The organism is Arthrobacter sp. FW306-1B-F12A (genome assembly GCF_058781865.1).
Window position 1 is genome coordinate 177,007 of record NZ_JBYSXD010000001.1, and the last position, 56,329, is coordinate 233,335.

Consider the following 56,329-nt stretch of genomic DNA (forward strand, 5'->3'; position numbering starts at 1 on the left):
GGACGCCCGCTCACTTAAGTCGCCTTTTGGGCGGACGCCCGCTCACTTAAGTCGCCTTTTGGGCGGACGCCCGCTCACTTAAGTCGCCTTTTGGGCGGACGCCCGCTCACTCTTGCTGCGCGTGACACCCCCTCATCCCATCGGGTGAGGGGGTGTTCCCTTTCCCGTCCCATGATTGGTGAGCGTCCCGAGGCGGATCCGGCGGCTCGCTGGACTTCCAAGTGATCTCTTCGCGCTGGCGAGTGGGGATCCACTCGGCGCAGGTAGCAGCCGGGACAAGGGACGCTGTTTCCTGCCGGTAAACGCGTACCCGCCACTCGCGTTAATCAGGAGACCGAAACCTAGCCTGAAGAGCAAGCGAACTGATGACACTTTCTGGGGAGTAACTGTCAAGATTCATCTCGCTTATTGAGGTCTCCCGTACTTGTCCTTCCTGGGTCTCGAAGACGGTTACTCCGCAAAGTCTGGTCAGCTCGGACCTGATGTGGAGGGACCGAAATGAAACGAACCATTGCGACCCTGGGGGTCGTGGGCCTGGGATTGCTGGGTGCCACGGTGTCGGCGAACGCTGCTCCCTCAGACAAGATCACCATTTGCCACGCCACGCATTCGGCGTCGAACCCCTACGTAGCGGTGACCATCAACTTGTCGGCGCTGTCCGGGCATATCCCCGACACCAACGACATCGTTCCTGCAAACGCAGGCGATTACATGCCCAACGGACAAAACCTCACCCCGGAAAACATCGCCATTCTTAACGCCGGTTGTGAGGTGGCCGGCCTGCCGTTGATTACCCCGACGGACCCGGTGACGAGCCCGCCGACGGATCCGGTGACGAGTCCGCCGACGGATCCGGTGACGAGTCCGCCGACGGATCCGGTGACGAGCCCGGCGGTGACCACCCCGCCCGTGGAGCACGTGGAACCCGTCTCCACCCAGCCGGTCGTCACCCCCGCGGTTCCTCCGGTCGCTGCCCCTGCGGCGACCGTGCCCGCAGCCGTCACTCCGTCGGCGACTGTGCCCACAGCCGTCATTCCAGCTGCGGCCGGTGCCGCAGCCACTCCGGACGCCCCCATCACTTACGTGGGCTACAACGTCCAGACGGCCGTTGGCGGGAAGGCGGACACAGGTATTCCCGCGTGGCTTGCCGGCCTGACTGGTCTCTTCAGTGCCGTGGCTGTGTTCGTAGTCGCGAGGAGCGGGGTGCGGGCCCGCAGGGCCAGGCACTAGGCAAACCCGGCCGGGTGCCGCACTACGATGGGCGGCACCCCGCCACCTGCTTCACTATCTCCAGGAGTGGTCATGGCCCGTCACCGCTTCACGCGGCAGCCTCACGCACTTCGCGTCCGTGGCCTGCTGATCAGTTCCAGGGATCTTCTCGTGTTGACGATCTGCGCCGGAGGGCTGCTTGGTGCCTGGCTGGTCTATGGCGTATCCGGCCAGAACCCGGCCGCTTTCGACTCAGGGAATCGGGCGCTTTCGACGGCGGCTCCCGCGGGCAAGGCCGAGCCGAACCGCGCGGCGGTGGGCGCTCCTGCCACTGCGGCGGGAACGCACCTGCCCGCGGCGTCGGCCCCGGTGCAGATTACCTATCCGGCGGTTGGCCTGGATGTGCTGGTTCATCCGCTGCGACCGGACCCTGCTGGCGGGCAGAGCATCGAGCCGCCGGAAACGATGGACGGATATTGGCTCAGTCCCTTCGGTACCCCCGGAGCGGGATCGACGAATACCACTTACGTCATCGGGCACAGTTGGGAAGGGCTCGACGCGCCGTTCAACCACCTCAGCTATGCAGCGGCACCGGGGGACGAGCTCAAAGTCGTCACGGCAACGGGAGCGATGACATACAAAGTCGACTCCGTCACCACCTACACAAAATCGACTTTGAAAGACAGTCCCGTCTGGACAGCGGTGCCCAACCGCCTGGTCCTGATCAGCTGCTACACGCAGGACCTCTGGGGCAAGAATGTCGCGGTGGTAGCTTCACTTGTTCCAGGCCAGTAGCTTCTCCCGAGGCGCGCTCCGCATGGACTTCGAGCGCTCAAATGGTGAGACGATTTTGACCAACATGTGGATGCGTTGGCAGTCTGAAAACATGAGTGCAACGCAACCCGCCGCAACGATCAACCTGGCTGTCATTCCCGGCGACGGCATTGGCCCCGAAGTCATTGCCGAAGCCCTCAAAGTCCTGGAAAAGGTTGTCGCCGAAGAAGGCGTCACCCTCGAGCAGACCGAATACAAGCTCGGAGCCCAGCACTGGCTTGAAACCGGCGAGACCCTCCCGGACGAGGTCCTGGCCGATCTGCGTACCCGCGATGCGATCTTGTTCGGCGCCGTCGGTGCGGCACCGGGGGACACCCGCATTCCTTCAGGCATCATCGAACGCGAAATGCTGCTCAAGCTCCGCTTCAGCCTTGACCACTTCGTGAACCTGCGCCCTTCGCGGCTCTACGGGACGGTGGGCAGCCCGCTGGCCAATCCCGGCGACATCGATTTCATCGTGGTCCGCGAAGGCACCGAAGGTCCGTACGTCGGCAACGGCGGTACGCTCCGCGGGGGCACCCCCCACGAGGTTGCCACCGAGGTATCGCTCAACACGGCCCACGGCGTCGAGCGCGTTGTCCGTGACGCCTTCCGCCGCGCCAGCGAGCGTCCCCGAAAGCACGTCACCCTCGTCCACAAGCACAACGTCCTGGTCTTCGCAGGCCACTTGTGGAAGCGCACCGTGGAGGCCGTGGCCAAGGAATTCCCCGAGGTCACCCACGACTACCTGCACATCGACGCCGCCACCATCTTCATGGTGACCGACCCCTCCCGCTTCGACGTGATCGTCACCGACAACCTCTTCGGAGACATCATCACTGACCTCGCCGCCGCCATCACCGGCGGGATCGGTCTCGCGGCCTCGGGCAACATCAACATGGACCGCACCGCGCCCTCCATGTTCGAACCCGTCCACGGCTCCGCCCCGGATATCGCCGGACAGCAGAAGGCGGATCCAACCGCCGCCATCCTGTCCGCGGCCTTGTTGCTGGACCACCTCGGCTACACGAGCGCAGCCCGCAGGATCGAAGCCGCCGTCGTCGCCGACATCGAAAGCCGCAACGGCGACAGCCGCAGCACCGCTGCCGTCGGCGATGCCATCGCTGCCGCGCTCTAGGGCCCGTACTGGCACTGAGGGTCTGTACCCGGGCGTAAGCTTTACTTGAATTATTTACTGCTGCCGTGGTCCGTCGCTGAACCATATCCTCCAAGAGATGGTTTGCTCTGCCTGGTAGCCGACTGGAGGAAACATGACTCAGACTGCCCACGGCGTCGAATTCAGCCAGCAGCTCTCGGAGACCCCGAAGTCTGCTGAGGAGCGTGCAGCTATCCTGGCAAACCCGGGATTTGGCGACTACTTCACCGACAACACCGTCATTGTCGACTACAGCGTCGACACCGAGGGCAACGGCGGCTGGCACAGTGCCCGCGTCGAGGCCTACGGACCGATTTCCCTGGACCCTTCGGCGGCAGTGCTGCACTACGGCCAGGAGATCTTCGAAGGCCTCAAGGCATACCGCCACGCTGACGGCTCCGTTTGGACGTTCCGTCCCGAGGCCAACGCCGCCCGCCTGAACAAGTCGGCACGCCGCTTGGCCCTCCCGGAACTGCCCGAGGAGTACTTCCTCGGCGCCATCCGCGAACTCGTGCAGGCGGACAAGGAATGGGTTCCGTCCGGCGACGGCGAAGCCCTGTACTTGCGTCCGTTCATGATCGCGACGGAAGCCTTCCTGGGTGTCCGCGCAGCCCGCGAGGTCTCCTTCCGGGTCATCGCTTCTCCGGCCGGCAACTACTTCGGCGGCGAACTCAAGCCGGTATCCATCTGGATCTCCCGTGAGTACGCGCGCGCAGGCCGCGGCGGCACCGGTGCAGCCAAGTGCGGTGGAAACTACGCCGCGTCCCTGATTGCCCAGATGGAAGCCGAAGAGAACGGCTGCAAGCAGGTCCTTTTCCTGGACCACTTCAACGACGATGCCGTCGAGGAACTCGGGGGCATGAACGTCTTCTTCGTCATGAAGGACGGTTCACTCGTCACTCCGGCACTCACCGGAACCATCCTCGAAGGCGTGACCCGTTCTTCCGTCATCCAGGTGGCGAAGGACATGGGCCGCGAGGTTTCCGAACGGAAGATCACCCTCGCCGAGTGGCGCGACGGCGTGGCCTCCGGCGAAATCGCCGAGGTCTTTGCTTGCGGAACCGCCGCCGTCATCACCCCCATCGGCGTCCTCAAGGACAAGACCGAGTTCATCGGTTCCGAGGACGCCAAGGCAGGTGAAACCACCATGGCCATCCGCGAGCAGTTGCTCGGCATCCAGACCGGAACGGTCGAGGACACGCACGGCTGGCTCACCCGACTGGCTTAAGTCCCCACCGGCTCCCAAGCCTCGCAAGCGTGGCTTGGGTCCCTCGCCGGAGTGGGCCCTGTCTTGGAAAATGCCCGCCGGCGGCCTCCCACCCTGGTGGCAGGGTCGCCGTCGCCGTTAACCAGTGAGCTGGTTGTTACCGGTGCTGGCTTGTTGGATCCGCGGTCCGATGAGCGCTTCCATCTTGGCCCGCAGATATTGCTGGCCCGCAGCGGATGGGTGATCGCCGTCGGGACCAATGAGCTCCGCGGCATCGTCCATGATCCAGCCGAGGTCGATCGGATCAACGAAGTGCGCGCCGGCTTTCAGGGCAGCGGCCTTGTCCTGGTCGCGGATGTCGAGCCTTTCGGCTTCGGGCGTGCTCGTGTACGACGGCGGCCCGACCACGACGATGTCGGCTTGGGGAGCGCGGGACTTGACTGAGGCGAACGCCCGCGTGGCCGCAGCCTCGGTTTCTCCTGCGGTCGTTCCCATATCGTTTTCGGAACCAAAGAACAGCACCAGGCGGGTCTCGTCGGTTACCGCTGTGTCCACTTGGGAACCGAAGGTCGATCCGTCCTCGCCGACACTGACGTAGCCGCTGCCATCCCGTGCGGCATTGACGATGGTCGCTTGGAGCTGTTGAAAGCCGGGATCGTTCTCCACCAGCTTTGGCCAGGCCTCGTCAGGCGAGGTGCCGTGACCCGTGCTGAGGGAGTCTCCGATGATCACCACGGTGGGCTGGGCCGCGGCGGACCGTGGTCCGGTGTCGGAGGAACAGGCGCTGAGGAGTGCGAGGACGGAAAGGCAGGCGGTGGCGATCGCCGTCGTCGTCCGGAGAAGTTCTCTTCGTCGGGTGTGATTCCGCAACAATTCGGCTCCTCCTCCGCAACTGTCCACATGTATCCGTCCCAGTTCCTTGGCACCATGTTACGTCGTGTGCCGTGCCTGCCTCTTGCTTCCTGGCTCGCGGAACCGGGCTTCCCGTCCAAGGTCCCGCCACTTGGCGTGTGCCAAGATGGAGAAGTGAATCCGGTCAATGACGCCACTTTCCAGAACAGCAGCCACCTCACCCGCTCGCGGCTCGCGCCTAATCCGGGTCCGATGAGCCTTGACGGCACCAACTCGTACGTCATTGCCGCGCCGGACGCTGCTGGAGTGGTCGTCGTGGATCCCGGGCCGCTCGACGAATCGCACCTCGCGGCCCTGGCCGCCGCGGGGCCTGTGGAGCTCGTTCTCATCACCCATCGCCACAAGGACCACACCGAGGCCTCTGCGGTGTTCCACGAACTCACCGGCGCGCCCGTCCGTGCGGCGGATCCCGCCTACTGCCACGGCGGCGAGCCGTTGCGCGGTGGCGAGGTCATCGAGGCCGGAGGCGTTGAGATCCGGGTTCTTGCCACGCCGGGCCATACCTCGGACTCAGTCTGCTTCCACCTTCCGGGCGACGGACCGGACGGCTCGGTGCTGACGGGCGATACCATCCTGGGGCGGGGCACCACCGTCCTGGACTATCCTGACGGACGGCTGGGGGATTACCTCTCCAGCCTCGACAAGCTCGAAAGCCTCGGTCCGGCGACGCTGTTGCCCGCACACGGCCCCGTCCTGCCAGCCGTCGACGCCGTGTGCCGCGAGTACCGGGCCCACAGGGAGATGCGCCTGGACCAAATCCGTGAAGCACTCGCGCGCCTCGGCGCCCAAGCCGAAGTCCAAGCTGTCACCGATGCGGTGTATCCCGACGTCGATCCTTCCGTGCGCTGGGCAGCTGAAACTTCGGTGGCGGCGCAATTGGACTATCTGCGCGGCTAGCAGGCACCTCTTCAGTGCGCGCATAGCGGCCGCCGGCGGACGGTACGCTAGAACCCATGCGTATCGCCCGGTTTGTTGTTGATTCTGATCCCGTCTACGGCGTCGTTGAAGGTGAGCCAGGCAGTGAAATGATCACTGTCATCCACGGCGACCCCTTCTTCAACGGCGTCGAGCGGACCTCGGTCCGCCACAAGCTGGAGGACGTTCGCCTTCTGGCCCCGATTATTCCCCGCAGCAAGGTCATCGGCGTCGGACGGAACTTCGCCGAGCATGCCCGGGAACTCGGTAATGAAGTTCCGCAGCACCCCTTGCTGTTCCTGAAACCGAATACCGCCGTCGTTGGCCCCAACGATCCGATCGTGTTGCCTGAGTTCTCGGAGGAAGTCTCCTTCGAAGCGGAACTCTGCGTCGTCATTGGCCGCATTTGCAAGGACGTGCCCGAGGACCGCGTGGACGACGTCATTTTCGGTTACACCTGCGGCAACGACCTCACGGCCCGCGACGTCCAGAAGACGGACCTGCAGTGGGCGCGTGCCAAGGGCTTTGACACCTCCGCGCCGCTCGGCCCGTGGATCGAGACGGAACTCGATCCCGAAGACCTGGCCATCAAGGGCTGGCTCAATGGCGAACTCCGCCAGGACGGCAGCACGAACCAGATGATCCGCAGCGTGCGCGAGCTGGTGTCGATCGTTTCGCAGGCTTTCACCCTGCTTCCGGGTGATGTCATCATGACCGGGACTCCTGCCGGCGTCGGGCTGGTCCAGGAGGGCGACCGCTACGAGATCGAGATCGAAGGCATCGGCCGCTTGTCCAACCCGGTAGTCCGCCGCTAAGAGGCTCGGCGTTCCGCCCAGCCGGTCGCTCTGGACCCGCTGGCACTGGGCATTCCGCCCACCGCCACGGGGTAAAGTTGGAACCACTATGACTACTGTTGCTGCGCCGAACTCTGCCGCCATTCCCGCCGTGAACGCCGAAACCCCGGTCCGCGTCCGGTTCTGTCCCTCACCTACGGGAACTCCGCACGTTGGGTTGATCCGCACGGCCCTCTTCAACTGGGCCTACGCGCGGCACACGGGTGGCAAGCTGATTTTCCGGATCGAGGACACCGATTCGGCCCGCGACAGCGAGGAGAGCTACCACCAACTGCTTGATGCGTTGAAGTGGCTCGGCATCGACTGGGACGAGGGCGTCGAGGTTGGCGGGCCGCACGAACCGTACCGCCAGTCGCAGCGCAGCGACATGTACCAGGACGTCATCGCCAAGCTCAAGGCCGGCGGTCACATCTATGAGTCGTACTCCACTCCCGAGGAGATCGAAGCACGGCACCGCGCCGCAGGGCGGGATCCGAAGCTCGGCTACGACGGCTTTGACCGGCACGTCACCGAGGAACAGCTCGCCCAGTACAAGGCCGAGGGCCGCAATGCCGTGCTGCGCCTGCGCATGCCGGACGAAGACCTGACCTTCAACGACCTTGTGCGCGGGGAGATCACGTTCAAGGCGGGATCCGTGCCTGACTTCGCTGTGGTGCGTGCCAACGGAGCTCCGCTGTACACGCTCGTGAACCCCGTGGACGATGCACTCATGGGCATCACGCACGTCCTCCGCGGCGAGGACCTGCTCAGCTCCACTCCCCGGCAGATCGCCCTCTACCGCGCGCTTTACGCCATCGGCGTGGCTGAGTACATGCCCGAGTTCGGCCACCTTCCCTATGTCATGGGCCAAGGCAACAAGAAGCTTTCCAAGCGCGATCCGGAATCCAGCCTGTTCCTGCACCGTGAACGTGGGTTCATCCGTGAAGGATTGCTCAATTACCTGTCGCTCCTGGGCTGGTCGCTGAGCGCCGATGAGGACATCTTCACCGTGGAGCAGCTCGTGGCCAACTTCGATATCCACGATGTCCTGGGCAACCCTGCGCGCTTCGATATCAAGAAGGCCGAGGCCATCAACGGTACGCACGTGCGCATGCTCACGCCCGAGGACTTCCGTCAGAGGCTCGTGCCGTACCTGCGTGCCGCAGGTTTCGTGGGGGAGATCCTGACTCCGCGCCAGGAAGAGATCCTTGCCGAGTCCGCGCCGCTGGTCCAGGAACGGATCACCCTGCTGGGCGAAGCTCCCGAGATGCTCGCCTTCCTGTTCAAGAAGGACGACGCGATCGACATCGCCGACGACGCCCGCAAGGGACTTCCCGAGAACCTGGTCGAGGTGCTGGACGCCGCGTTGGTTGCGCTGGAACCCCTCGCCGACTGGACAGCGGAAAGCATCCAGGCAGCGCTCAAGCAAGCGTTGGTGGAAGGTCTTGGGATCAAGCCGCGCCTCGCGTTCGGCCCGGTGCGCACGGCAATCTCCGGCCGCCGCATCTCGCCGCCGCTGTTCGAATCGATGGTCATCCTGGGCAAGGATTCCTCGCTCACCCGCCTGCGCGCGTTCCGCGGCTAGTTCAGGCACTCCGTGATCAACGCACTTCATGAGTCATTCGGCACGGTCCGCGGTGTCCTGTTCGACATCGACGACACCCTGGTGGACCTTGAGTACGCCATGACCACGGCCCTGCGTGACGTGAGCGAACACCTCCTGCCCGGCCTGGACCAGGCCGGGTGGGAGAAGTTCGGACGGATCTTCACGCACGAAACCACGCATTTCTATGACCGGTACCTAGCCGGTGAATTGACGTTCAACGAGCAGCGGCTCCTCCGTGGCCGCGCGGCCCTTGGGCATTTCGGCGTGGAGCTCGGGGGAGAGGACTCCCACACGTGGCTCAATGACTACTCGCGCCTGCAGCCCAGTTATGTCAGGGCGTTCAGCGACGTCCTGCCCGTCCTCGACGCTCTCGACGCCGCGGGCATCCCCTACGGCGCCGTGAGCAACAACGTTCACGACTACCAGCGGGTCAAGCTCGACAGTGCGGGGCTTGCCCGGGTCTCGGTCCTTGTCGGAACGGACACCGTAGGCGTGCCCAAGCCGGACCCCGCCATTTACCTGGAAGGGGTCCGTCGCTTGGGCACCACCCCGGCCGAGACCCTTTTTGTGGGAGACAACCGCCTTCTCGACGCCGACGGCGCCACTGCTGCCGGATTGCTGGGCATCTGGTTGAATCGCACTGGTGAGCTCGCCTCCGACTTTTCCGGCCGGGAAATAGACTCCTTGACCCGACTGCTCGCCTGAAGCTCTGCAGCTAAGCCCCCAGCCGGAACTTCCGCAGGAACACGAACGTTCCGATGGAACCCGCTCCCAGGACGCCCACAAGTCCGAGCGCCGTGCCGGTATCCGACTTTTCAGCCATGCTCGACGGCGACACCGCCGCAGCTCCTTGATGCAGTTCGGCGGTGCCCGCCGCGATCCGCGCATTTCCGTCCGCGAGTTTGTCGGCACCGGTGGACAACTGGGCTGAGCCTGCTGCCAGTTTGGCGTTTCCATCGGACAACTTGGAGGCGCCCGCTGCCAACGCAGTGGAACCGTCAAGGAGACCGGGGGAGGAAGGATCAGCAGGGCTGCCCTTGATCCCTGTCATCAGCGAGTCCGTGCCTGCAGCCAAGCGGGACGTGCCGTCCGTCATGCTGGCGGTGGCTTTGAGGAGGCCCGGATGCTCAGGGTCGCCAGGTACGCCGTCCATGCCCACGCGGATCTTTGCGGTTCCATCGGCGAGCATTTGGGTTCCCAGAACCACGCCCGGGGACGCCGGATCCTGGCTATTGAGCTTCTGGGCGAGGATGGCGAAACCGTCCGTCAGTTTGCCGGTCCCTGCTGCCAGCTTCCCGGTGCCGTCGGCGAGCCGTCCGGTGCCGGCGTGCAGTTGCGCCGCTCCGGCCGAAAGCTGGCCAGCTCCGGCCTGCAATTGCGAGGCTCCGGCGTCAAGGCGGTGCGCGCCGTCGTTGAGCGCATTGATCTGGGCCTTCAGCGTTGCCAGGGGCACCACGCCCTGGATACCGTTGGCGGCGTCGGCGAGCTGCTGGAGCCCCTGGGCCAACGCAGCGGAGCCGGTTCCCTTGGTGGGATCGTCTCCGGCACCCGGGTAGCCTTTCAGCTGGTCGGTGCCCGCCGCGAGCCTGGAAGCACCTGCGTCGAGTTGGGCGGCACCGGAGTTGAGCTGGGCGGCTCCGCTGTTGAGCTGGTTCGCACCGTTGTTTAGTTGGGTGGCGCCGTCTCCGAGATTGTTTTCAGCATTGCCGCCCGGCGTCGGAGTCAGTGCCGCGGAAAGCTGCAGGGCACCCGCCGCGAGCTTCTGTGCGCCGTCGTCCACTTTGTAGACTCCCGGCGCAAGCTTGGCGTTGACGTCATTCTGGATTTTCACGGCCCCTGTTGCGAGTTTGTCGGCTCCGTCCTTCAACTGCTGGGCTCCCGGGGCTAGTTTGCCTTGGATTCCGTTTTGGACTTTTGACGCGCCATCAGCCAGCTTGGCCGCACCTGTCCCGGCTTCCGCAGCTCCACCCGCAAGCCTTGCCGCGCCGTCCTTGAGCTGGCCTGCGCCGGCGGATGCCTGGCCTGCGCCGTCATTCAGCTGCGCCGACCCCGCCGCGATCTTCCCAATGACCAGGGTGTAGAAGCCGAGGAGCGCGATCAACAGGAGTGCGAGCACGGCAATGGCGATTATCTGGGCACGGCTCCGCGTTCTGGTGGCAGTTGCAGGGTTCGGTGTCATGGGCAATTCCTCTCGATGACTTTCCCGACAGCGGCGCTGCTGCCAGGGATCCCCCCATGTGACGCAGCTAACAGGCGACCCGGCCTGTAGCTGTGCCACGAAACAAGTGCGTGGCGTTGGTTACCGATTGGTAACTTACCGAGAGTAAAGCTAAGACCCTGCCGATTGCAAGGGTTTTTTCGATGTCGTCATCCTTGCCGGGGGATTGTCGAGGTGCGCATCGGGCGTGCGCGGGCGTGCGCGGTCGATTTGTGTGCATCGAAAGTCTCGGGTAAAGTAATTACTCGTGCTGAGGGGCACGGAGCGAAGGTTTACGCCATCGAATCCGGCCTAAAAGCGCCAATGGGATATGGTGTAATTGGCAACACTACGGTTTCTGGTACCGTCATTCTAGGTTCGAGTCCTGGTATCCCAGCTCTGAATAATCCGCGAGTTTGTGCGGGAATTTGGAGTTTCAAAACGGTTCGCCGATTTGAAACAATGCTGGATGTATGAAATACTCATTCAGCTTGAATGCCGGAAGCGGTATTCAATATGGCAGTAAAACAAAGTGCAAGGCCCCATCGTATAGCGGCCTAGTACGCCGCCCTCTCACGGCGGTAACGCGGGTTCGAATCCCGCTGGGGTCACAAAATGAATCCCCCGGAACCATCAGGTTCCGGGGGATTTTTCTTTGCCCAAAGTTCGTGTGGATTTCTCCCCTCAATAAAGGGGGAGCAGTACGGCTGGCAGCTCAGGTGGTCTTCTGAAGGGCCTCTGCAGCATCCCTGACCTTGATGAGCGTGCGGAGGTTCCGCGTGGTGGTGCTCGCCTTGTAGCGGGTCTTTGCGGAGAGCTTGCTGAAGGGGCTGTCCAAGGTTCCTCCCGCCGGGGCTAACCACGCCATCGCCTCGGGACCCAGTCGGACTTGCTCGACGCCGCCCTGCCCTGGTGCGCCGAGGGCCGCGCCGGCGTTGAATAGTTCGTCCAGCATGGCCGCGTCCGAGGCGAGCGTGATGTAGCTGTGCGTGGTTTTATCGTCTGCCGGATAGGGGCAGGCTTCCACTAGTTCGGCAACCCTTTCGGAGCTCAGGACCACCACCCAGGCGTCGTAGCCAAATGCTGACCTCAAGCACTTTTCGAATTCGTCCTTGACTCCCGCTGCGTCGAGCTCGCTCCGGAGCACCACGTTGCCGCTGGCCAGCAAGGTCTTGACGTCGGTGAAGGGGTACGCCTTCAGGGCTGCTTTGAGGTCGGCCATCTTGATGTTGATCCCGCCCACGTTGATCCCGCGCAGGAACACGGCAAAGCTGTTCATGCGCCTACCCTACCTGCGCCCGTCTGCAGGAGGGGCGCAGACGGGGAGGCTGGCGGGAAACGGGAAGCGCTTAGTCGTTGTTCTTGCGCAGGGCTTCGGTCAGTACCCGGGCGGCGTTGCAGACGACTTCGGCATGCAGGCGTCCGGGCTGGCGGGTCAGGCGCTCGATGGGGCCGGAGATGGACACCGCAGCAATGACCCGGCCGGAAGGGCCGCGCACGGGTGCGGAGACCGAGGCGACTCCAGGCTCGCGTTCGCCGAGGCTCTGGGCCCAGCCCCGGCGTCGTACTCCTGCCAGCACTGTCGGCGTGAACCGGGCGTTCTGAAGCCCGTCCAAGAGGCGGTCGTGGTCTTCCCATGCCAGCAGGATCTGGGCGGCGGAGCCGGCCTTCATGGAGAGCTGTGTGCCTACGGGAATGGTGTCGCGCAGGCCGATCGGACGTTCGGCCGAGGCAACGCAGACGCGCCAGTCGCCCTGGCGTCGGAAGATCTGGGCGCTCTCTCCGGTGGCGTCGCGCAACTGGATCAAGACGGGGCCTGCGGAAGCGATGAGCCGGTCTTCGCCGGCGGCCGAAGCAAGCTCGACAAGGCGGCTGCCGAGGACAAAACGCCCTTGGATGTCGCGGCTCACGAGGCGGTGGTGGACGAGCGCCAGCGCAAGGCGGTGCACCGTGGGGCGGGCCAGCCCTGTTGCCGCCACAAGTTGAGCCAAGGTGGTTGGCCCCGCCTCAAGTGCGTCGAGCACCTGGGCCGCTTTATCGATGACGCCGACTCCACTAGAATTGTCCATGTAATGATATTGCCGTCTCAATATCTGAGATGCAAGTTGTTTCACTGGCGCAGTTCGGATCACTGATGTTCAGTGGAAGTAGTCAAGCCAACCGCAGTGAAGGGAGCAGGCCGTGGGAAAGACACTGGCCGAGAAAGTTTGGGATGCGCACGTGGTGCGCAAGGGCGAAGGCGAAGGAGCCAACGCCCAGCCCGATCTTCTGTTCATCGACCTGCACCTCGTGCATGAGGTGACCTCCCCGCAGGCCTTTGAGGGCTTGCGCCTTGCTGGACGACCCCTGCGCCGCCCGGACCTCACGATCGCCACGGAGGACCACAACACTCCGACCCTGGACATCGACAAGCCGATTGCCGATCTGACCAGCCGCACCCAGATCCAGACCTTGCGGAACAACTGCAAGGAGTTCGGAGTCCGCCTGCACTCGCTCGGCGACGCCGAGCAGGGCATTGTGCACGTTGTCGGACCCCAGCTGGGCCTCACCCAGCCCGGCATGACGGTTGTCTGCGGCGATTCACACACCTCGACCCACGGCGCCTTCGGAGCACTCGCCATGGGTATCGGCACTTCCGAGGTCGAACACGTCATGGCCACCCAGACGCTGTCCCTCAAGCCGTTCAAGACCATGGCCATCAACGTTGAAGGCACCCTGCGTCCGGGCGTTTCGGCGAAGGACATCATCCTTGCAGTCATTGCCAAGATCGGCACCGGCGGCGGGCAGGGCTACGTCCTGGAGTACCGCGGCTCGGCCATCCGGGCGCTCTCCATGGATGCCCGCATGACCATCTGCAACATGTCCATCGAGGCCGGCGCCCGCGCTGGCTTGGTGGCCCCGGACCAGACGACGTACGACTACATGTACGGCCGCCCGCACGCCCCCCAGGGCGACGAGTGGGATGCCGCCGTCGAATACTGGAACACGCTGCACACCGACGACGACGCCACTTTCGACGTCGAGGTGGACCTCGACGCCGATACCTTGGAGCCGTTCGTGACCTGGGGGACCAACCCGGGCCAGGGCATTTCGCTCAACGAGGCAGTGCCGTTCCCCGCGGACTTCGGTGACGAGAACGCCAAGCTGGCTGCCGAGCGCGCGCTGCAGTACATGGGCCTCGAAGCAGGGACGCCCATGAAGGACATCCGGGTGGACACGGTCTTCCTCGGATCCTGCACGAACTCCCGCATCGAGGACCTCCGGGCCGCCGCCGATGTCATACGCGGGCGCGAAAAGGACCCCAAGGTCCGCATGCTCGTTGTCCCCGGCTCGGCACGCGTCCGCCTTGAAGCCGAAGCCGAGGGCCTGGACAAGGTGTTCAAGGAATTCGGCGCTGAATGGCGCTTCGCCGGTTGCTCCATGTGCCTGGGCATGAATCCGGACCAGCTGGAACCGGGGGAGCGCTGTGCCTCCACCTCGAACCGCAACTTCGAAGGACGCCAGGGCAAGGGCGGACGTACCCACCTGGTTTCGCCGGTAGTCGCCGCAGCCACGGCAGTCCGCGGAACGCTGAGCTCGCCTTCGGACCTGGAGCCCGCCTCTGTTTCCGCATCCACCACCACCGACGCCGCCTAGGAGGGCCCCATGGAAAAGTTCACCACCCACACCGGCATCGGTGTCCCGCTGCGCCAGAGCAATGTGGACACGGACCAGATCATTCCCGCGGTCTACTTGAAGCGGATTACGCGTACCGGTTTCGAGGACGCCCTGTTCTCGGCGTGGCGGAAGGACCCGTCCTTCATCCTCAACCAGGAACCCTTCAACGCCGGCTCCGTACTGGTGGCGGGACCCGATTTCGGCACCGGTTCATCCCGCGAGCACGCAGTCTGGGCGCTGAAGGACTACGGCTTCAAAGCCGTGCTCTCCTCCCGGTTCGCGGATATTTTCCGCGGCAACTCGGGAAAGCAAGGCCTCCTGGCGGCCGAGCTTGCCCAGGACGACATCGAGCTCATCTGGAAAGTCCTTGAAAACGCGCCCGGCACCGAAGTCAAGGTGGACCTCGTGTCCAAGACCGTTGAGTGCGGAAACGTCGTCGCACCTTTCGAGATCGATGACTACACCCGCTGGCGCCTCCTCGAGGGCCTGGATGACATCGGACTGACGCTCCAGCACGAGGAAGACATCACGGCCTACGAGGCCACAAGGCCTTCCTTCAAACCGAAAACCCTGCCGGCGCGCACCCAGTAGCGCGAACCGAGCAGCTTCCGTACCTTGAAAGGACCGGTGCACCCGAAAGAACGGGTGCGCCGGTCCTTTCCGTGTGCGTGACGCGTTTCGCGGGATGTGGCCACGGCCTGATCCCGGCGTTGTGCAGCGTCACGGTTGTCGTTGGGGTTGGAATGAGGGGTTATCCATGGATCGGGCACGAACGCGGGGTCACTTACGGCCCATGCCGGGCGGCAACATGGGCCGTAAGTGACCCCGCGTCGCTGAAAGCCGGCCTTCGCCGCGCCCCAGCATTTCGAATCGGTAACGTCAGCTTTTATGCTTAGCTGGAGCCTTCGTAAGTGTGGGGGCATCAACTCGTGAGGAAACCGGTATAGATGAGTAGTGTTCTGACAATCCGCGGCGGCGTCCCTTTGACTGGCCGCGTCACCGTCAGAGGTGCCAAGAACCTTGTTCCCAAGGCCATGGTGGCTTCCCTCCTCGGCAACGAACCGTCGGTGCTGCGGAACGTCCCGGAAATCAAGGACGTCGAGGTGGTCACCAGCCTCTTGCAGCTCCACGGCGTGACTGTGCAGAAGGATCCCGTCACCGGCGATCTCACTCTGGATCCCAAGAATGCGAAGACGGCGTCCAGCACTGCGATCGACGCGCACGCCGGGGACTCCCGTATCCCGATCCTGCTCTGCGGTCCCTTGATCCATGCGATCGGAGAAGCCTTCATTCCCGATCTCGGTGGCTGCAAGATCGGCGACCGGCCCATCGACTACCACCTGAACGTGCTCCGCCAGTTTGGCGCCGTCGTCGAAAAGCGCCCGGGCGGCATCCACATCTCCGCTCCCAAGGGACTTCACGGCGCCAAGATCTCACTCCCGTACCCGTCGGTGGGAGCCACGGAACAGGTCCTGCTGAGTGCCACCCGCGCGGAGGGCATCACCGAACTCAGCGGTGCCGCCACCGAACCCGAAATCATCGACCTCATCGCTGTGCTGCAGAAGATGGGTGCCATCATCAGCGTCCAGACCGATCGCACCATCCGGATCGAGGGCGTTCGGGACCTGGGTGGCTACGACCACCGCGCACTGGCAGACCGCAACGAATCGGCGTCCTGGGCTTCGGCTGCCTTGGTGACCCGGGGAGACATCTTCGTGGAGGGCGCTTCCCAGCGGGACATGATGACGTTCCTCAACACCTACCGCAAGGTGGGCGGCGGAATGGACATCCGCGAGGACGGCATCCGTTTCTACCACCCTGGCGGAAAGCTGAGCCCGCTCGTCCTTGAGACGGATGTGCACCCGGGCTTCATGACCGACTGGCAACAGCCCCTGGTGGTCGCCCTGACCCAGGCTGAAGGCGTGTCGATCGTCCACGAAACCGTGTATGAAAACCGCTTCGGCTTCACCGACGCCCTGACCCGCATGGGCGCAACCATCCAGGTCCACCGTGAATGCCTCGGAAGCGTGCCCTGCCGCTTCGGCCAGCGCAACTTCCTGCACTCCGCCGTCGTCTCAGGACCCACTCCGCTCAGGGGAACCGACATCGACATCCCCGACCTCCGTGGCGGATTCAGCCACCTCATTGCGGCGCTCGCCGCGACCGGCACGTCCAGGGTGACCGGGATCGACATCATCAACCGCGGCTACGAGCGCTTCACCGAAAAGCTCGCCGGCCTGGGCGCCGATTTCGACCTCACCGAATCCAAGTAACGGGGGACACCTTGAAGGAATCGGCCCAGAGCCGTGCCATGTTCGCTGTTCTTGCGGGACTTGCACGACCGCTCATGAACGTCCTCATGGCAAAGAAGTGGGAGGGGACCGACAAGCTTCCCGCGGGTGGCTTCATCGCCGCCCCGAACCACTGCACCGAGATCGACCCCATCGTCGTGGGGCACATGCTCTACAACATGAAGCGTCCGCCGCATTTCCTCGCGAAGGCGGGCCTCTTCAAGGCGCCGGTCCTCGGCAGCCTGTTGCGCGCCACGAACCAGATTCCCGTGGAGCGCTCGACGACGGGGGCGAACCGCTCGTTGCAAGCCGCCCAGGAAGTGGTGGATGCCGGCGGCGCCATCATCATCTATCCGGAGGGTACCCTGACGCGCGATCCGGATTTGTGGCCGATGAAGGGCCACACGGGAGCCGCCCGCCTGGCAATCCAGACGGGTGCCCCTGTGGTTCCCATTGCCCATTGGGGTGCCCATGAGGTGTTTCCCCGTTACGCCAAACGCCTGCACGTGTTCCCGCGGAAGACATCCCGCATCCTGGTAGGCGATCCCGTGGACCTCAGCGCTTTCCAGGGCCGGCCGCTGGACCGGGCCACCCTGGTTGAGGCTACGGACATCATCATGGTTGCCATCACGGAGCTTCTTGCTACCTTGCGCGGGGAAGAACCGCCCAAGGAACGCTGGGACCCCGCTGCCCACAATCAGTCGAAGCACGGCCGCTTCCAAGCGACTGAGGGAACCGCGGGCACCGATGGCACGGACGGACTGAAGTGACTTCCGGGGAGGAACTCATCGCCGACAAAGGCGTTGTGGCCGTGCTTGGCGCGGGATCCTGGGGTACGACGTTCGCGAAGGTCCTGGCTGATGCTGCACTTGCGAGCGGTGCGGAGCGCAGTATCCGCATTTGGGGCCGGCGGGACGAAGTGGTCGACCAGATCAACGCGGAGCACCGCAACACGCAGTACCTGAAGGACATTGCACTGCCAGACTCCATCACGGCTTCAACGGATGTGGCCGAGGTCCTTGCGGGCGCCGGAATCGTGATCCTCGCCGTGCCGGCGCAGTCGCTTCGGCTTCAACTGCGCAAATGGAAACCGCTCGTGGCATCCGGCGCCGTAGTCGTTTCCCTTATGAAGGGCCTTGAACTCGGTACGGATTCCCGCATGAGCGAAGTCATTTCCGAGGAACTCGACATTCCGCAGGAACGCGTGGCCGTTGTTTCGGGACCCAACCTGGCAATGGAGATCGCCCGCCAGGAACCGACAGCCTCTGTGGTGGCCTGCAGCGACGAAGCCACGGCTGCATCGTTCGCGCTCTACTGCACCGCGCCGTACTTCCGCCCCTACACGAGCAACGACGTGGTCGGCGTCGAAATCGGGGGAATCGTGAAAAACGTCATTGCCCTTGCCGTCGGTATCTGCGAAGGCAAGCAAATGGGCGACAATACCAAGGCGTCCGTGATCACTCGCGGCCTCGCGGAGACATCGAGGCTGGCTCTTGCCCTGGGCGGCGAAGCGCGCACGATGGCCGGACTTGCCGGACTGGGAGACCTCGTGGCTACCTGTTCTTCGCCCTTGTCCCGAAACCACACGGCCGGGCGGTTGCTCGGCGAAGGTTTGACCCTTGAACAGGTCACCGAGCACATGACTCAGACGGCGGAAGGCATCAAATCCGGGTACGCTGTCTACGAACTAGCCGGGAAACTCGGTGTCGACATGCCGATCACCGCGGCCGTTGTGGCCGTCCTCGAAGGCAAACTGTCCGTTGATGAACTTGGGCCCAGACTCCTGGCCCGCTCCCTGAAGTCCGAAGGCGATTACTGACCGTGACCGAAGAATCCCTGTCTGCCGGAACCGCTGAGTCCGCCGGAACAACCGCTTCTGCCGGAACTGCCGGGTCCGCGAAGCCGGCCAAACATCGGCGGCCCCGCGTCGCCGTGCTCTTTGGTGGCCGATCCAGCGAGCACGCGGTCAGCTGCGTGACGGCGGCCGGCGTCATGGGCGCCATCGACAAGAGCAAGTACGACGTCGTCCCCATCGGGATAGCCAAGTCAGGCCAGTGGGTGATTCCCTCGGCTGACATCAGCCAGTGGTCGCTGAGCGCCTCGGCCTTGCCTGAAGTGCTGCCTTCCGGCAAGACCGTAACCCTCGCCGAGGTGGGCGGAGCCCACCAATTGATCGTCACGGCGCCAAATGCGGTGCCCGAGGAACTGGGCTCCGTGGACGTCGTCTTTCCGCTCCTGCACGGCCCGTGGGGCGAAGACGGCACCATCCAGGGCCTCTTGGAGCTCTCGGACACCCGCTACGTTGGAGCGGGAGTCCTCGCATCCGCCGTCGGCATGGACAAGCACTACATGAAGGTCGTTTTCGAGGCCGCCGGGCTTACCGTGGGACCGTATGTCGCCGTCACTGACCGCGAATGGATCAACGACGCCGAAGCCGTGCGCAAGCGCGTGGACCGTCTCGGCTTTCCCGTCTTCGTGAAGCCCGCCCGCGCCGGTTCCTCGATGGGAATTTCCAAGGTTGATTCGATGGATGATTTGGATGCCGCCATCGAAGAAGCACGGCGGCACGACCTCAAGCTGGTGATCGAGGCCGGGATTGTCGGCCGCGAAATCGAGTGCGCAGTCCTTGAAGGACGTGGCACTGCGGCCCCGCGAACCTCCATGCCGGGGGAAATCGCCGTCGCTCCAGGAGAACACGAGTTCTACGACTTCAACGCCAAATATGTGGAGGACGGCGCAGCAGCCCTTAGCTGCCCGGCCGACATTCCCGACGAGGCCATTGCGCGCGTCCGCGAGCTCGCGGCGGCCGCGTTCGATGCGGTCGGTGCCGAAGGCCTCAGCCGCGTGGACTTTTTCTACACTCCGGACGGCGAACTTATCATCAACGAGATCAACACGATGCCCGGATTCACCCCGAAGAGCATGTATCCGCAAATGTGGGCGGCTTCCGGGTTGGGCTATGCCGAGTTGATCGACGAACTCATCTACCTGGCGCTCAACCGCAAAACCGGCCTGCGCTGATAGCCGGCCGGCGCCGACGACCGGCCTGGGCTGAGCCTGCTACTTGCCGGGGGTGCTCGTGGGCAGGTTCTGCAGCAGCTCAGGCTGGCCGACGCATTTGCGCACGGCCTTGATTTTCGCCGCCGCAGGCGCCAGATCGGCAAGGACCGTGGCGGAGCTGATCTTGTTCGGGTCCATGAGGATTTCCGTGGCGGGCTCGCGCCCGTACGTGGTCAGGGTCCATACCGGGTCGCCTTCCTTGATGACCCAGTCGACGTCGTTGACGGTGACGCAGCGGTCGGTGGTGGGGCCGGGGACGTTGACGCCGCAACGCAGAATCAACACCGACGGGTCGCCCCATGCCGCCGTGGCCTGGCTATTGGTCTTCCGCAGGGCGGCGTCGCCGATGGTGTCCGGGAGCGAAACCATCATGGGCGCGCAGGCAGCATTCGCGGCATCGGCCGCGGGCTTCACGTCGACCACGGGGGAGCAGGCTGCAAGGGCAAGAACCGAAGCCGCCGCGGCTGTCAAGGAACAGAGGGCGCGGACGTACACAGCGGCTTTCGTTTGATGCATTGATCAAGCCTATCGCGGCTGCGGCGAGCCGAGGATCGGGGAAGCGGGCGCCACGGACAGCTCTTTGTTGTCGGCGGTTCGCGATAGCGTAGAGCTGTGTCCAAAGAACAACAGACTGTCGGTGAGCTCTCCGAAGGCGAGCTCCTCGCGCGCATCTTTCCGCGCCTGAACCACAGCAACAGCGTGCTGCTCGGGCCGGGGGATGACGCCGCAGTCGTCGCCGCCCCGGATGGCCGGACCCTCATTTCCATCGACACCCAGACCCAGGACCAGGACTTCCGCCTGGAATGGAACAACGGATACCGGACTACAGGCTATGACGTCGGCTGGAAATCGGCAGCCCAGAATCTCAGCGACATCAACGCAATGGGTGGTACCGCCGTCTCCCTCGTCGTCAGCTTGACCATGCCGCCCGGCACCCCGGTGCAGTGGGTCGTGGACTTCGCGGATGGCCTCACGGCCGGCATCGTCGGCTTGGGGGCTGCCGATTGTTCGGTTGCCGGGGGAGACCTGGGCCGCGGCCGCGAAATCGCGGTGACCGTCGCCGTCGTCGGGACAATGCACGGACTCCCTGCTGTCTTGCGGTCCGGGGCCCGGCCGGGAGACATTCTGGCCCTTGCCGGAACTGTTGGACGTGCCGCAGCCGGCCTGGCCCTGCTCGAAAGCACCATACCCGTAGGCAAGCTGGACGCCGCCCAGCGCGCACTCATGGACAGCCAGTGCCGGCCGCAGCCGCCCCTCGCCGCAGGCCCGCAGGCTGCCAAGGCAGGAGCGACGGCCATGATGGACGTCTCCGACGGGCTCTTGCGCGACGGCTCCCGCCTTGCCGAAGCCAGCGGCGTCGCGCTCGACCTCGATCCCATCGCGCTCAAGGCACTCGCCGCACCCTTGGAAGCTGCCTCGGCTCCCCTTGGCCGCGATCCCATGGACTGGATCCTGGGCGGGGGAGAGGACCACGGCCTGCTGGTGACATTTCCAGCAGATGTTCAGCTACCTTCCGGCTTCACTGCGATAGGCTCGATCCAGGCCGTTGCCGAAGGACAGCACAGCGGCGTCCGGATAGCGGGAATGCCCGCTGACACCGTGGGATGGGATCACTTTGCAGACTAAGATTGCCGCCAATACGCACGCCATGAAGCGGTGGCTGGGCAAAGCGGAGACGACGCTCGGGAACCACAGCGACCGCCTCAACGCCATCAATATCTTCCCGGTGGCCGACGGCGACACCGGCACGAACCTCTACCTCACTGTCCGCTCCGCCGCGGCATCATTCGCAGATCGTTCCATCGCCGACGAACCGGTGAACGACGTCGGCGCCGTTCTGGCCGCGGCCGGACGGGTGGCGATGGAGCAGGCCCGGGGGAACTCCGGAACACTCTTTGCTGTCTTTTTGTGCGCAATGGCCGAGCCGCTGGTCGGGCACACCCGCCTCAGTGCGCCCCTGCTTGCCGCAGCCCTGAACCGGGCCCAGATCAGGGCATGGTCGGCCTTGAGCGAGCCGGTTCCGGGCACCATGCTCTCCGTTCTCGAGGCTGCCGCCAGGGCGGCAGGCGAATGCGATAGTGCCCACAACGGCGACGACAGCAACCAGGCGCTGGGCCTTGCCCTGGACGCCGCCGTCAATGCCGCGCTGGATGCTGTGGTGCAAACCGAGGACCAACTCGCGCCGCTGCACGACGCGCACGTAGTGGATGCGGGTGGGGTGGGCATGCTCTTGATCCTGGACTGCCTGCGTTCGGCTGTGCTTGGGGAAGAACTCCAGGATGAGCTCCTGGACGGGCTGCACGGCTATGACCTGCAGGATCCGCACATCCATGCGGGAATGCCCGACGACGACGGCGTCGAGGTCATGTGCACCATCAGCCTTTCACCGTTGGACGCTGCCACGCTCCGTCAGCGGCTGGACGAACTTGGCGACTCCGTCATCATGAGCCAAGTGGGCAGCGCGAGCGGCCCATCGGGACCGAATGATGGCGGGGACGACGACGATGACGACGAGGACGCCGCAGAAGCCAGCTACCGGTGGCGCGTCCACGTCCACGTTCCGGAAGCTGAATCCGCCGTGGCAGTCATCCGCTCGCTCGGCGAGCCCACCGATATCTCCGTCAGCCAGCTCTCCATGCCGCGCGACCCAGGCCTTCCGGCAGGCCTGCACGGGCATGAATACTGAGCTTCACCTTCCCCTCGAGCGGAGGATCGGCAAACGCTCCGCGTCCGTCATCGAGAAGCACCTTGGCTTGGACACTGTCGGGGAGCTCCTGAACTACTTTCCCCGTCGTTACCTGAGCCGCGGGGAGCTGACGCCCATCAGTAAACTGCCGTTGGATGAAGAGGCCACCCTCATTGCCAGGGTGCTGTCCAATTCAACCCGCCAAATGCGGGCAAGGCGCGGATCGTTGACGGACGTCGTGGTGACGGACGAGGCCAGCGGTGAGCAGATTCCCGGAACCTTGAAGATCAGTTTCTTCAACGGCTTCCGCGCCCGCAATGAGCTTCAACCGGGCCGCAGGGTGATGTTCTCCGGCAAGGTCAGCCGCTACGGCGGATCGCTGGGCATGACCAATCCGGACTTCATGCTGCTCGACGAGGATCCGGAGCTGGCCGGTTCCGTCGATCCGGAAAAGCTTGCAGCCATGCCCATTCCCGTGTATCCGGCCACGGCGAAGCTCACCAGTTGGTCCATCCACAAGGTCATCACCACGCTGCTGGACACCATCGATGTGGACAGCATCGAGGATCCGCTGCCTGCCGAAATCGTGTTCCGGGAGAAATTCCTGGGGGTGGGGGACGCGTACCGGCTGATCCATTCTCCGGAAACGGCGGCTGACTGGCAGCGCGCCCGTGACCGGTTCCGCTACCAGGAGGCACTGGTTCTGCAGACTGCGCTGGCACGGCGGCGGGCCCAGTTGGCCGCAGAGGAGGCCACCGCTCGTCGGCCGGTGCCCGAAGGGCTCCTCGCTGCCTTCGACGGGCAGCTTCCGTTCACGTTGACTGCCGGCCAGGCCGCCGTCGGAAAGACGCTTTCCCACGAGCTGGCACAGGACTCGCCCATGAACCGCTTGTTGCAGGGCGAAGTTGGTTCCGGAAAGACGATCGTCGCCTTGCGGGCCATGCTGCAAGTGGTGGATGCCGGCGGGCAGGCGGCGCTGCTTGCCCCGACGGAGGTCCTCGCGGCACAGCACTTTGATTCCATCCGGAAGACCCTGGGCACGCTGTCCCGCGACGGTTTGTTCGGAGGTGCCGGGATGCTGGGCGGGGCCGGATTGTTGGACAGCGAGCCCGGGAGTGGACCCGGTACGGTCCAGGTCGCCTTGCTGACGGGCTCGATGCCGACAGCTGCCCGCAAGCAAGCCATGCTGGACGCGGCCTCGGGCAACGCCGGCATTGTGATCGGCACCCATGCGCTCCTGAGTGACAAGACCTCGTTCCAGGATCTCGGCCTGATCGTGGTGGATGAGCAGCACCGCTTTGGCGTGGAGCAGCGCGACGCCCTGCGGGCCAAGGCCAACCGGCCACCCCACCTGTTGGTGATGACGGCTACCCCGATTCCGCGCACTGTTGCCATGACCGTCTTCGGCGACCTCGAAACCTCCGTGCTGGACGAACTTCCTGCGGGCCGGGCGCCCATCTCCACCCATGTCGTCGGGCTCGCCGAAAACCCGGGCTGGGCGGCCAGGATCTGGAAACGCTCGCGGGAAGAGATCGACGCCGGCCACCAGGTGTACGTCGTGTGTCCCAAGATCGGAGACGACGACGACGGCGACTTCAGCCCGGGTGAAGCGGAACCCAGCGACGCCGAACTTTCGGAGGAAGGCCCCGCGCGCGAGCTCGCCTCGGTGACCGCCGTCGTTGAAACGCTCAGCCAGGAGCCCGCCCTGCGCGGCGTCCGGGTGGAGCCCCTCCACGGACGGCAGGATCCGGCACTCAAGTCCGAAACCATGGCCTCGTTCACCGCCAACCAGACCCAGCTATTGGTGTCCACCACGGTCATTGAGGTGGGCGTGGACGTCCATAACGCCACCCTGATGGTGATCCTCGACGCCGACCGCTTCGGCATTTCGCAACTCCACCAGTTGCGTGGGAGGGTAGGCCGCGGTGGTCTTCCGGGGACTTGCCTGCTGGTCACGACGCTCGAACCCGGCCACCCAAGCCGCAGGCGCCTGGATGCCGTTGCTTCCACTACCGACGGCTTCGAGCTTTCCCAGGAAGACCTCAAGCTGCGCCGGGAAGGCGATATCCTGGGCGCTTCGCAATCCGGCGGGCGCTCGACCCTGAAGTTGTTGCGGGTCCTGGAGCATGAGGACGTGATCGCCCGCGCCCGCACCGATGCCCAGTGGCTCGTTGCCAACGATCCCGGACTGGAGGGCCATCAGGCCTTGGCCGCCGCAATTGACGAGTATCTGAACCCCGAAAAGGAGGCGTTCCTTGAACGCGGCTAAGGAATCTACGCCTGAAGGCACATCTGGGTGCGCCGCCCCGGGAGGTGGCCGGTGAGCCGGATCATTGCCGGCGTGGTCGGCGGAAACCCGCTGGTCAGCGTCCCCGGAAACGCCACCCGGCCCACGACGGACCGCGTCAAGGAAGCGTTGTTCTCCCGGCTCGAGGCGCTCGACGCCATCGACGACGCCCGGGTTCTGGATCTTTACGCGGGTTCGGGGTCTCTCGGCATCGAAAGTGCAAGCCGGGGCGCGCGCTCTGCCGAACTCGTGGAATTTGATGCACGCGCCTCCGAGGTCTGCCAGCGAAATGCAGACATGGCCAACCAAGTGCTGGGGCGAAGGACTGTCTCGGTCCTACGTTCCAAAGTGGAGTCCTTCCTGGAACGCGCGGCGGATGACGTCCTCTGGGACCTGGTGTTCCTGGATCCGCCGTACCCTTTGGATGAGCCTTCCCTCAAGGCTGTCCTCACCAAGCTTGCCTTCCACCTCGATGAAGGCGCGGTGGTGGTCGTCGAGCGTTCCTCACGGTCCCCGGAACCGGACTGGCCGGACACCCTGGAACGGTTTGCCGACAAAAAGTACGGCGAAACCAAGCTCTGGTTCGCCGAGCCCGTCTAGCGCTAGCCCGAAAGCCGGCGCTAGCCCGACAACCGGTCCAGTTCCACTCCGCTCAGTACGGCCGCCGGGTGCGGCCCCCGGGCCAGGAGTTCCGCTGTCCAGCCAGCCGGCCACGGCCGGCGCGTTCCCACCAGGATGATGTTGCCGGGATAGCGGCCGGCGAACATGCCAGCCTCAGCGAACGCGGCAACGTCCGGCACCGCCCGGCGCATCGCGGCGACCTGGCTGCGTACCAGGGTCAGGGCTGCTTCGTCGCCGACGTTGACGATGAGCACTCCATCGGGCCGGAGCCGCGCCGCGGCCTCTTCATAGAATTCCTGGCAGGCGATATGCGCCGGAGCCTCGGGACCGGAGAAGATGTCCAGGATCACGACGTCGAACTCGAGTTCCGAGGGCAGTTCGGCGAGTGTTTCGCGCGCGTCGCCGATATGGGTCTCCAAAAGGGTGCCGTCAGGCATGGGCAACTTCTGCAGCACGAAGTCGAGCAATTCACGTTCGAGTTCGACGGCGTGTTGTTCCGAACCTGGCCTCGTCGCCTGGATATAGCGGGCCAGGGTCAAGGCCCCAGCGCCGAGATGAAGTGCAGTGATTGCTTGTCCGGCCGGCGCGGCCAGATCCACCACATGGCCGATCCTGCGCAGGTATTCGTAGAAGATTTCCGCGGGTTCCGCGAGGTTGACATGGGATTGCTCGGCGTCGCCGATGCGCAGGATGTAGGCGCCGTCGATCAGCGTGTCGGCTTCGATTGCGGCATGCTGGCCGGTGGCCCGCAGGAATCGACGCCCCTCGTGATTTTGCCCCGTTGACACGGTCAGAGCTTGTTCCGCAGGGTGGCCAGCCGGGCGGCCGCTTCTTCCAATACTTCGGTCTTCTTGCAGAACGCGAACCGGAGCAGGCTGCGCGTCCTCTCCGCGCCTTCCGGGTGGCAAAACACGGGTACAGGGATGGCGGCCACTCCTACGAGCTCCGGAAGCTTTCGTGCCAAGTCCACGGAGTCCCTGATGCCGAGGGGCGCGGTGTCCACATTGATGAAGTATGTTCCCTGCGGCGTGTAGACGCCGAAGCCGGCGGCCCGCAGTCCCTCGGCCAGGATGTCCCGCTTGTGCTGGAGGGTGGACGCGATACCGCTATAGAACTCATCGGGAAGGGCAAGGCCCACTGCGATCGCACTTTGGAAGGGGGTGCCGGAACTGTAGCTGAGGAATTGTTTGACGGTGCGGATCGCCGCCACAAGGTGGGCGGGTCCGCTGAGCCAGCCGATCTTCCAGCCGGTGAACGAGAACGTCTTGCCGGCCGAGGAAATCGTAACGCTTCGTTCGGCCGCTCCGGGGATACCGGCGACCGGAAGGTGCTGCACACCGAAGGTGAGGTGCTCGTAGACTTCATCGCTGAGGATCACGGCATCGTATTTCCGGGCGAGTTCGACGACGCGTACCAGCACCTCGCGCGGGAAGACCGCCCCCGTGGGATTGTGCGGGTTGTTGAGCAGCACAACCTTGGTGCGCTCGCTGAATGCCGATTCCATGGCATCCACGTCCGGAAGGAAGTCCGGTGCCAGCAAGGGAGCGGTCACATGCTTGGCCCCGGCAAGTCCGATGATGGCGCCATAAGAGTCATAGAAGGGCTCGAAAGTCAGGACCTCGTCGCCGGGCTCGATGAATGCGAGCAATGCGGCGGCGATGGCCTCGGTGGCTCCGGTGGTCACAACGACTTCCGTCTGCGGGTCCGGGGTCAGTCCGTAGAAGCGTTCCTGGTGTGCGGCGATGGCCTCGCGAAGTTCAGGGATGCCCTTGCCGGGAGCGTACTGGTTGGCTCCCGCCGTAATGGCCGCCTGGGCTGCTGCCTTGATTTCCGCCGGCCCGTCCTCGTCCGGGAATCCCTGGCCCAGGTTGATGGCGCCGGTGGACATCGCCAGGGTGGTCATTTCTTCGAAGATGGTCACTCCTAGGCTGCCGTCGGCCGAAAGCAGGTTGGCTCCGCTGGCGGCTCGCTGCCATGGCGCGGCGGACGTGTTCTGGCTGAGAGAGGCCGGGCTCGTCACTGTGGGGTTGCCTTCCTGGGTGCTGGCTTCCGGCTCGTCCGGCCCGCCGTTTCAGCCATGGTATCGCCATAGTGCCTGCGGCCCCGGATGGGGTAGGTTCGAACCATGAGACGCGCTGTGTGCCCTGGCTCCTTCGACCCTATCCACAACGGACATTTGGAAGTCATCGCAAGGGCCGCCGGCTTGTTCGATGAAGTCGTCGTCGCGGTGTCCACCAACTACGCGAAGAAGTACCGCTTCAGCTTGGAAGAACGCATGGACATGGCCCGGGAGACCCTGGCTTCCTTGCGGGGGATCATCGTGGAGCCCATGGGTGAGGGACTGCTCGCCGAATACTGCAGGCACCGGGGAATTTCGGCGATCGTGAAGGGCTTGCGTTCGTCCTCGGATTTTGACTACGAACTTCCCATGGCCACCATGAACCGCCAGTTGTCCGGCGTCGAGACCGTCTTTCTTCCGGCGGAGGCCCATTACCTGCATTTGTCGTCCACGCTCATCAAGGAAATCTCCCTCCTGGGCGGGGATGTCTCCGATTTCGTGCCTAAATCGGTGCTCAGGAGGCTCCTTGCTGGCGGGTCGGCAGCGGAGTAGCCCGGCAACGGGTAAGCTGGATCGGTACCTCGGGCAGAACGCGTTGTAATTGACCCGGTTTGAGTCCGCTCGCGCGTTCAGGCTAAGATGGTACGTCGGTCATATGTTCTACAGGAGTTCTCATTAAGCGAGATGCAAGTTCGCCCTTGACGCTGGACGTCAAGGACCTCGGACGTAGTCCAGGAAGCATGCGGACGCTCACGGAACATGTACCCGCGCCAAGTGACCTTGGCGTGGCACTCATTGGCGTTCAGGAAGGCTCGGATATCGAGCTCGACTTGAGGCTTGAGGCCGTACACGAAGGAATTCTGGTATCTGGAACTGTGTTCGCTGAAGTCAAGGGCGAATGCGGACGATGCCTGGATCCCCTTGCGTATGACCTTGAGGTCAATGTGCAAGAACTTTTCTTCTATGAAGGCGTCGAGCTTTCGGACGAAGAAGACGATGAAGAGCAACGTCGAGTCGAGCACGATCTAATCGATCTTGAACCGGTGTTGCGGGACGCGGTTGTAACCATGCTGCCGTTCCAGCCGGTGTGCCGGGAAGACTGCCAGGGCCTTTGCTCAATCTGCGGAGTGCGTCTGGAAGACGAGCCGGGGCACCACCACGAGGACCTGGATCCTCGCTGGGCTGCCCTAGCTGAACTGGCTAAGACCGACCGGCAAACTGATTAGTAAGTGTTGACTAAAAGAGAAATGAGATAGCCGTGGCTGTTCCCAAGCGGAAAATGTCTCGCGCAAATACACGCGCCCGCCGTGCCCAGTGGAAGGCAACTGCCCCCAACTTGGTCAAGACCATCGAAAACGGCCAGGTTGTTTACAGCCTGCCGCACCAGGCAAAGGTCGTCACCGACTCTGCCGGGACCGCGCTGTTCCTTGAATACAAGGGCCGCAAGGTCGCAGACGTCTAAATCCGCCACAAGGCTGACAAGGATGTCTTCAACTGAAGAGCTTCTGAAGCGTCTCGGTGTCTCCATTGACGCCGAGACGCTTCGTCTTGCTCTGACACATCGTTCATACGCGTATGAAAATGGTGGGATTCCCACCAATGAGCGCCTCGAATTCCTGGGCGACTCCATCCTGGGCTTTTCCGTGACCGATTCGCTCTACCGCGACAACCCGGCGCTTCCGGAGGGCGAACTCGCGAAGCGACGCTCCGCCGTCGTGAGCACCCGCGCGCTGGCGGGTATCGGCCGGGACCTCGGAATCGGCGAATTCATCTACCTCGGGCAGGGCGAAAGGCTCACCGACGGTAAGAACAAGTCTTCAATTCTTGCGGACACCATGGAAGCGCTCATCGGCGCCACGTATCTTTCCAACGACATTGAGACCGCCCGGCAGCTCGTGATGCGGCTCGTTGGACCCTTGCTCAAGGATGCCGCAGCACTTGGCGCCGGCACCGACTGGAAGACCAGCATGCAGGAGCTTGCCGCAAGCCGTCAGCTCGGGTCCATCTACTATGCAGTCGAAGGCTCCGGCCCGGACCACGCGCGCAGCTTTGAGGCAGTGCTCCAGATCGGCGGCACCGCCTACGGCAAAGGCACGGGCCACTCCAAAAAGGAAGCCGAGCAGGAAGCCGCAGCAGATGCGTGGCGCACCCTTAACAGCAAGGTCGCGCTGAATGGCAAAGCCGACTCTCCGGCTGATCCCGCGCACAGCGCCTGATTCTTCACATGCCGGAACTGCCCGAAGTCGAAGTGGTCCGCCGCGGCCTGGCACGCTGGGTGCGCGGCCGGACCATCACTGACGTGGAGGTGCTCGATCCCCGTTCCATCCGCCGTCACGCGTTGGGCACGGAAGACTTCATCGGGAACCTTGAGAACTCCACGGTTTTGGATGTCGTCCGGCGCGGCAAGTTCCTGTGGATGCCCCTGCGGACCGAGGAACCCGGCGGCACCGGCGGGGCTGTGTCCGGCAAAATGATCCCCGGCGAAGCGGTCCCCGGCGTCGCGCTGATGGCGCACCTCGGTATGAGCGGGCAGCTCCTCATGCAGGATCCGGGGGTTCCGGACGAGAAGCACCTCAAAGTCCGCTTCCGCCTCAGCACGTCGGATGGCATGCCGGAGCAGTTGCGGTTCGTGGACCAACGGATCTTCGGCGGACTGTTTGTCACCTCGCTTGTACCGACCTCCGACGGCGGTCCCGGCGGCCAGGGCGAGACACCCCTCCCGGAAATTGCCGAAGAAGCCTCGCACATCGCCCGCGATCCGCTGGACCCGCACTTTTCCTTTGACGACTTCTACCGCAAGGTCAAAGCCCGCAAGACCGGGCTCAAGCGGGCCCTGTTGGATCAGGGAGTCATCTCCGGGATAGGCAACATCTACGCCGACGAATCGCTCTGGCGGGCCAAGCTGCACTATGCCAAACCGACAGACACCCTCAAGCGGGCCGATGCCGTGAGGCTCGTCGATGCCGCGAAGGAAGTCATGAGCGACGCCCTCGCAGCCGGCGGGACGAGCTTCGATTCGCTTTACGTCAATGTCAACGGAGTTTCGGGATACTTCGCCCGGTCCTTGGATGCCTATGGACGGGCGGGCGAGCCGTGCAGGCGGTGTTCCGCCGTTGGACTTCCGGGTGTGATCAAACGCGAGCAATTCATGAACCGCTCCTCGTACACGTGCCCGATCTGCCAGCCGAAGCCGCGCAACGGCCGTTGGTAGCGCGGATTCGCCGGTTTGCCCCGCAAATCCGGGGATTTCCGCCGTCGGGCAGTAGATTTAGCCGTAAAGTAGCCACCGGCGACATTGAAAGAGATCCGAAACACCTTGCATCTGAAAAGTTTGACTGTCCGGGGATTCAAGTCGTTCGCGTCGGCCACGACGTTCGACTTCGAGCCGGGCGTCACCGCCGTTGTTGGCCCCAACGGTTCGGGCAAGTCCAATGTGGTTGACGCGCTGGCCTGGGTCATGGGCGAACAGGGCGCCAAGACCCTGCGCGGCGGCAAAATGGAAGACGTCATCTTCGCCGGCACATCGGGGCGGCCTCCGCTGGGCCGCGCGCACGTTGCCCTGACGATCGACAACGCAGACGGCGCCCTGCCGATCGAATACAGCGAAGTCACCATTTCCCGCACGCTCTTCCGGACCGGCGGATCCGAGTACGCCATCAACGGATCGCCCTGCCGCCTCCTGGACATCCAGGAATTGCTCTCGGATTCAGGCCTTGGCCGGGAGATGCATGTGATCGTGGGGCAGGGGCAGTTGGACCGCGTCCTGCACGCCACCCCTGAGGACCGCAGGGGATTCATTGAAGAAGCCGCAGGTATCCTCAAGCACCGGCGTCGCAAGGAAAAGACCGTCCGCAAGCTGGAAGCCATGCAGGCGAACCTGCAACGCCTTGGTGACCTCACGGCGGAAATCCGTCGTCAACTCACGCCGCTGGGCAAGCAGGCCGAAGTCGCCCGCCGCGCCCAGACCGTGCAGTTCGACGTCCGCGACGCCAAGTCCCGGCTGCTGGCCGATGATCTCGTCCGGCACACCCGGGCGTTGGAGAAGGATGTCGCCGACGAGGCCGCGTTGAAAGAGCGCCGCGAGGTAGTAGAAGCGGAGCTCGCTGCAGGCCGCCAACGCCAGATCCGCCTCGAGCAGCTCGCGGCCGAGGCGACACCCCGGCTCAATGCGGCCAGGGACGATTGGTACCAGCTGTCCGCAACCAGGGACCGGCTCCGCGCCCTGGGATCGCTCGCGACCGAGCGTCGCCGCCTCCTTGGCGCCTCCGACGCCGCCCCGGATTCAGGCCGCGATCCGGACCATCTGGACCGGCAGGCCGCCCGGGTCCGGCAGGAACAATCGGAGCTCGAGCACGACATCCTGGCGAAGCAAGCGGGCCTGCTTGAGGCAACCGCAGCCAAACAGGACGCCGAGAACCTGGCCGCCGCCGAGGACAAACGCCTGACTGCCGTGTTGCGGGCCGCCGCCGATCGCCGTGAAGGCCTCGCGAAACTCGTCGGTCAATTGGCCGCCGCACGCTCCCGGGCCGAGGCGGCCGAGGCTGAGCGGGGCAGGCTCAGGGAATCGCTGGCAGCCGGTGAGGAACGTCGTCGCCACGCGCAAAGCGAATTTACGGCCCTCGAGTCGCAAGTGGCCGGCGTCGAAGACGGCGAAGAAAGCCTCGACGCCGAATACGAAGACGCCAGCGCCCTTCTTGACGAGATCAACGCCGAGATTGAGGCGTTGAAGGCTGCCGAACGCGATGAAGTCCGCGAACGCGATGCGCTCACCGCCCGCCGTGATGCCTTGCAGCTTGGACTCAACCGCAAGGATGGCTCCTCGCGGCTTCTGTCCTCGGACCACCCCGGTGTGTTGGGCCCGCTCGCTTCCCTCCTGAGGGTGGAGCCCGGGTATGAGACTGCCGTGGCCGCAGCACTTGGCAGTGCTTCCGACGCCGTCGTGGTGGCGGACGGCGCGGGGGCCGTCGCCGCGATGCGGCTCTTGAAGGACGCCGACGCCGGACGCGCCTCGCTTTTGGTGGCAGGCGCTGTGCCCTCTGCGGGTCCCGAGGCTGGCCTGCCGGAGTCGCCGATGCTGCCCGACGGCGCTCGCTGGGCCGCCGAGTTGGTGGCGGCTGACGCTCCCGAAGCGAGAGGCGTCATGACCCTCCTGGCGTCCACCGCCGTCGTCGACGACTTGGAAACGGCGGCCAGCCTCATTGCCGGCAACCCGGGGCTTACCGCAGTGACCCGGGAAGGAGATGTCTTCAGGGCACTGACGGTGGACGGTGGATCGGCCACGGCGCCGTCGCTCCTTGAAGTCCAGGCCGCAGTGGACGACGCCGATGCCCGGCTCCTGGAGCTCGCCACCCGTCTTGAGCGGGGAAAGTTCGCCCTGGCTGGAGCCGAAGCACGCCGGGCCGATGCCCAGGAACGGGCGAACGCGGCGCTCGACAAACTCCACGATTCGGATGCCCGCCTGGCTGCCGTCGCCGAACGGCTTGGCCACTTGAATTCCCAGTTGCGCAGCGCCGTCGCGGAGCGCGATCGAATGGCGGAGTCCATCGCCAAGGCCGAACTGAACATCGCCGTGGCAGAGGAGTCCCTTGAGCTTGCTGCGGAACGGTTGGCCGCAGCAGAAGAGGCCCCCCAGGAGGAAGAGCCGTCCACGGAGCAACGCGATGCCTTGGCCAGGGCTGCCAGCGAAGCACGGTCCCGTGAGATGGAGGTCAGGCTGGGCTTGCGGAGCGCTGAAGAACAGCTCGCCGCGACCAGCAACCGGGCCGCCTCCTTGGAGCGGGCCGCCGCGAGCGAACGGCGGGCACGGGAGGAAGCTGCGCGCCGGGCCTTGCGTCGCAAAGCGCAAGCCGAGCGGGCTTCCGCCGTTGCTTCCGCCGTCGAACAGACCGTGCGTTTCGTTGACGTGTCAGTGGACCTGGCCGCCCGCGCCCGGGACGTCGCCGAGGCCGTCCGGGAGCAGCGCGAAAAGGAACTCGCTGATGTCCGGAGCAGCAATGAGAAGTTGGCCCAGGAGCTGGCGGGACTGACGGACTCCGTCCACCGCGACGAACTCGCGCGAGCCCAGCAACGGCTCAGGATCGAAACGCTGGAAACCCGCGCCATCGAGGAGCTTGGCCTGTCGGCGGAACAACTCGTGGCCGACTTCGGTCCGGAGCAGCCCGTTCCCGTGCCCGCGGCTGCCGTGGACAAGTGGGCCGAACTCCGCGCGCCGGTGGACGAGGACGGGAACGCCATCGTCGAGGGTGTTCCCTTCGTCCGCGCCGAGCAGGAGAAACGGCTCCGCAAGGCCGAAAGGGACCTCGCAGCCCTTGGCAAAGTGAACCCCCTGGCGCTTGAGGAATTCGCCGCACTCGAGGAGCGCCACCAATTCCTGAGCACGCAGCTGGAAGACCTCAAGTCCAGTCGCAAGGACCTTTTGGACATCATCAAGGAGGTGGACAACCGCGTCCAGCAGGTCTTTGCCGAGGCCTTCGCCGATACCTCCAAACAGTTCGACCACGTCTTTGCGCGGCTCTTCCCCGGCGGTGAAGGCAAGTTGGTGCTGACGGACCCTGATGACATGCTGACCACCGGCATCGAGGTGGAGGCACGGCCTGCCGGGAAGAAGATCAAGCGGTTGTCCTTGCTTTCCGGTGGCGAACGGTCGTTGACGGCTGTCGCGCTGCTCGTGGCGATTTTCAAGGCGCGGCCTTCGCCGTTCTACGTCATGGACGAAGTGGAAGCCGCGTTGGACGATACGAACCTGGGCAGGCTGATCACGATTTTCGAAGAGCTGCGCGAGTCCAGCCAGCTGATTGTCATTACGCACCAGAAGCGGACCATGGAAGTCGCGGACGCCCTCTACGGAGTGACTATGCGGGGCGACGGCGTGTCCACCGTCATCAGCCAAAGGCTCGGTGCCGAGGTCTAGCTTTGTGAGAAGCTAGGGGAGTGAACGATCTCCTCCCCATTATTTTGTCCATTGTCGCTGCCATCGTGGTGGTCGGAGGGCTGATTCCTGTCCTGCTCAAGGCGCGGAAGTCCTCCTCGACTTACGCTGGAAAGCGCGACGCCAACGACCCCGCCGACAAGGCGCCGGCAGGCGGCGGAACGATCGTCGACGACGCCCCCGGGACCGCGCCGGATCGCACGGCGCCCGGGCCCGTCGTCGAACCCGCCGACCTCGCCGTACCGGAGACCGACGTTCCGGACGACGCCGCGGGACTGGAACTTATCCAGGTGGAGACCCCTGCGCCTGTCGAGGGCCGCCTCAACCGGCTTCGCGCGCGGTTGGTCAAATCGAACAGCATTCTCGGGAAGGGTCTCCTGGCCCTGCTTTCGAGCGACAAGATCGACGAAAACGTCTGGGACGAAGTCGAAGAGACACTGCTGCTCGCCGACCTCGGCACCGAGCCCACCATGCAGCTGGTCGATGCCTTGCGTGCGCGGGTCAAGGTCCAAGGCACCCGTAGCCCCGAGGATGTCAAGGCCCTCCTGCGCGAGGAACTCATCAAGCTCGTGGATCCCACGATGGACCGCAGCCTGAACGTGGAACGCAAGGGAGCCCACCCGGCCATCATGATCGTCGTCGGCGTCAACGGGGTGGGCAAGACCACCACCGTCGGCAAGCTGGCGCGCGTTCTCGTCGCCGAAGACAAGGACGTCCTGCTGGGCGCCGCCGACACCTTCCGCGCAGCGGCTGCCGAGCAGCTCGCTACGTGGGGCCAGCGTGTCGGCGTCGCAACCGTCAGGTCGCACGTCGTCGGCGCAGACCCAGCCTCTGTCGCCTATGAAGCCGTCAAGTCCGGCATTGAGCAGGAAGTGGATGTCGTCATGATCGACACCGCCGGCCGCTTGCAAAACAAGGTTGGCCTCATGGACGAGCTCAGCAAGGTCAAGCGCGTCATCGAGAAGCTGGCCGAAGTGGACGAAGTCCTGCTCGTACTGGATGCGACCACCGGACAGAACGGCCTGAACCAGGCCAAGGTCTTCTCCGAGGTAGTCAACATCACGGGAATCGTGCTTACGAAGCTGGACGGTACCGCGAAGGGCGGGATCGTCGTCGCGATCCAAAAGGCCCTCGGCGTGCCGGTCAAGCTTGTTGGACTGGGCGAAGGCCCGGACGACCTCGCGCCGTTCGAGGCCGAAGCCTTCGTCGACGCCCTGCTCAACTAGGCGCATCCAGCCCAACTAACTAGCAGTTGTTGTCGTTTTCAAGGCTCTTAACGACATCTACTGCTAGCTAGTTGGGTGAGTCGACGCTTTCCTGGCCGCGCTGCATCGGCTCGCGTGCCGCGGACCAGCCGACGGCGGCGAGCAGGAGGATGCCGCCGGTTGCGCCGAAGGCCCAGCCGTAGCCAAGTCCATCAGCCACGAGGCCGACGAGGACAGGGCCAACAATAGCTCCGGCGTCGGAGGCCATCTGGAAAGCCGCCAGCACCTTGCCGCCGGAACGGCCACGGCCGATGATGTCCCCGACGGCGGCCTGCTGGGCCGGGTTCAGCAAGCCGGAGCCGAAGCCGGCAGCAGCCGACGCAGCGAAAAACGCGGGAAGATTGCCGGTCAACCCGATGGTCGCGGTGGCCAGGCCGGTGACTATCAAGCCCAGCAGCATCATGGGCTTCCGGCCGAAACTATCAGCCATGCGGCCGGAGAAGGTCAGCGCCAGCGCGTTTCCTCCCGCGAACACGGCCAGCGCCCAACCCGCCGAGGCGGAGCCTCCGGCCAGCACAACCACTGCGAACAAGGGGACAGTGGCCATTCGCACGCCGAAGGTCGCCCAGCCATTGCTGAAACTGGAGAACAGGGCGGCCCGGTAGGCAGAATCGCCCAAAGCCTCCTTCATGCGCATTGCCGGCCCCGCCGCGCCGCCTTGCGTCGCTCCCCCTGAACGTCCCGTCAGCTGCGTGCGAACAACCAAGGCCGCCAGGACCAAGGCTGCCGCGTAGGCGAGGAAGGGGACGCGCAGGCCGAACCCGGCGAGCAGCCCGCCAACCACGGGCCCCAGGACGCTGCCGATCAGGAATGCGGAGGCGTACGCGCCGGAGACCCGTCCGCGGCTTTCCGGAGGGGCGAGCCTGATCAAGAGGCCCATCGCCGCAACCGTGAACATTACGGAACCGGCTCCGCCAAGGCCCCGGAAGACCAGCAGCTGCCAATAGTTCTGGGCGAAGGCGCAGGCTGCCGTCGACGCAGCCACAATCAGCAACCCTGCGATGTACACGGGACGCTCGCCGAACCGACCCATCAGGGCACCCCCGGCCGGAGCGAACACCAAGCGCATGAACGCGAAAATGCTCACGATCACCGCGGCTGCCGTTGCTCCGACGTCGAACGTCGTGGCGAACTGGGGGAGTACGGGCGCCACGAGGCCGAAACCCAGGGCAATCAGGAACGCTGCCGCCAACATCACCTTGATGTCCCGTGGCATTGCAGCCTTCGCGGCCCTCGCTCCTTGATTGGCGGGGGATTCGGGGCTTGCAGTCATGGTGTCGGGGTCCTCTGGGTAGTACGAGCGCGGGGAAAGTGGAACTGACGAAACATATCCGTAACAAGGGTGATATGCACCATTTACGTTCGAGAAGTTCTTGTAACAGCCCCGCAATCTAAAACCTTCGCAGGTGAAACACTGCCCCGCAAAACTCTTATGTAGAACGCAAATGCGTTGGGACAGGCGGCTCAGCCCGCAACTAAAAGCAGAGAGGACGTAGACATGGACTTCACCGCCGGTCTCGTTTGGCTCCTGGTCGCATCAGCCTTCGTGCTGTTCATGACCCCGGGCCTGGCATTCTTCTATGGCGGCATGACCCGTGCCAAGGCCGCCCTGAACATGATGATGATGAGCTTCATCGCCATCGGCACAGTGACCCTCGTATGGGTCCTGTGGGGCGCCTCGATGTCCACAAGCAACACGGACAACTTCTTCCAGATCTTCGCGAATCCGTTCAGCCACTTCGGTCTGCACAACTTCACCGATCCGGCAGACCTCCTCCACGTTGGATACGCCGCAACCTTCGCGATCATCACCGTCGCCCTCATCTCCGGTGCCATCGCGGACCGCGCCAAGTTCTCGGCCTGGACGCTGTTTACCCCGATCTGGGCCACCCTCGTCTACGCACCCCTGGCCTACATGGTCTGGGGCGGCGGCCTCTTCTCGGCAACCGGCTGGTTCGGCCAGACTTTCGCTCCCGTCATCGACTTCGCCGGTGGCACCGTGGTGCACATCAACGCCGGTGTGGCCGGCCTCATCCTCGTCCTGATCATCGGCAACCGCAAGGGCTTCGGCAAGGACCCGAACCACCGCCCGCACAACGTGCCCCTGGTCATGCTCGGTGCAGCCATCCTCTGGTTCGGCTGGTTCGGCTTCAACGCCGGTGCCGCCGCAAACGTGCAGCAGGCTGGCCTGATCTGGATCAACACGCTCGTCGCACCGGCAGCGGCCATGCTCGGCTGGCTTGTCGTGGAGCGCATCCGTGACGGCCACCCCACGTCGCTTGGTGCGGCATCGGGCGTCGTCGCCGGCCTGGTTGCCATCACCCCGGCTTGCGCCAACGTTTCCCCGCTCGGCGCCATCGCACTCGGTATTGCAGCCGGCGTCGCCTCGGCCCTTGCTGTCGGCCTGAAGTTCAAGCTCGGCTACGACGACTCCCTGGACGTCGTCGGCGTCCACCTGGTGTCCGGCATCATCGGCACCGTGGCCATCGGCTTCCTCGCCACCCCGACCCAGGGTCCCGCAGGCCTGTTCTACGGCGGGGGGACCACCCAGCTGGTTGCACAGTCCCTCGCAGCGCTTTGCTCGATCGTCTTCACCGGCGTGATGACGTTCATCATCGCCTACCCGATTCACAAGCTCATGGGCTTCCGCATCTCCGAACGCCAGGAGATCGCCGGAGCAGACCTCAGCCTGCACGCCGAGACGGCGTACGAGTTCGGTGTCGGCGGCCACGGCGGAAGCTTCCAGCCCCTTCACGACCTCATCACCGGCAAGGTATCGTCCGAAGCAGCTGACGAAGCATCCGTATCAGGCAAGGAGAGTGTCCAGGCATGAAACTCATTACGGCGATCGTCCGCCCGGAGAAGCTCGACGCCATCCGCGAGGGGCTCGAAGCATACGGGGTACAGGGACTGACGGTCAGCGCGGCCAGCGGCTACGGCCGGCAGCGTGGTTACACCGAGGTGTACCGCGGGGCCGAGTACAACGTGGACCTGCTTCCCAAGATCCGCGTGGAGGTCCTGGCCACGGATGAGCAGGCAGACGACATCCTCGATGTCCTGATTGCTTCCTCCAATACCGGCCGTGCCGGTGACGGCAAGGTCTGGACCGTGGACGTCTACGAAGCAGTCCGTGTCCGCACGGGCGAGCGAGGCGCAGCAGCCATCTAAGGCCCAACGCAAAGGAGGGGCCGGGTACCTGGAAAGGTACCCGGCCCCTCTTGCGTGTGCCCTTGCGCAGGAGCGCAGGAGCGTGGCCGCCTGGTTAGTCCCCGACGGCGGTGGGCCAGTCCACGGGACCCGGCCCGCCGGCGTCGTACTTTTCGAGCGGCACGGAATCCTTGGCCCAGGCCTTGAGCACGGGCTCGATGATCCGCCAGCAGTCGACGGCGGTGTCGCCGCGCACCGAGAGCAGCGGATCGCCGGTAATGACGCCTTCCAACACTTCTCCGTAGGGCAGCAGATCGGAGGCATTCAGTTCTGCGTTGAGCGTCACTCGATCGAGAGTAAAGATATTTCCGGGACCGTTGACGTCGACGTCGATCTGCAAGGTGTCAGGACCGAAGCCGATGCGCAGCTGGTTGGGGGAGTCCACACCCTCGAATCCGGACGGCAGGTGCGGGACGGGCCGGAAGGTGACGATCGCCTCTTTCCGCGCGGCACCCAAAGCCTTTCCCGAGCGCAGGATGAAGGGGACGCCTTTCCAGCGCCAGTTATCGATTCCGACTTCGACTTCTGCGAGCGTCTCCGTTTCCCGTGCAGGGTCCACGCCCGCTTCGGCGACATAGTCCGGCACGTCCCGGTCGCCGATCCGGCCGGCGGTGTAGCGCGCCCGTCGGGTGGACTTCTTGTAGGGCGCGGTGATGCTGCTCGCACGCAGCACCGTTGAAATGGCGTCGCGGAGATCGCGCTCGCCGATGGTGGAAGGGGCATCGATGGCAAGCAATGCCATGATGTGGAGCAAATGGCTCTGGATCATGTCCTTGAGGGCGCCGGCTCCGTCGTAGTAGCGGGCACGCCCTTCGAGTGCGAGGTCTTCGTCGAAGATGATCTCCACTTTTTCGATGTGGTCCCGGTTCCACACCGGCTCCAGGAACCTGTTGGCGAAGCGCAGGCCCAGGATGTTGAAGACGGTGGCCTTGCCAAGGAAGTGGTCCACGCGGTGGATGTGGTCTTCCGGGACCAAAGCGGCGAGGGTCTTGTTGAGTTCACGGGCGGATTCGGAGCTGGATCCGAAGGGTTTCTCCATCACCAGGCTAGTTTCGGGAGGGAGCTGCTGGGCGGTGAGGACCTCGCAGGCCTTCTGGCTGATGTGTGGAGGCAAAGCGAAATAGACGGCGATTGGTGCTTCAAGCCCGGCCAGGAGCGTCGCGAGCTGGCCGTCCGCCGTGACATCCACTTGATGGTATTCGGTACTTTTCTCCAGTGCCGCGATTGCTTTCTTGCCTGCGGCACTTGCACCCTTGGCTGCCTCCTCGAAGGCGTCGCCCACGCGTTTGGTCCATTGTTCGGGCGTCCATGGGTCGGAGCCCGCTCCGACAAGCTTCAGGCCGTCCGCGAGGCCGCTTGCCACGAGCCTGGCGAGGCCCGGCAACAGCAATCGGCCCGTCAGATCTCCGGAGGCGCCTAGGATGAGCAACGTATTTACTGTTGTTTTGCTGGTCACTGTGCCAGCATGCCATCTTGCAGGCGCGTCTTGGTACCCTAGATAGTCGAGTCCCTCAGTTGAGTCAGATTTGTTTGGGGCAGGAATCGTCAAGATATTGGTGCGTCGGAACGGCCGCCATTCGTAGACCATTGAAAGAAGTGCACGGCGCGTGTTCAATTCACTCTCTGACCGGTTGACAGCAACCTTCAAGAATCTCCGTGGCAAGGGCCGCCTCACTGAGGCCGACGTCGACGCCACCGTCCGCGAGATCAGGCGTGCCCTTTTGGACGCCGACGTTGCCGTGCCCGTGGTCCGCGAGTTCACCGGCCGCATCCGTGAACGCGCCTTGGGCGCCGAGGTTTCCGCGGCACTGAACCCGAGCCAGCAGATCGTCAAGATCGTCAATGAGGAACTCCAGGAGATCCTCGGCGGCGAGACCCGCCGTATCCGCTTGGCGAAGACCGGGCCCACCATCATCATGCTCGCCGGCTTGCAGGGTGCGGGTAAGACCACCCTCGCGGGCAAGCTTGCCAAATGGCTCAAGGCGCAAGGCCACAGCCCTGTGCTCGTTGCCGCCGACCTCCAGCGTCCAAACGCCGTTACGCAGCTCCAGATTGTCGGCGAACGGGCCGGCGTACCTGTGTTCGCTCCGCACCCCGGCACCACCTCGGATCTGGATGTTCCCACCGGCGACCCCGTCGCCGTCGCACGCGCCGGCGTCGACGAAGCCCGGCAGAAGCTGCACGACGTCGTGATCGTGGACACCGCGGGACGCCTCGGCGTCGACGCCGAAATGATGGACCAGGCGCGCCGTATCCGCCAGGCGATCATCCCGAACGAAGTGCTGTTCGTCATTGACTCCATGATCGGCCAGGACGCCGTCAACACGGCAGTTGCCTTCGACGAAGGCGTCAACTTCACCGGCGTCGTGCTGTCGAAGCTCGACGGCGACGCCCGCGGTGGTGCCGCGCTCTCGGTCGCGTCCGTCACCGGCAAGCCGGTCATGTTCGCATCCACCGGCGAAGGCCTGGACGACTTCGAACTGTTCCACCCGGACCGCATGGCTTCCCGCATCCTCGACATGGGTGACGTTCTCACCCTGATCGAACAGGCCGAGAAGAACTGGGACAAGGATGAAGCGGCCCGGATGGCGAAGAAGTTCGCCGACCAGGAAGACTTCACCCTGGACGACTTCCTCGCCCAGATGCAGCAGATCCGCAACATGGGCTCCATGAAGAAAATGCTCATGATGATGCCGGGTGCGCAGAACATCCGCCAGCAGCTGGAGCAGTTCGACGAGCGGGAAATCGATCGCGTGGAGGCGATTGTCCGCTCCATGACCCCGCACGAGCGTCTGGCTCCGAAGATCATCAACGGCTCCCGTCGGGCCCGCATCGCCCGTGGTTCCGGTGTGCACGTCTCCGAGGTCAACGGCCTCCTGGAGCGTTTTGCGCAGGCCCAGAAGATGATGAAGAAGCTGGCCCAGGGCGGCGGCATGCCCGGGATGCCTGGCATGCCCGGCCTCGGTGGCGGGTCCCGCAAGGCAAGCAAGAATGCGCCCAAGAAGAAGGCCCGTTCCGGAAACCCCGCCAAGGCTGCCCAGGAACTGCGCGACGCCGAGAACAAGCGGGCGAACGCCGTCCGCACCGGCGCGGCATTCGGCCAGCCTTCCGGCGACTTCGACCCCTCACAGCTGAACCTGCCCAAGGGCTTCGACAAGTTCCTCGGCAAGTAGCCGTCCCACCCAACTGGCTAGCAGTAGGTGTCGTTTTGACCCCTCAGAACGACAACAACTGCTAGTGAGTTGGGTTGTCAGCCCCGTGCCATAGGCTGGGGGGATGCAAAAGCAGCGCGTCGTGTTCGTCCATGGAGCAGGCACATTCGGCGCTGCGGCGTGGCCGAAACAGCATGGCATGGCGCTGGCGTACGATGCACTGTTCCTGAAACGCCACGGCTTTGATGCGCAGACCGAGCCTTTGGAATCCGATGTTGCAGCCGATGTGGAGATTATCCTCGAGTGCCTCGGAGCTCGGGAGGCCGCATCGGCCCCGGGCCCCGCGCGTGGGGGCCATGTGGTCGCGCACTCGCAAGGCGCGATTTCCGCCATGTTGGCCGCGGTGGAGCGGCCGGACCTGGTCCGCTCCCTCGTGCTCGTGGAACCGGCTTGTCTTTCATTGACAGCCGAACTACCCGCCACCGCGGCGTACCGGACATTGATGGAGCCGTTGTTCCGGATCCGGCACGAACTCAGCGATGACGATTACCAACGCGAATTCGTCCGCAGGGCGTTTTCTTCCGAGGCGGCTGTCCTCAGCACCCCGGAGGCCCGGCGAACCGCGCGGCGCCTGCGGCTGCAGGCTCCGCCGTGGGAAGCGCCCCTGCACATTGTGCCGGGAGTTCCCACGCTTGTGCTGACCGGTGGTTGGGAACCCCTATACGAAGAGATCGCCGGGTACTTGCAGGAAACCGGCGCCCTCCACCGCGTTGCGGCTGGAGGACACCGGCCTCATGACTCAGTTGAAGGAGACCGGATCATCCGCTCCTTCATCGCGGATGCCAGCCGCGCAGGATCAGTCCAGGCTTCCTGATCAGTTCAGGTTTCCTGACGCCGCCTCACGTTTTCCTGCGGGAACCTCAAGCTCGGGCAAGTAGACCTTGCCCCCTGATGCCAGGAACTCCTCGCTCTTTTCGCGCATGCCGCTATACATTTCCGCGATGGCCGCTTGTGAATCAGCCGAGCCGTATTCGTCGCGGATGTCCTGGCTAATGCGCATGGAGCAGAATTTTGGTCCGCACATGGAGCAGAAGTGCGCCGTCTTGGCCGGTTCTGCCGGGAGTGTCTCGTCGTGGAAGGATTCGGCCGTGACCGGATCCAACGACAGCGCGAACTGGTCACGCCAGCGGAACTCGAAGCGGGCCTTGGACAGCGCATCGTCGCGTTCGTGGGCGCCGGGGTGTCCCTTGGCCAGGTCAGCGGCGTGGGCGGCGATTTTGTACGTGATCACGCCGGTCTTGACGTCGTCCTTGTTGGGCAGGCCCAGATGTTCCTTCGGAGTGACGTAGCAGAGCATCGCGGTTCCGAAGCGTGCGATCTCCGTGGCGCCGATGGCGGAGGTGATGTGGTCGTAGCCCGGGGCGACGTCGGTGACAAGGGGGCCCAGCGTGTAGAACGGCGCGCCGTCACACAGCTCCTGCTGGCGCTCCACGTTCTCCCGCACCAAGTGGAACGGGATGTGTCCGGGGCCTTCGACCATGACCTGCACGTCGTACTGCCACGCGCGCTTCGTGAGCTCGGCCAAGGTGTCCAGCTCGGCGAACTGCGCGGCGTCGTTCGCGTCCGCCGTCGCGCCCGGGCGCAGTCCATCACCCAGCGAGAACGCGACGTCGTACTTGGCGAAGATTTCGCAGAGCTCGTCGAAGTGGGTGTAGAGGAAGTTTTCCTCGTGGTGGGCCAGGCACCAGCCCGCCATGATGGAGCCGCCACGGGAAACGATGCCCGTCACGCGGTTCGCGGTGAGCGGCACGTACCGCAGCAACACGCCGGCGTGGATGGTCATGTAGTCCACGCCCTGCTCGCACTGCTCAATGACGGTGTCGCGGAAGATTTCCCACGTGAGCTTGTTGGCTTCGCCGTTGACCTTCTCGAGGGCCTGGTAGATGGGCACGGTGCCGATCGGTACGGGGGAGTTACGGATGATCCATTCGCGGGTGGTGTGGATGTCATCGCCCGTGGACAGGTCCATGACGGTGTCGGCGCCCCATTGCGTTGCCCACTGCAATTTGTCGACCTCTTCGGCGATGGAGCTGGTGACGGCCGAGTTGCCGATATTGGCGTTGATCTTCACCAGGAACGCCTTGCCGATGATCATCGGTTCGGATTCGGGGTGGTTGATGTTGTTGGGGATGATGGCCCGGCCGGCAGCGACCTCGCTGCGGACGAGTTCCACATCGCAGTTTTCGCGAAGTGCCACGAACTGCATTTCGGGCGTGACGATGCCCTGTTTCGCGTAATGCATCTGTGTCACGGTCTTGCCGTCGACGGCGCGGCGGGGCACCGGCTGAGCCCCCTTCCACTCCGCGGAGGCGGCGCCGCGGCGGACGGCAGACTTGCCGTCGTCGAGCAGGTTCCGTTCGCGGCCGCTGTAGGCCTCGGTGTCGCCGCGGGCTTCGATCCACTCGCTGCGGAACGGTTCGAGGCCCACTACGGGATCACTCCCGGGTCCGGCGGTCCGGTACACCTGGAACGGGGCGTTGGCCTCGCCGTTGGGGGACGGTTCGAGGGCGATTTCCGTCACTGGAACCCGGATTCCCGTGTCGGCATCCTCCAGGAACGCGAGGGAATGCGACTTGAGGGATTGGGTCACATCGTGGTCCGATCCCTTTTGGGTAGGGCTCAGCTGTGTTTCTTTGGTGCTCAAAGGATTACTCACTTCCTTCGCCGGCATTACCCGGACAGGTTCAACGGTCGCAGGCTGCATCAGCCCGATCTCAGCCCTTGCAAGGGCCCCCGTGTGGTCGTAGACGAAGCTACCACAGCTGCCAGCGCTTGTGACAGATGTGACCGCGCCGGCGAAGCTCCCGGGAACTAGGGTGGAATCATGGCGGAAATCATCGAATTCAGCGGCGCCGTCCTCACCGGGCCGGAGGAGGAACGGCGCGGCCTCTGGTCGGTCGACGGACGGCTGACCTTCGTCCGGCCCCTTGCGAAGCCCGACGTCGTCCTGGACGGTTGGGTGCTTCCCGGCCTGGTCGACGCGCATTGCCACGTTGGCTTGGGCAAGGGCGGAGCTGTCGACGAGGAGACTGCCCGCCTGCAGGCGACTGCGGACCGGAATGCCGGGACCCTCTTGATCCGCGATGCCGGATCCGCAAGCGACACGCGCTGGCTGCAACGCCGGGCGGACATGCCGAGGATCATCCGCGCGGGCAGGCACATCGCGCGGCAACGGCGGTACATCCCCGGGCTGGCCGAAGAGGTGGAGCCGGAGGATCTGATGGAGGCAGTCCGCAAGCAGGCGCGGTCCGGAGACGGCTGGGTCAAGATCGTGGGGGACTGGATCGACCGCTCCGCCGGGGATCTCGGCCCGTCCTTTCCGGCCGCCGTCGTCAAGGACGCCGTCGCGGCCGCACACGACGAGGGGGCGCGGGTGACCGCCCATTGCTTCGCCGAAGGGACAATCGATGACATGCTCGACGCCGGGATCGACTGCATCGAGCACGCCACCGGATTATTGCCCCACCACATTCCCCGGCTGCTGGACCAGGATGTGCCGATTGTCCCCACGCTCATCAACATTGCGACGTTTCCGGACATCGCGAAGCAGGCTGAAACCAAATTTCCGCGCTACGCCGCCCACATGATCGCGTTGTGGGAGGGCAGGCATGAGCGGGTCCTTGAGGCGTTCGACGCCGGAGTGCGGGTGTACGCCGGAACCGACGCCGGAAGCGTCATCAAACACGGCCGGATCGGCGAGGAGATCCTGGAACTCCAGCGGGCGGGTCTTCCGGCGGCCGCCGCCCTCGATGCTGCCTGCTGGTCCGCCCGTGAGTGGTTGGGTGCCGACCGCATCAGCGAAGGCGCCAGCGCAGACGTCGTGCTCTACGCAAAGGATCCCCGAGCGTCCCTAGAGATCGTGCTGCAGCCCGGATGCACCGTTCTGAGGGGACACATTTCAGGAAGCGCCGGGCATTAGGAATAAATTGAAGCTTCAAGTAATTTAGATACATAGAGGTTGCCGAAGGGCGGCGCCACAAAAAGCCGGGAGTTTCACATGACCATCACATCCAGCCAGGATCTCCTTCCTGCCGAACTCACCATGGGCACTGTCATGCTCAAAGTGGGGGACATGAAGCTCATGGGCGACTACTACCAGCGGGCGCTGGGGCTGGACGTTGTCGCCGAACAGGACGGCGGGCTCTACTTCGGCCGGCTAGGCAAGCCGTTGGTGCACCTCGCGCCGGCCGCTGGTCTCCAGATCCCGGGCCGCGGAGAGGCCGGACTCTTCCACACGGCGCTGCTTTTCGAGGATCAGCCCTCGCTCGCCGCAACTGTTGCCTCCGCCGCGCAGTACGAACCCCACGCCTTCGTCGGCAGTGCCGACCACTTGGTCAGCGAAGCCTTCTACTTCACCGACCCGGAGGGCAACGGCATCGAACTCTACTACGACAAGCCCCGTGAAGGCTGGGAGTGGAACGGCAGCTCGGTCGTGATGGACAGCTTGCCGCTCCCGCCGCAGCGCTACCTCCAGCAGTACCTGAGTGAAGCGGCCGTGACGGGCCAGCATGGGGCGGGCGCCGGCGTCGGGCACGTCCACCTCCAAGTGGGTGACGTGCGGACCGCCCATGATTTCTACGTTGACACCCTGGGCTTCGAGCAGACCGCCGGCTGGCACGGGCAGGCCCTGTTCGTCTCCGCGGGTGGCTACCACCACCACATGGCCATGAACGTGTGGAACAGCCGCGGTGCAGGTCCGCGCAAAGACACCCTCGGCCTCGGGGAGGTTGTCATCGAGGTGCCGTCAGGAGACGACGTCGGCGCGCTCGCAGATCGCCTCAAGGTAGCGGGCATCGCCTCGCACCACACAGGCCAGGAGCTGCGCTTCGAGGACCCGTGGCGCAACCGTCTGCGGGTCGCGGTCCGCTACGCTTGATCCGACGGCGTGGCGCATCTCGGCCGCTGCGCCGCAGCTCCGTTGGCACGACTGAATGAGAGTACTTTCCATGGGCTTTGCTGAAATCTTTGTTGCCACCCACGATGAAGCACTCAAGAGGGCCGCTGCCCTGGAGAAGGGCAGCGACGTATCCGGCGCCGCGGTACGGATCCCGGGAATCAGCGATTTCGAAGTAGAACAACTCGGCGACCTCGCGGGCACGGCCGTGCACGCAGGCGGGGCCGACTATGAGCTTGCTTTGGTGGACGTCACCAGCGACGCCTTGCTGGGCGTCCCGGAAGCGATGGTGCGTGCCCTGTCTGAGCTCCTTAGCTACGAGACCGAAGGCGAAGGGAACGTCCTCGACGACGTCGCCGAACGCTGGGCGGCCCAAGAGGACATGCCCTTTGATGCCCAACAGGCCCGCCTGTACGTCCAGCAGTTGGCGGCCCTCGCGAGCGACGTCGAAAAGGCCGAACGGGGCGGTCTCTACGTCTGGTCCGCTGAGCAGTAATCCCGCAGAAAAGCCGCCGCACGGGCTGCGTGTTCGAAATACTGTCCGCCATCTGGCACAATGGACAGGTACTCGATCCGCGCGGCCCCTCTCTCCGTGTGTGCATCTTGTCCTTGGAACCCTCAAGTATGGCCCGCCCCACGGGTGCAGAACGACGGGCTCAACCCCGTTTCAGAAACAGGAGTGACCACAAAAGTGGCCGTAAAGATTCGCCTTAAGCGCTTCGGTAAGATGCGCGCACCGTACTACCGCATCGTCGTCATGGACTCCCGCGCCAAGCGCGATGGCCGTGCGATTGAAGAAATCGGCAAGTACCACCCCACCGAAGAGCCCTCGTACATCGAGGTTGTCTCCGAGCGTGCACAGTACTGGCTGTCCGTCGGCGCCCAGCCGACCGAGCAGGTTGCCGCGATCCTCAAGATCACCGGTGACTGGCAGAAGTTCAAGGGCCTCACGGGCCAGGAAGGCACGCTGAAGACCAAGGTCGCCAAGCCTGCTTTCGTTGCACCGGAGAAGGGTTCCGTCATCATTCCGGAAGCCATCACCAAGAAGGCCAAGCAGTCGGAAGCAACTGAAGCTCCCGCTGACGCTGAAGCAGAGACCACCGAGGCTGAGTAAGTTGCTGGCAGAAGCGCTCGAGCACTTGGTCCGTGGGATCGTTGACAGTCCTGAGGACGTCAAGGTCAGTGCCAAGAACAACCGCCGCGGGGAATCCCTCGAGGTGCGCGTTCACCAGGACGACCTCGGACGGGTGATCGGTCGCCAGGGTCGCACCGCACGCGCTTTGCGCACTGTGATTGCGGCATTGGCGGGCGGCGAGCAGGTGCGGGTCGACGTCGTAGACACCGACCGTCGCCGGTAACGCGCTCAGCAATACTTGTCTTAAATCCGGCCCCTTCACCAGATTATGGTGGAGGGGCCGGATTGTTTTACGAGCAAACCCAGCCGTGGGTCCCTCATCCGGGCCCAGCGAAGAAATCAGAGGAACCCCATGCAGCTCCAGGTTGCCCGAATCGGCAAGCCCCACGGAATCCGCGGCGAAGTCACCGTCCAGGTGCTCACCGATGCCCCTGGCGATCGTTTCGTCCCGGGCACCGAATTTGTGGTGGAGCCCGCGAAGGCCGGCCCCTTGACCATCAGCAGCGCCCGGTGGAACAAGGACATCCTATTGCTCGGTTTCGAAGAGATCTCCACGCGCAACCAGGCGGAGGAAATCCGCGGCGCGAAGCTGTTCATCGAGACCGAAGAGCTGGAAGAGGACGACGACGAAGGCTGGTACGAGCATGAGCTCGTCGGCCTTGAGGTCCGCGTCGGCTCGCAGACCGTAGGTAAGGTGACCGCGCTCAACACCATGCCGGTCCAGGACCTGCTGGTCATTGAAGACATTGACGGCAAGGAAATCCTGGTGCCCTTCGTCGAAGAGATCGTGCCCGAGGTCAACGTCGAAGACGGCTATGTGTTGCTCACGCCTCCGCCGGGGCTCTTCGAACTGAACACTGATGCTTCCCGCACCGATACGGAAGAGGACGACGCTGAAACCAAGGATGACGCCTAAATGCGCATTGATGTCGTCAGCATCTTTCCCGAGTACCTGGCGCCGCTTGAGCTTTCCCTCATAGGCAAGGCCCGCCAGGATGGGCTCTTGGAGGTCAATGTCCATGACTTGAGGGCCTTCACCACCGACAAACACCGCACCGTGGACGACACTCCGTATGGTGGCGGTGCGGGCATGGTCATGAAGGCCGAGCCCTGGGCCCAGGCCTTGGAATCCATTGCCTTTGCACAAAATGCCGAGGTTGGAACTGCCGCGCCTGAGCGCTCGTCGGACGCGCCGGCGAAAAAGCCGGTCCTGATTGTGCCGTCGCCCGCGGGGGAGCGCTTCAACCAGGCACTCGCCTATGAGCTCGCCGAGGAAGAGCAGCTCGTTTTCGCCTGCGGCCGCTATGAAGGCATTGACGAACGCGTCATGGAGTGGGCGGCAGGGCACTTCACCGTGCGTCCGGTCAGCTTGGGCGACTATGTCCTCAACGGCGGAGAAGTCGCAGTCCTGGCCATGGTCGAGGCCATCGGACGCCTGCTTCCGGGCGTCGTCGGCAATCCCGAATCCTTGGTGGAGGAATCCCATTCGGACGGCTTGCTGGAATATCCGGTCTACACGAAGCCCTCGTCATGGCGCGATCGTGACGTGCCCGCGGTCCTCTTGAGCGGCAACCACGGGAAGATCGCCCAGTGGCGCCGCCACGAACAGTTCCGCCGCACGGCGGAACGTCGCCCGGACCTCCTCGCAGAGTTCGACGCCGGCCACCTGGCACGTGCGGACCGCACGGCTTTCGGTGAACTCGGGTACGACGTCGTCGATGGCCGGTTGCGGCGCCGCCCGGGCAGCGACCTCCCGGACTGAGCCTCCCGCCGTCGGGCAACTTCATCCTCCACCCGACCGCAGGAACCGGGCCGCATTCGCGGGATTCGCCGGAACCCGCGGGGTGTGGCAGAATTAACCCTTGTGTCTACTGGGTTCGCGCCTGCCACAGGGGGAGCGTCACCAACAGCCTGACAACCCGGAACCGCCAATCAGTGGCGGTACCGGACTTGAAAATCTTCGGCGGTAATTTCCGGCCGGCCTTGCGCCCCGGGCTTGCCCGCCGTGACCCAAAGTGGATGCCCTGTGGCGTTCACCAGGAGTGGATTAATGCATATCCTCGATAGCGTAGATGCAGCTTCGCTGCGTAACGATGTTCCCGAGTTCCGCGCGGGTGACACCATCAAGGTTCACGTGAACATCATTGAAGGCAAGAACTCCCGCGTCCAGGTCTTCCAGGGCTTCGTCCTGGGTCGCCAGGGTGACGGCGTTCGCGAAACCTTCACGGTCCGCAAGGTCTCCTTCGGTGTCGGCGTAGAGCGTACCTTCCCGGTTCACTCCCCGATCATCGAGAAGATCGAGGTCGTCACCAAGGGTGACGTCCGCCGCGCCAAGCTCTACTACATGCGCGCACTGCGCGGTAAGGCTGCGAAGATCAAGGAAAAGCGCGACTTCGCCACCGGCAAGTAGGTCTTTCGACCAACAGCGGGTCCTGGATTCGTGTCCGGCCTGCGCCGGAGAAATCCGCAACGCAACAGGAAACGAATCATGGACCACGCAAAACGCCAGCCCCGGAAACAGGGCTGGCGTTTTGTTTTGCTCGCACTTTTCCTGGCCGTGGCCATCAGCGGGCTTGTCCGGTCCTTGTGGCTCGATGTCTACTTCATCCCGTCCGAGTCCATGGAGCCGATCCTGGGCACCGGAGACCGCATCCTGGTGTCCCGCACCGATTTCGCCGGGGACCCTATTCGCCGTGGAGACATCGTGGTCTTCGACGGAAGGGGAACGTTCGCTCCGCTGAACAGCGGCAAAGGACCGTTTGCCGATGCCGTCGCCGCCGCCGGCCATTGGCTGGGCCTGACGGGAAGCGACACGACATACGTCAAACGTGTCATCGGCCTTCCCGGAGACCACGTGGCTTGTTGTGGCAGCAACGGAAAACTCACAGTCAACGGTCAGCAGCTTGAGGAACCCTATCTTTATCCCGGCGACACGCCGAGCGAACAGAGGTTCGACGTCATCGTTCCGAGTGACAGATTGTGGCTCATGGGGGACCACCGTTCGCGGTCGGCCGATTCGCGCGGCCTTCTGGGCGCACCCGGCGGAGGGATGGTGCCGCTGGAGCGTGTCATCGGGCGTCCAGTCCGGATTATCTGGCCGCTTGATAGATTTGCAGAACTGCCTCGCCCTGCGCAGGCCGGTACAACCTCGAAGAACGGACAATAGATGCCCGAGACAACTCCCGGGAAGCCGGAACGGCACGACGGCGAAGCCCGGCCCCTGGACGGACCGTCCGCTCCCGCCATGGATCTTGCAGCGGGCGACGGCGATCCGTCCCCCGTGGGCGCGACCGGCTCGACGGCGGTCCGGCCTGAGGAGCACGAGTCGCCGCGCCGCGCCGCACGGCGGAGCTCACGGCCGGAATCGGGCGAAAGCGATCGCTCCGAAACTCCCGCTAAAACCCACGGTAGTCCGTTCCTCGGCTGGCTCAGGGAAATCGGCACGGTGGTGGTCATCGCCATCGTGTTGTCCTTCCTCATCAAGACTTTCCTGTTCCGTGCCTTCTTCATTCCTTCGGAGTCAATGGTCAACACCCTTGACGTTGACGACCGGATCTTCGTTAATCTGCTGGTCCCGCAACCTTTCGCCCTGGAGCGGGGCGACATCGTGGTCTTCAAGGACGCACAAGGTTGGCTGCCGCCCACGCAGAAGACGACTCCCGGACCCTTCAAATGGTTCCAGGACGGTCTCGTCTTCGTCGGACTGCTTCCGGACGAGACCAATCAGCACCTCGTCAAGCGCGTGATCGGCCTGCCGGGGGACAGGGTCTCCTGCTGCGACAGTTCAGCGCGGGTCAGCGTCAATGGCACGGTCCTCAACGAGAGCTACATCAATCCTGCCCAGGTTCCCATGGCCAAGTCTTTCGATGTAGTGGTCCCTGCGGGCAAAATTTGGGTTATGGGCGACAACCGCAACAACTCGGCCGACTCCCGCGAACACCAATCAGTCAATGGTGGTTTCATCGACATCGCCGATGTCGAAGGCAAAGCAACGGTTATTGCGTGGCCCATCAACCGGTGGCAGATCCTTGACAACCACTCCGAGGTCTTCCGCAACGTTCCTTCGCCGTCGCCCCAGAACACGGCTTCACCCACGGCTCCAGCGAGCAAGTGATGGTTCCCGCGGGCGCGCGAGCGGCAACGCCGGTTCGAACTCAGCGGAAACCCGCCGCGCGGACCAAACACGCTCCTGATTTTCCCACCCTGGACGTCGAACGGGGATTCCTGGCTCCAGGGGTCACGCTTCTGGCCGGAGTCGACGAAGTAGGCCGCGGAGCCCTCGCCGGACCGGTGTCGGTGGGGATCGCCGTCGTCGACCTCAGGGACCACGGCCTGCTCGCCGATGTCCGCGACAGCAAGCTTCTCAAGCCCGAGGACCGCGAGCGGTTGGAACCGCTGGTACGCGAATGGGCGGTTGGCGCCGCAGTGGGCCACGCAAGTTCAGTGGAGATCGATGCGCTGGGCATTGTGGGCGCCCTGCGCCTTGCCGGAACACGCGCCTGGTTCGAGATTCTCGCCTCGGGCGTGCATCCGGACCTCGTCCTGCTGGATGGGAGCCACAACTGGCTCTCGCCCCAGACCCAAGGTTCCTTGTTCGACGCCGAGGTGGCCGGTCCTGCTTGTGAGGCCCCGGTGCACACCCGTGTGAAGGCGGACTTGAGCTGCCTCAGCGTGGCGGCGGCCAGTGTGCTGGCCAAAGTGGCCAGGGACCGCATCATGGTCGGGCTGCACGAGGAATATCCGGCCTTCGGCTGGAATGAGAACAAGGGCTACGCCACGTCCTTCCACCGCGACGCCATCAGATCGTTGGGTCCCACGCCGTACCACCGGACCCGCTGGAACCTGGTCTAGCCTTCGCTTTTCCTTGCCCTGGACGCCGCCGGCCCGGCCGTGGCGCCGCCTGCCCGCTCTATGGTGCAAGATGGATCTATGAGTGCCGAGGATCTTGAGAACTACGAAACCGACATGGAGCTGCAGCTCTACCGCGAATACCGCGACGTCGTTGGTTTGTTCAGCTACGTTGTCGAGACCGAACGGCGGTTCTATTTGGCGAACCACGTCGACCTGCAGGCCCGCAGCGCCGATGGCGAGGTCTATTTCGACCTGACGCTCCAGGACGCCTGGGTGTGGGACGTCTACCGTTCGGCCCGATTCGTGAAGAATGTCCGGGTCATTACGTTCAAGGACGTCAACGTCGAAGAACTTCCGCGCAGCGAGGAACTTTCCTTGCCGAAGGATGGCGATCTGGGGGATCTCGGCAACCTGGGCAATTAGCCAAGCCCGGCAACTGCTCCTCCACACCGTCTGACTGACGGAGTTTCCCCACATAGCCGAACTGCCCCCTGTCTTTGACTTCTCCGCGCCTCCAGGCTGGAAGCGGAGGTGGTCATGAAAGCCAAAGACGTGTTCGGCCGGCACGGTGAAACGCTGGCCGTAGCTTTCCTTGAAACCCAGGGAATGCGGATTGTGGACCGCAATTGGAGATGCTCCGACGGCGAGATCGACATCGTGGCGCTCGACGGCGACACCTTGGTGATCGCAGAGGTCAAAACCCGGAAGAGCCTGGCCTATGGGCATCCCTTCGAAGCGGTCGGCGCCGCCAAACTCGCCCGGCTCCACCGCCTGGCCGGGTCATGGTGCCGTGACCACGAGGTGCGCGCCGTGCTCCGCCGGGTGGACGTCGTGGGAATCATCGACGACGGGGTGGGCGAGCCCCAGCTCGAACACCTCAGGGGCGTGGGCTAGATGGGAGTCGGCCGAAGCTACTCCGTGGCGCTGTTGGGCCTGAACGGCTACATCGTGGAGGTCGAGGCAGATATCGGCCAAACCCTCCCCAATTTCGTGATCCTGGGGCTGCCGGATGCTTCCCTGAACGAAGCCAAGGAACGCATCCGCTCCGCGGCACAGAACTCAGGCATCCCGCTGAGTCGTCGAAAGATCACCGCAAACCTGATTCCGGCCTCCCTGCCGAAGCGTGGCTCGGGTTTCGACCTGACTAAAACCTAGTTTTGACGTTTCTACGAGCGTATAGTTCAAGTTGTAGGATGTCCTACAACCGAACCGTTAGACCGAAGGAAGCCCGCCATGTTCATCCAATCAATCACTCACTTCGACCCCGCTACCCAGAAGCTCGTCCGGAGGAACTGGGTCCGCAGGGGCGACACCATCAAAGCCATAAAGGCCATCGCCGACGACGTGACGGCAAAGGAGTTCACCGAGGCCGTCAGGAAGGACCCGGAGCGCCGCGCTCCGTGGGTCAGCCAATCGGGCAACACCGTCGTCATGTTCGAGGAAAAGGCCGACCGCCGCGACGAGTGGGAGCCAGCCGAGGGTAAGGCCACCGCCAGCGGTACCGGCAGCCAGAAGCGGGTACGCTGCGCGGTCTGCCAAAAAGAGTCGAACGCGGGAGGCATCGCGATCCATCAGAAGAACTCCGGTCACGTCGGCGTCGAGGACGTGGCGTGATGCTCACCATTCGAGGACGTCGAGAGGGAAGTTCGCACCGTTTTCGCCCAGTACGATCAGGACCGCGATGCGGGTCACGGTTTCTGCCAAGCCCATCATGGCGTGGCCGTCTGCGATCGGTTTAGCGGCCATAACGGTCCGCATGCGTGGCTTTCTGGAGTCATTTTCGACTGTGCGCTCAACTACTGGAGGTCCACTCGGCTAGTGACCTGGAGGTAGTTCCACCCATCCCCGAAAGAGGCCCCAAGGTACCTTGGGGCCTCCTGTACGCGCGGCAGGGGCGTCGCGGGTACTAACGGGCGTTCCGGCCCCAGCGCGCCGTCTAACGATCCTCGGGGGGCTGTCCAGGGGGGCTGTGACGCCACAATTTTCAAAACGGTTCTCGGGCGGGGTCGGTGCTACCCGGAGGAGCGCGCTGGCGCGCTCCGGCCTCAGAGATTTTTCACCACCCTACCCAGCCAGCGCTTGAGGTCATCCCCAGCGGCGCTGTGGCGTCCGTCAAAAGCGCGCCCGGGTCAGGGTCGGCCTAGGGGTAGCCTGGCGGGCCACAGGGGCTGTAAAAGGCGATGATCTGGGGAGGACTTAGAGGAGCCCAGATCATCGCCCGTCTAAGGTGGAGCGGCCGAGTGCGAAGGAAACCGCTCCACCGTCTAAAGGCGAGATACGGCGCTGCTTCAAGGGGACGCCATACCTCGCCGGTCTACAAAGTCCCCGTCAAATACAGGTCGAACGTGAAGGACGGCGAGGTACCAGTGATGGTGGCCACGGCGCGAACCGAGGAGCCGATGGGACCAGTGACGACGAGCCTCTGAGTGGTTGCTGCCGTTGCCGCAGTGAAGGCACCGGATGGCACGTCGTACCAAGACACACCGTCGGCCGAATCCTGCAGCTTCACTGTCATCGACGGCGACGTGCCAGATACAGCCGAGACATTGAGGTACCCGATGACACCCTTGTACCCACCTCCCTGCGTCGTGGCGCTGTTCGTTGTCGCCGTGAGCACCTGTCCTACCCATATCGCGCTGGTGGCGCTAGTTCCCTGGAGCATGATGATCCCTTCTTAGAGTCCGGTGATGATGTTGACGGCTTGGGGGCGCTGGACGCCGAGGGCCAGCCGTTCCTCAGCCCTTACGCGAACGGAGCCCGTCTGGAAATCAGTGCCACTCTGGTTCGTCATTTCGATCGTTACGCCGGTCCTGATGAAAGCAGTCACTGCCAGCGCTGTGTTGAGCAAAATTCCGGTCCCGGCTGCGATCTGCGTCGTCAGTGCGACAGGCACGCCCCACAGCTGAGGCACGATTTCGTCGGCTGGGTTGCCGAGCAGGTAGTGACCGTAGCTGTCCTTGATGGTCCGGATTGAGGCCCACGTGGACGGGTGGATGATGAACAAATCCGGCTCTACGAATTGCGCGCCGGACCGCAAATCTGCAATCGCAAGATTCAGCGTGTCCAGATCATTCGTTCCGAACGCAGCCGCGCGGGTAAGTACGCCGCTGGTGTTGAGCAGACCGCGAATCTGAGGCGCTGTGCCTGATCCGTTCAGCAGAGCGCTAGATTCGGCGTCCTGCATCTGCCGAGTGATCTCGACAGAAACGTAATCGCGAAACGATCCGAAGTCGGCCAGAAGCTCGTCAAGAACTACTGTCTGAACTGCCAGCTTTTGTGCGATCAGCGTTGTCTGGGTCGTAGTCAGGATGTTTTCTGGATACGTGCC

General features: G+C 64.1%; 56 protein-coding genes, 2 tRNA genes, 1 pseudogene and 1 riboswitch (1 of these 60 cut by a window edge). Of the genes and pseudogenes, 46 read left to right on the forward strand and 13 right to left on the reverse strand.

All coding sequences use genetic code 11. The features are described from left to right. Nucleotides 1–498: 498 nt before the first annotated feature. The 4 genes from AC3WJU_RS00855 (at nt 499) to AC3WJU_RS00870 (ending at nt 4,406) form a co-directional block, all read left to right on the forward strand. Entirely contained in the window at nt 499–1,230 is a 732-nt protein-coding gene (locus AC3WJU_RS00855) for a hypothetical protein (RefSeq protein ID WP_492258911.1), read from the forward strand. Nucleotides 1,231–1,302: 72 nt separating this feature from the next. Continuing rightward, nucleotides 1,303–2,004, forward strand: a complete 702-nt coding sequence (locus tag AC3WJU_RS00860; protein WP_284988359.1) for a class F sortase — start codon at nt 1,303–1,305, stop codon at nt 2,002–2,004. Nucleotides 2,005–2,095: 91 nt separating this feature from the next. Further along, a complete protein-coding gene (locus tag AC3WJU_RS00865) occupies nt 2,096–3,160 on the forward strand; it encodes a 3-isopropylmalate dehydrogenase (protein WP_442880166.1) in 1,065 nt (354 codons plus the stop codon). Between the two features lie 133 nt (nt 3,161–3,293). Then, nucleotides 3,294–4,406 carry a branched-chain amino acid aminotransferase gene (locus AC3WJU_RS00870; RefSeq protein WP_441432400.1) on the forward strand — a complete coding sequence of 371 codons (1,113 nt, stop codon included), beginning with the start codon at nt 3,294–3,296 and terminating at the stop codon, nt 4,404–4,406. A gap of 117 nt (nt 4,407–4,523) precedes the next feature. On the opposite strand, the gene AC3WJU_RS00875 is transcribed toward AC3WJU_RS00870, so the two are convergent. Continuing rightward, complete coding sequence (locus AC3WJU_RS00875) at nt 4,524–5,258, reverse strand: SGNH/GDSL hydrolase family protein (RefSeq protein WP_492258912.1); 735 nt, start codon at nt 5,256–5,258, stop codon at nt 4,524–4,526. Between the two features lie 153 nt (nt 5,259–5,411). Between AC3WJU_RS00875 and AC3WJU_RS00880 the strand changes: the two genes are divergently transcribed. The 4 genes from AC3WJU_RS00880 to AC3WJU_RS00895 all read left to right on the forward strand — a co-directional run bounded on the left by AC3WJU_RS00880 (nt 5,412) and on the right by AC3WJU_RS00895 (nt 9,356). Then, complete coding sequence (locus AC3WJU_RS00880) at nt 5,412–6,194, forward strand: MBL fold metallo-hydrolase (RefSeq protein ID WP_306960836.1); 783 nt, start codon at nt 5,412–5,414, stop codon at nt 6,192–6,194. Nucleotides 6,195–6,250: 56 nt separating this feature from the next. Then, nucleotides 6,251–7,027 (forward strand): fumarylacetoacetate hydrolase family protein, encoded by a 777-nt coding sequence (locus tag AC3WJU_RS00885; protein WP_059387649.1) that lies wholly within the window; start codon nt 6,251–6,253, stop codon nt 7,025–7,027. Nucleotides 7,028–7,115: 88 nt separating this feature from the next. After that, nucleotides 7,116–8,630, forward strand: coding sequence for a glutamate--tRNA ligase (gltX, locus tag AC3WJU_RS00890; RefSeq protein ID WP_492258913.1), 1,515 nt, complete (start codon nt 7,116–7,118; stop codon nt 8,628–8,630). Between the two features lie 12 nt (nt 8,631–8,642). Next, a complete protein-coding gene (locus AC3WJU_RS00895) occupies nt 8,643–9,356 on the forward strand; it encodes an HAD family hydrolase (protein ID WP_253257138.1) in 714 nt (237 codons plus the stop codon). A 10-nt stretch (nt 9,357–9,366) separates the two neighbouring features. Here the strand turns inward: AC3WJU_RS00895 and AC3WJU_RS00900 are convergent, their stop codons facing one another. Then, entirely contained in the window at nt 9,367–10,830 is a 1,464-nt protein-coding gene (locus AC3WJU_RS00900; RefSeq protein WP_306960835.1) for a hypothetical protein, read from the reverse strand. A gap of 343 nt (nt 10,831–11,173) precedes the next feature. Between AC3WJU_RS00900 and AC3WJU_RS00905 the strand changes: the two genes are divergently transcribed. Both AC3WJU_RS00905 and AC3WJU_RS00910 read left to right on the forward strand, forming a co-directional pair. Continuing rightward, a tRNA-Gln gene (locus AC3WJU_RS00905) sits at nt 11,174–11,245 on the forward strand. Between the two features lie 141 nt (nt 11,246–11,386). Beyond that, a tRNA-Glu gene (locus AC3WJU_RS00910) sits at nt 11,387–11,459 on the forward strand. A gap of 104 nt (nt 11,460–11,563) precedes the next feature. On the opposite strand, the gene AC3WJU_RS00915 is transcribed toward AC3WJU_RS00910, so the two are convergent. Further along, complete coding sequence (locus AC3WJU_RS00915) at nt 11,564–12,127, reverse strand: DUF1697 domain-containing protein (RefSeq protein ID WP_284988354.1); 564 nt, start codon at nt 12,125–12,127, stop codon at nt 11,564–11,566. A 70-nt stretch (nt 12,128–12,197) separates the two neighbouring features. Further along, entirely contained in the window at nt 12,198–12,917 is a 720-nt protein-coding gene (locus AC3WJU_RS00920) for an IclR family transcriptional regulator (protein WP_028264661.1), read from the reverse strand. Between the two features lie 112 nt (nt 12,918–13,029). On the opposite strand from AC3WJU_RS00920, the gene leuC reads away from it, so the two are divergent. The 6 genes from leuC to AC3WJU_RS00950 all read left to right on the forward strand — a co-directional run bounded on the left by leuC (nt 13,030) and on the right by AC3WJU_RS00950 (nt 19,817). Next, nucleotides 13,030–14,484, forward strand: coding sequence for a 3-isopropylmalate dehydratase large subunit (leuC, locus tag AC3WJU_RS00925; protein WP_284988353.1), 1,455 nt, complete (start codon nt 13,030–13,032; stop codon nt 14,482–14,484). A gap of 9 nt (nt 14,485–14,493) precedes the next feature. Then, nucleotides 14,494–15,096: a 3-isopropylmalate dehydratase small subunit gene (gene leuD, locus AC3WJU_RS00930; RefSeq protein WP_059387656.1), complete on the forward strand. Its 603-nt coding sequence runs from the start codon at nt 14,494–14,496 to the stop codon at nt 15,094–15,096. A 356-nt stretch (nt 15,097–15,452) separates the two neighbouring features. Further along, a complete protein-coding gene (gene murA, locus AC3WJU_RS00935) occupies nt 15,453–16,778 on the forward strand; it encodes a UDP-N-acetylglucosamine 1-carboxyvinyltransferase (RefSeq protein WP_059387657.1) in 1,326 nt (441 codons plus the stop codon). An 11-nt stretch (nt 16,779–16,789) separates the two neighbouring features. Then, a complete protein-coding gene (locus tag AC3WJU_RS00940) occupies nt 16,790–17,566 on the forward strand; it encodes a lysophospholipid acyltransferase family protein (protein WP_284988352.1) in 777 nt (258 codons plus the stop codon). After that, on the forward strand, nt 17,563–18,615 hold the full coding sequence (locus tag AC3WJU_RS00945; RefSeq protein ID WP_306960833.1) for an NAD(P)H-dependent glycerol-3-phosphate dehydrogenase: 1,053 nt from the start codon (nt 17,563–17,565) through the stop codon (nt 18,613–18,615). Before AC3WJU_RS00940 ends, AC3WJU_RS00945 begins: the two co-directional genes overlap by 4 nt. Nucleotides 18,616–18,728: 113 nt before the next feature. Further along, nucleotides 18,729–19,817 (forward strand): D-alanine--D-alanine ligase family protein, encoded by a 1,089-nt coding sequence (locus tag AC3WJU_RS00950; RefSeq protein WP_492258942.1) that lies wholly within the window; start codon nt 18,729–18,731, stop codon nt 19,815–19,817. Nucleotides 19,818–19,856: 39 nt separating this feature from the next. Here AC3WJU_RS00950 and AC3WJU_RS00955 read toward each other — a convergent pair whose 3' ends face one another. Further along, nucleotides 19,857–20,372: a DUF3515 family protein gene (locus tag AC3WJU_RS00955; protein ID WP_284988349.1), complete on the reverse strand. Its 516-nt coding sequence runs from the start codon at nt 20,370–20,372 to the stop codon at nt 19,857–19,859. A gap of 96 nt (nt 20,373–20,468) precedes the next feature. On the opposite strand from AC3WJU_RS00955, the gene thiL reads away from it, so the two are divergent. The 4 genes from thiL to rsmD are packed head-to-tail and all read left to right on the forward strand — an operon-like array spanning nt 20,469 to nt 25,429. Further along, entirely contained in the window at nt 20,469–21,482 is a 1,014-nt protein-coding gene (gene thiL, locus AC3WJU_RS00960) for a thiamine-phosphate kinase (RefSeq protein ID WP_284988348.1), read from the forward strand. Nucleotides 21,483–21,504: 22 nt separating this feature from the next. After that, a complete protein-coding gene (locus AC3WJU_RS00965) occupies nt 21,505–22,542 on the forward strand; it encodes a DAK2 domain-containing protein (RefSeq protein WP_492258943.1) in 1,038 nt (345 codons plus the stop codon). After that, complete coding sequence (locus AC3WJU_RS00970; protein WP_492258914.1) at nt 22,532–24,811, forward strand: ATP-dependent DNA helicase RecG; 2,280 nt, start codon at nt 22,532–22,534, stop codon at nt 24,809–24,811. Before AC3WJU_RS00965 ends, AC3WJU_RS00970 begins: the two co-directional genes overlap by 11 nt. A gap of 51 nt (nt 24,812–24,862) precedes the next feature. Further along, nucleotides 24,863–25,429, forward strand: coding sequence for a 16S rRNA (guanine(966)-N(2))-methyltransferase RsmD (gene rsmD / locus AC3WJU_RS00975; protein WP_284988346.1), 567 nt, complete (start codon nt 24,863–24,865; stop codon nt 25,427–25,429). Between the two features lie 20 nt (nt 25,430–25,449). Here the strand turns inward: rsmD and AC3WJU_RS00980 are convergent, their stop codons facing one another. Together AC3WJU_RS00980 and AC3WJU_RS00985 are read right to left on the reverse strand one after the other, a co-directional pair. After that, on the reverse strand, nt 25,450–26,238 hold the full coding sequence (locus AC3WJU_RS00980) for a spermidine synthase (protein ID WP_492258915.1): 789 nt from the start codon (nt 26,236–26,238) through the stop codon (nt 25,450–25,452). A gap of 2 nt (nt 26,239–26,240) precedes the next feature. Further along, on the reverse strand, nt 26,241–27,470 hold the full coding sequence (locus AC3WJU_RS00985) for an aminotransferase class I/II-fold pyridoxal phosphate-dependent enzyme (RefSeq protein WP_059387663.1): 1,230 nt from the start codon (nt 27,468–27,470) through the stop codon (nt 26,241–26,243). A 105-nt stretch (nt 27,471–27,575) separates the two neighbouring features. Between AC3WJU_RS00985 and coaD the strand changes: the two genes are divergently transcribed. From coaD to ftsY, 7 genes are all read left to right on the forward strand, one after another. Next, entirely contained in the window at nt 27,576–28,061 is a 486-nt protein-coding gene (coaD, locus tag AC3WJU_RS00990) for a pantetheine-phosphate adenylyltransferase (protein WP_059387664.1), read from the forward strand. 146 nt (nt 28,062–28,207) lie between these two features. Beyond that, a complete protein-coding gene (locus AC3WJU_RS00995) occupies nt 28,208–28,735 on the forward strand; it encodes a YceD family protein (RefSeq protein ID WP_059387665.1) in 528 nt (175 codons plus the stop codon). Nucleotides 28,736–28,767: 32 nt separating this feature from the next. Then, nucleotides 28,768–28,971, forward strand: a complete 204-nt coding sequence (rpmF, locus tag AC3WJU_RS01000; protein WP_028264646.1) for a 50S ribosomal protein L32 — start codon at nt 28,768–28,770, stop codon at nt 28,969–28,971. Between the two features lie 22 nt (nt 28,972–28,993). Continuing rightward, nucleotides 28,994–29,725: a ribonuclease III gene (rnc, locus tag AC3WJU_RS01005; RefSeq protein ID WP_284988344.1), complete on the forward strand. Its 732-nt coding sequence runs from the start codon at nt 28,994–28,996 to the stop codon at nt 29,723–29,725. 8 nt (nt 29,726–29,733) lie between these two features. Further along, entirely contained in the window at nt 29,734–30,720 is a 987-nt protein-coding gene (gene mutM, locus AC3WJU_RS01010; RefSeq protein WP_284988343.1) for a bifunctional DNA-formamidopyrimidine glycosylase/DNA-(apurinic or apyrimidinic site) lyase, read from the forward strand. Between the two features lie 105 nt (nt 30,721–30,825). Continuing rightward, complete coding sequence (gene smc / locus AC3WJU_RS01015) at nt 30,826–34,419, forward strand: chromosome segregation protein SMC (protein WP_492258916.1); 3,594 nt, start codon at nt 30,826–30,828, stop codon at nt 34,417–34,419. Between the two features lie 20 nt (nt 34,420–34,439). Beyond that, complete coding sequence (gene ftsY, locus AC3WJU_RS01020; RefSeq protein ID WP_492258917.1) at nt 34,440–35,663, forward strand: signal recognition particle-docking protein FtsY; 1,224 nt, start codon at nt 34,440–34,442, stop codon at nt 35,661–35,663. Between the two features lie 67 nt (nt 35,664–35,730). Here the strand turns inward: ftsY and AC3WJU_RS01025 are convergent, their stop codons facing one another. Then, nucleotides 35,731–36,975 (reverse strand): MFS transporter, encoded by a 1,245-nt coding sequence (locus tag AC3WJU_RS01025; protein ID WP_492258918.1) that lies wholly within the window; start codon nt 36,973–36,975, stop codon nt 35,731–35,733. A 225-nt stretch (nt 36,976–37,200) separates the two neighbouring features. Here AC3WJU_RS01025 and AC3WJU_RS01030 point away from each other — a divergent pair, with 225 nt between their 5' ends. Both AC3WJU_RS01030 and AC3WJU_RS01035 read left to right on the forward strand, forming a co-directional pair. After that, a complete protein-coding gene (locus AC3WJU_RS01030) occupies nt 37,201–38,535 on the forward strand; it encodes an ammonium transporter (protein ID WP_059387668.1) in 1,335 nt (444 codons plus the stop codon). Beyond that, complete coding sequence (locus AC3WJU_RS01035; RefSeq protein ID WP_028264639.1) at nt 38,532–38,870, forward strand: P-II family nitrogen regulator; 339 nt, start codon at nt 38,532–38,534, stop codon at nt 38,868–38,870. Before AC3WJU_RS01030 ends, AC3WJU_RS01035 begins: the two co-directional genes overlap by 4 nt. A gap of 94 nt (nt 38,871–38,964) precedes the next feature. Here AC3WJU_RS01035 and AC3WJU_RS01040 read toward each other — a convergent pair whose 3' ends face one another. Next, nucleotides 38,965–40,365 carry a glucose-6-phosphate dehydrogenase gene (locus AC3WJU_RS01040; protein ID WP_306960814.1) on the reverse strand — a complete coding sequence of 467 codons (1,401 nt, stop codon included), beginning with the start codon at nt 40,363–40,365 and terminating at the stop codon, nt 38,965–38,967. Nucleotides 40,366–40,516: 151 nt separating this feature from the next. Here AC3WJU_RS01040 and ffh point away from each other — a divergent pair, with 151 nt between their 5' ends. Then, nucleotides 40,517–42,082, forward strand: a complete 1,566-nt coding sequence (ffh, locus tag AC3WJU_RS01045; RefSeq protein WP_284988338.1) for a signal recognition particle protein — start codon at nt 40,517–40,519, stop codon at nt 42,080–42,082. Nucleotides 42,083–42,185: 103 nt separating this feature from the next. Further along, nucleotides 42,186–42,935, forward strand: a complete 750-nt coding sequence (locus AC3WJU_RS01050) for an alpha/beta hydrolase (protein ID WP_492258919.1) — start codon at nt 42,186–42,188, stop codon at nt 42,933–42,935. Here the strand turns inward: AC3WJU_RS01050 and thiC are convergent, their stop codons facing one another. After that, nucleotides 42,936–44,765 carry a phosphomethylpyrimidine synthase ThiC gene (gene thiC, locus AC3WJU_RS01055; RefSeq protein WP_492258920.1) on the reverse strand — a complete coding sequence of 610 codons (1,830 nt, stop codon included), beginning with the start codon at nt 44,763–44,765 and terminating at the stop codon, nt 42,936–42,938. Next, nucleotides 44,761–44,868, reverse strand: a riboswitch (TPP riboswitch). Its footprint overlaps the gene before it by 5 nt. Nucleotides 44,869–44,945: 77 nt before the next feature. Here thiC and AC3WJU_RS01060 point away from each other — a divergent pair. From AC3WJU_RS01060 to AC3WJU_RS01130, 15 genes and pseudogenes are all read left to right on the forward strand, one after another. Then, on the forward strand, nt 44,946–46,040 hold the full coding sequence (locus tag AC3WJU_RS01060; protein ID WP_492258921.1) for an amidohydrolase family protein: 1,095 nt from the start codon (nt 44,946–44,948) through the stop codon (nt 46,038–46,040). A 78-nt stretch (nt 46,041–46,118) separates the two neighbouring features. Next, complete coding sequence (locus AC3WJU_RS01065; RefSeq protein ID WP_492258922.1) at nt 46,119–46,997, forward strand: VOC family protein; 879 nt, start codon at nt 46,119–46,121, stop codon at nt 46,995–46,997. Between the two features lie 70 nt (nt 46,998–47,067). After that, on the forward strand, nt 47,068–47,511 hold the full coding sequence (locus AC3WJU_RS01070; RefSeq protein ID WP_284988333.1) for a hypothetical protein: 444 nt from the start codon (nt 47,068–47,070) through the stop codon (nt 47,509–47,511). Nucleotides 47,512–47,706: 195 nt separating this feature from the next. After that, entirely contained in the window at nt 47,707–48,129 is a 423-nt protein-coding gene (rpsP, locus tag AC3WJU_RS01075; RefSeq protein WP_492258923.1) for a 30S ribosomal protein S16, read from the forward strand. Between the two features lies 1 nt (nt 48,130). After that, the gene (locus AC3WJU_RS01080; protein WP_028267532.1) at nt 48,131–48,373 is read left to right on the forward strand and encodes an RNA-binding protein; all 243 of its coding nucleotides are present in this window, start codon (nt 48,131–48,133) and stop codon (nt 48,371–48,373) included. Nucleotides 48,374–48,502: 129 nt separating this feature from the next. Continuing rightward, on the forward strand, nt 48,503–49,066 hold the full coding sequence (gene rimM / locus AC3WJU_RS01085; protein ID WP_492258924.1) for a ribosome maturation factor RimM: 564 nt from the start codon (nt 48,503–48,505) through the stop codon (nt 49,064–49,066). Next, nucleotides 49,067–49,912 (forward strand): tRNA (guanosine(37)-N1)-methyltransferase TrmD, encoded by an 846-nt coding sequence (gene trmD, locus AC3WJU_RS01090; protein WP_492258925.1) that lies wholly within the window; start codon nt 49,067–49,069, stop codon nt 49,910–49,912. A gap of 288 nt (nt 49,913–50,200) precedes the next feature. Further along, nucleotides 50,201–50,560, forward strand: a complete 360-nt coding sequence (gene rplS / locus AC3WJU_RS01095) for a 50S ribosomal protein L19 (protein ID WP_059387674.1) — start codon at nt 50,201–50,203, stop codon at nt 50,558–50,560. 78 nt (nt 50,561–50,638) lie between these two features. Then, complete coding sequence (gene lepB / locus AC3WJU_RS01100) at nt 50,639–51,316, forward strand: signal peptidase I (RefSeq protein ID WP_059387675.1); 678 nt, start codon at nt 50,639–50,641, stop codon at nt 51,314–51,316. Beyond that, entirely contained in the window at nt 51,317–52,264 is a 948-nt protein-coding gene (gene lepB / locus AC3WJU_RS01105) for a signal peptidase I (protein WP_307055693.1), read from the forward strand. Next, nucleotides 52,264–53,001 (forward strand): ribonuclease HII, encoded by a 738-nt coding sequence (gene rnhB / locus AC3WJU_RS01110; protein ID WP_492258926.1) that lies wholly within the window; start codon nt 52,264–52,266, stop codon nt 52,999–53,001. Before lepB (AC3WJU_RS01105) ends, rnhB begins: the two co-directional genes overlap by 1 nt. A 78-nt stretch (nt 53,002–53,079) precedes the next feature. Then, nucleotides 53,080–53,424: a DUF2469 domain-containing protein gene (locus AC3WJU_RS01115; protein WP_059387678.1), complete on the forward strand. Its 345-nt coding sequence runs from the start codon at nt 53,080–53,082 to the stop codon at nt 53,422–53,424. Nucleotides 53,425–53,538: 114 nt separating this feature from the next. Next, entirely contained in the window at nt 53,539–53,895 is a 357-nt protein-coding gene (locus AC3WJU_RS01120; protein ID WP_492258927.1) for a YraN family protein, read from the forward strand. After that, nucleotides 53,896–54,153: pseudogene (locus AC3WJU_RS01125) on the forward strand (magnesium chelatase domain-containing protein); the annotation flags it as partial. 81 nt (nt 54,154–54,234) lie between these two features. Beyond that, the gene (locus tag AC3WJU_RS01130; RefSeq protein ID WP_492258928.1) at nt 54,235–54,615 is read left to right on the forward strand and encodes a hypothetical protein; all 381 of its coding nucleotides are present in this window, start codon (nt 54,235–54,237) and stop codon (nt 54,613–54,615) included. 3 nt (nt 54,616–54,618) lie between these two features. Here the strand turns inward: AC3WJU_RS01130 and AC3WJU_RS01135 are convergent, their stop codons facing one another. From AC3WJU_RS01135 to AC3WJU_RS01145, 3 genes are all read right to left on the reverse strand, one after another. Next, the gene (locus AC3WJU_RS01135; protein WP_492258929.1) at nt 54,619–54,759 is read right to left on the reverse strand and encodes a hypothetical protein; all 141 of its coding nucleotides are present in this window, start codon (nt 54,757–54,759) and stop codon (nt 54,619–54,621) included. A 556-nt stretch (nt 54,760–55,315) separates the two neighbouring features. Beyond that, entirely contained in the window at nt 55,316–55,663 is a 348-nt protein-coding gene (locus AC3WJU_RS01140) for a hypothetical protein (protein ID WP_492258930.1), read from the reverse strand. Nucleotides 55,664–55,675: 12 nt separating this feature from the next. Continuing rightward, nucleotides 55,676–56,329, reverse strand: partial view of a phage major capsid protein gene (locus tag AC3WJU_RS01145; protein ID WP_492258931.1) — the 3' portion only. It continues 531 nt past the right edge of the window; only the last 654 of its 1,185 coding nucleotides appear in the window; its start codon lies beyond the right edge, outside the window; it ends in the stop codon at nt 55,676–55,678.

What these genes read in the sequence shown, in the direction of transcription:
- AC3WJU_RS00855 (WP_492258911.1), top strand. Translation starts at nt 499, where the DNA reads ATGAAACGAACCATTGCGACCCTGGGGGTCGTGGGCCTGGGATTGCTG.
- AC3WJU_RS00860 (WP_284988359.1), top strand. Translation starts at nt 1,303, where the DNA reads ATGGCCCGTCACCGCTTCACGCGGCAGCCTCACGCACTTCGCGTCCGT.
- AC3WJU_RS00865 (WP_442880166.1), top strand. Translation starts at nt 2,096, where the DNA reads ATGAGTGCAACGCAACCCGCCGCAACGATCAACCTGGCTGTCATTCCC.
- AC3WJU_RS00870 (WP_441432400.1), top strand. Translation starts at nt 3,294, where the DNA reads ATGACTCAGACTGCCCACGGCGTCGAATTCAGCCAGCAGCTCTCGGAG.
- AC3WJU_RS00885 (WP_059387649.1), top strand. Translation starts at nt 6,251, where the DNA reads ATGCGTATCGCCCGGTTTGTTGTTGATTCTGATCCCGTCTACGGCGTC.
- gltX (WP_492258913.1), top strand. Translation starts at nt 7,116, where the DNA reads ATGACTACTGTTGCTGCGCCGAACTCTGCCGCCATTCCCGCCGTGAAC.
- AC3WJU_RS00900 (WP_306960835.1), bottom strand. Translation starts at nt 10,830, where the DNA reads ATGACACCGAACCCTGCAACTGCCACCAGAACGCGGAGCCGTGCCCAG.
- AC3WJU_RS00915 (WP_284988354.1), bottom strand. Translation starts at nt 12,127, where the DNA reads ATGAACAGCTTTGCCGTGTTCCTGCGCGGGATCAACGTGGGCGGGATC.
- AC3WJU_RS00920 (WP_028264661.1), bottom strand. Translation starts at nt 12,917, where the DNA reads ATGGACAATTCTAGTGGAGTCGGCGTCATCGATAAAGCGGCCCAGGTG.
- leuD (WP_059387656.1), top strand. Translation starts at nt 14,494, where the DNA reads ATGGAAAAGTTCACCACCCACACCGGCATCGGTGTCCCGCTGCGCCAG.
- murA (WP_059387657.1), top strand. Translation starts at nt 15,453, where the DNA reads ATGAGTAGTGTTCTGACAATCCGCGGCGGCGTCCCTTTGACTGGCCGC.
- AC3WJU_RS00955 (WP_284988349.1), bottom strand. Translation starts at nt 20,372, where the DNA reads ATGCATCAAACGAAAGCCGCTGTGTACGTCCGCGCCCTCTGTTCCTTG.
- AC3WJU_RS00965 (WP_492258943.1), top strand. Translation starts at nt 21,505, where the DNA reads ATGAAGCGGTGGCTGGGCAAAGCGGAGACGACGCTCGGGAACCACAGC.
- AC3WJU_RS00970 (WP_492258914.1), top strand. Translation starts at nt 22,532, where the DNA reads ATGAATACTGAGCTTCACCTTCCCCTCGAGCGGAGGATCGGCAAACGC.
- coaD (WP_059387664.1), top strand. Translation starts at nt 27,576, where the DNA reads ATGAGACGCGCTGTGTGCCCTGGCTCCTTCGACCCTATCCACAACGGA.
- rnc (WP_284988344.1), top strand. Translation starts at nt 28,994, where the DNA reads ATGTCTTCAACTGAAGAGCTTCTGAAGCGTCTCGGTGTCTCCATTGAC.
- mutM (WP_284988343.1), top strand. Translation starts at nt 29,734, where the DNA reads ATGCCGGAACTGCCCGAAGTCGAAGTGGTCCGCCGCGGCCTGGCACGC.
- AC3WJU_RS01025 (WP_492258918.1), bottom strand. Translation starts at nt 36,975, where the DNA reads ATGACTGCAAGCCCCGAATCCCCCGCCAATCAAGGAGCGAGGGCCGCG.
- AC3WJU_RS01030 (WP_059387668.1), top strand. Translation starts at nt 37,201, where the DNA reads ATGGACTTCACCGCCGGTCTCGTTTGGCTCCTGGTCGCATCAGCCTTC.
- AC3WJU_RS01035 (WP_028264639.1), top strand. Translation starts at nt 38,532, where the DNA reads ATGAAACTCATTACGGCGATCGTCCGCCCGGAGAAGCTCGACGCCATC.
- AC3WJU_RS01050 (WP_492258919.1), top strand. Translation starts at nt 42,186, where the DNA reads ATGCAAAAGCAGCGCGTCGTGTTCGTCCATGGAGCAGGCACATTCGGC.
- AC3WJU_RS01060 (WP_492258921.1), top strand. Translation starts at nt 44,946, where the DNA reads ATGGCGGAAATCATCGAATTCAGCGGCGCCGTCCTCACCGGGCCGGAG.
- AC3WJU_RS01065 (WP_492258922.1), top strand. Translation starts at nt 46,119, where the DNA reads ATGACCATCACATCCAGCCAGGATCTCCTTCCTGCCGAACTCACCATG.
- AC3WJU_RS01070 (WP_284988333.1), top strand. Translation starts at nt 47,068, where the DNA reads ATGGGCTTTGCTGAAATCTTTGTTGCCACCCACGATGAAGCACTCAAG.
- rimM (WP_492258924.1), top strand. Translation starts at nt 48,503, where the DNA reads ATGCAGCTCCAGGTTGCCCGAATCGGCAAGCCCCACGGAATCCGCGGC.
- trmD (WP_492258925.1), top strand. Translation starts at nt 49,067, where the DNA reads ATGCGCATTGATGTCGTCAGCATCTTTCCCGAGTACCTGGCGCCGCTT.
- rplS (WP_059387674.1), top strand. Translation starts at nt 50,201, where the DNA reads ATGCATATCCTCGATAGCGTAGATGCAGCTTCGCTGCGTAACGATGTT.
- lepB (WP_059387675.1), top strand. Translation starts at nt 50,639, where the DNA reads ATGGACCACGCAAAACGCCAGCCCCGGAAACAGGGCTGGCGTTTTGTT.
- lepB (WP_307055693.1), top strand. Translation starts at nt 51,317, where the DNA reads ATGCCCGAGACAACTCCCGGGAAGCCGGAACGGCACGACGGCGAAGCC.
- rnhB (WP_492258926.1), top strand. Translation starts at nt 52,264, where the DNA reads ATGGTTCCCGCGGGCGCGCGAGCGGCAACGCCGGTTCGAACTCAGCGG.
- AC3WJU_RS01115 (WP_059387678.1), top strand. Translation starts at nt 53,080, where the DNA reads ATGAGTGCCGAGGATCTTGAGAACTACGAAACCGACATGGAGCTGCAG.
- AC3WJU_RS01120 (WP_492258927.1), top strand. Translation starts at nt 53,539, where the DNA reads ATGAAAGCCAAAGACGTGTTCGGCCGGCACGGTGAAACGCTGGCCGTA.
- AC3WJU_RS01130 (WP_492258928.1), top strand. Translation starts at nt 54,235, where the DNA reads ATGTTCATCCAATCAATCACTCACTTCGACCCCGCTACCCAGAAGCTC.
- AC3WJU_RS01135 (WP_492258929.1), bottom strand. Translation starts at nt 54,759, where the DNA reads ATGCGGACCGTTATGGCCGCTAAACCGATCGCAGACGGCCACGCCATG.
- AC3WJU_RS01140 (WP_492258930.1), bottom strand. Translation starts at nt 55,663, where the DNA reads ATGCTCCAGGGAACTAGCGCCACCAGCGCGATATGGGTAGGACAGGTG.